The following is a 57671-nucleotide window of genomic DNA, read 5'->3' on the forward strand; positions in this document are numbered from 1 at the left end:
CTTTTCGTTGCTCAGCATGGCGATGATCAGCGGCACCCATTTCGGGATGCACAGCATCGCGGGGATATTCTACCCCAGCGCGATCCGCGCGAACGGCGCCGGCTGGGCCACGTCCGTTGCGAAGATCGGCTCCATCTTCGCGCCCTTGCTGGGCGGCTACCTGCTCGCGACGAACATGCCGCCGCGTTTTCTCTTCGTGCTGCTTGCGATCACCCCGTTGCTTTCGGCCGTTTCGCTCGCCTTTCTTGCCCGCACGCACAGCCGCCGTTCGACATCCGCGACGGCGCCGATGCCTCCATCCACCGATCATGATGTCTTTACGGCCCAGGCCGTGACGACGAAGCCTTAGAAGGAACTGCACATGGCTTTGACCGCAACACCCATCACGCCGCGCTTTGGCGCTGAACTGTCCGGCCTCGATATAAGCAAGCCGCTCGATCCGGCGGATTTCGCCGCGATCCTCGACGCGATGAACCAGTGGGGTGTGTGCGTGTTTCGTAAGACCGGACTCGACAACGCATCGCATATCGCCTTCAGCCGCCATTTCGGCCATCTGGAGACCGCTCCACTGGTAAAGAACCGCCCGCGTCGCCATCCCGACCATGCGGAAATCTTCGACGCCAGCAACCTGACCCCGGCGGGCGAGATTCTGGTCGATCAGAATATGGTCCTGCACAAGAAAGGCGACCGGTTGTGGCACACCGATTCTTCGTTCATGGACTTGCGGTCGGCCTATTCCCTCCTGCTCGCCTACGAAGTGCCCAAGGAAGGGGGGCTGACCTATTTCGCCGACATGCGATCGGCCTATGAGGACCTGCCCACCGATATCCGGGCCAAGGTCGATCATATGGAGGCGGAACATTCGCTGTGGTATTCGCGGATGCTTGCCGGCTTTCCGATTACGGAAGAAGAAATCGATGGACGCCCGAAGGCGCGCCAGCCCATGTCGATCCGGCAGGACGCGACCGGTCGCAAGGCGATCTATATCGGCAGCCATGCGGTGGATGTCGTTGGCCTGCCCCGTTCGGAGGGGCAGGAACTGATCCGATATCTGATCGCGTTCGCGACCCAGCCGCAATATATATTCGGCGTCTCTTATGAACCGGGGGACCTTGTAATCTGGGACAATCTGGCGACCATGCACCGCGGCGGCGACTTCGACATCTTCAACGAACGGCGTGACATGCGGCGTACGACCGTGCGCGAAGGCGCGGCGCCGGACCAGGCTGATGATCCGTTCACCGCCTATTTCTCCGCCTCGACTCCTACGAACTGAGCTGTCGCAATGTCTGAAAGACCCCGGATATTGGTCACGCGCAAATGGCCGGATCGTGTCGAGGCGCTAATCGCGGAACGGTATGATGCCACCTTCAGCGATGACGATGTGCCGCTGACCGAGGCGCAGCTTGTCGCCGCGATGCGGGACTATGACGCGATTTGCCCTACCATCACCGATAGGCTGAACGCCGGCATTCTGGGGGTGGAGGGGCGGCGTGCGCGGATCATCGCCAACTATGGTGCCGGCTTCGAACATATCGACATGGCGGCGGCACGGGCGGCGGGCATGATCGTGACCAATACGCCGGGCGTGCTGACGGATGCGACCGCGGATCTCGCGATCACGCTGATGCTGATGACATCCCGTCGCGCGGGCGAGGGCGAACGCGAATTGCGAGCGGGCGAATGGACCGGCTGGCGGCCCACCCATTTGCTGGGCACCAGCCTTCGGGGCAAGACGCTGGGGCTGGTGGGCTTCGGTCGGATCGCGCAGGCGACGGCGGAGCGCGCTCGCTTCGGCTTTGGCATGGACATTGTGTATTTCTCGCGTCGTCGGGGGGCGGAAGAGGATTTGCAGCGTTTGGACGCACGCTACTTTGCTTCGCTGCCGGACATGGTGGAGCAGTGTGATTTCGTATCACTGCATATTCCCGGTGGAGCGGAAACACGCAACATGATCGATGCTGACTTGTTGGCCCGGATGCCGGCACACGCAATATTAATCAATACGGCGCGCGGCGATGTGGTCGATGAAGATGCGCTGATTGATGCGCTGAACGATGGTCGTATAGCCGGCGCGGGCCTGGACGTCTTTGCCGGTGAACCCAATGTCTCGCAGCGCCTGCTGGATGCACCCAATTGCGTGCTGCTGCCGCATCTGGGCAGCGCAACGCGCGAGACGCGCGAGGCGATGGGTATGCGTGCGCTCGCCAATCTTGACGATTGGCGCGAAGGGAGAGTTCCCAGGGACAGCCTGGAATGATTGCCCGGATCGACGACTTGATCGCGGCGGAGCGCCTGCCATCCACTTATGCCGCAACGGTTGATCGCTGGTGGCGGCCTTTGGCCGGACGAATCGCGCAATGGCGGGCTGACGCCGGGCATATATTGATCGTCGGGATCAACGGCGCGCAGGGCAGTGGAAAATCGACCCTGTGCCGCTTCCTCGAAGCCGCCCTGTTGCCGGAATATGGTTTGTCCGCTGTCACTGTGTCGCTTGACGACCTGTATCTGCCATTGGTCGATCGCGAACGGATCGCGCACGAAATCCATCCGCTGTTCCGCACGCGCGGCATTCCTGGGACACATGATGTCGCGCTGGGCATCTCGATCCTCGATGATCTTGCCGTCGGGCGGGAAGTGCTGGTCCCGCGTTTCAGCAAAGCATTGGACGACCGGTTACCTCAATCCGACTGGGTGCTGCATCCGGGTCACGCCGATGTCATATTGTTCGAAGGATGGTGCGTGGGCGCCCGCCCGCAGGATGCGGCCAACCTGGGCACGCCATTGAACGCGCTGGAAGCCGAAGCCGATCCGGAAGGCGTCTGGCGTCGACATGTGAACGCGGCTCTCCAGGGCTCCTATGCGCAATGGTTTTCCCGCATCGATCGACTGGTGATGTTGAAACCGCCTTCGTTCGACGATGTGTTGCGCAACCGTCTGCTTCAGGAACAGAAGCTGCGTATCGTCGCGTCCGATGCCCCGGGTATCATGGACGACGACGCGGTACGTCGTTTCGTGAGCCATTATGAACGGTTGACGCGACATATGTTCGCCGACCTGCCGGTGCGGGCGGATATCCTGTTCGAACTCGATACGCAGCAGAACATAATTTCCCGCCAGTGCTCTGCGCGCCCACATCGAGCGGAAATTTGATGCTGCATTTTCCAACCTGCAGACCGTAAACGGCCAATCTGGAAATGCTCCGGCTCTTGCGTGGAGGGGATGCTTGTCCGATCATGCTTTGATGAGCGATCCTGCAAATCCCCGCCCAAGCCCTCCTGACTGCTATACGAGCATCATTTATTTCCACGGCATGGGGACGCCCAAACGCTATGAAGAACTCAGCCGGATTCTGGAGACGCTAGATCGTTATGGCAGCGGTCACGAAGCGGACAAGCATGGTGCGCTGCGTGGCCAATCCGTGGGTGTGGAAACATCACGTGTCGGAGCAGATGAACCGATAAATTTTCTACGCTTCGGACGGATCAAGATTGGATCGGGGCAACATAAATCGACGCTGCTCGGTCGGTATCGGCTTTACGAGAATTACTGGAGTCCGGCCGCTGCCGGAGCCGTGTCGGCGATAGGGGTGTTTCTGTGGTTCCTGACTCAGGCTTTCCATCCGTTTAGCGTGTTATGCAAGCCATGGCGGGCGCATCAGCGCTTGAAGCGCGCCTATCTCAGCCGGATGTTTTATGACAGAGGCACCATGCCGGCGCTTCGTTTTCGCCAGTTGGCAAAACTCTATCGCGACTTCGAAGGTCTTGGCGCGCGGCGGCAATTCTTCGAGGGCCGGTTCAGGCAGTTTCAACGCATGATTTCGGAAAGATATGCCCGCGACGAGCAAGCGAGAAGGGATCTGCAAACCCTTGCTTTTCAATGGCGCAATCAATTCCTTGTCGCCCAGATAGCGCTCGCTTTGCTTTCCGCGACCCTTATTGCAGGGGCTGCGGGTCTGGCCGTTGGCGTCCTATATCTGGGCGCATTCCTCACCGTATATTTGGGAGCGGAATTGCCGTCATTGATTGTGCTGGTCGATCGCGCCGGAGAAATACCCGCTTGGGTAAATTTTGCGGCCATTGCCATAATGGCCTTCTTTGGTTTTCAGTTGCGTAAATTCCTCGAGTTGTTTCTGTCGGACGTTGTATTCTGGACGACCACCTTTGAAAAGGACGTTCGATACAGGAAGCGTCGAGAAATCCTTGCTGCGAGTGAGGATATATTAATGCACGTCATCGCTGACGCCAAATGTGATCGCATCGTCGTCGTCGGGCATAGCCTGGGTACGGCGATCGCCTATCAGACCCTGCTGGACGTTGGACGTCGAATGAAGGCAAGCCGGGAGTCAGGCGTGGCCCAGCCCACGCGATATGACGGGCTTCGTAAAATCTCGCATTTCATAACGCTTGGCAGTCCCATCGACCGGATCAACTACTTCTTTCAACTGACTTTTAGCCGTTACCACCGGTTCAACAGGGTAGCCGACGAATTGATGGGGCGATCGTCAGACCTTCCGTTCAAAATGGACAATGTAGCGCCCAACGCAGGCAGGCAGATCATCCGATGGATCAATGTGCGCGATCCGGCCGATCCGATCGCGAGCCGATTATTCTCACCGCGTGGCACCATTCCTAACCGCCATGAGATTCAGGAAGTTTCCATTTCCAGCAGTCATGTTCCGAGTCCTGGCGGGGCGCATACCGGCTATTTTGAGTCTGAACTCGCTGCGAAGATTTTATATGATGCGTGCATCCTCGGTCGCGAGACACTTCAACTTCAGACGGCACGACCGGCTTGGTCCCATATGATGGGTAATGGTCTGCGCCGTTTGAGTTGGGGGGTGGCGCTGTCGATTATTTGGTCGATCGTTATCGGTGCGGTTGGGTACGTCCTGGGGTCCAGCATCTGGATGACGATCGGACAAAGTGCCTGTTTTGGACTTATCGTCCTATTCACAATGATCTGGCTGGTCGGTGGTTTGGTCGACCGTTTCCATGACCTGACACTGGCCCATTGACCGAAGGGGCCACCCTTCCTAGATTGAGGACAGGCTTTGATGGTGCCTTCTACCATCAAATTATTGTCGTGGCTGGGCGAGGCCTTGCTGCGCGAGCGGAGCCGGTGGAATGTGAGTTCCGCCGGCTCTTGCCTTCCGACATGTACGGTCCGGGCTAATGCTGCGATGACTTGGTCTCGGGAAGGGACAAGATCTGGTCTTCGGCAAGCAGACGGCTGCGAAGCGCGGCGTAAGGGACGTCCTGCATGGCAATTTTGTCGGCAAGGGCAATGTCCGCCGCTGCCGCCGCCGATTGCCCCAGGATCATGAAAACCGGTTCCATCCGGATCGAACCATAGGCGATATGGGAAGCGGACAGGGCGACCGGTACAAGCAGATTGGTTGCCTCTGACCTTTTGGGCACAATCGCATCATAGCTGATCGGATAGGCGCGTTTCGGGCTGACCTCGATATTGCCCTCATTGCGGACAAAGCCGCGGGCATCAACGATCCTTTGGGTATTATGGGAATCCATATTATAAGACCCCATGCCGATCGGTCGCGGAGAAGATTTGGCGCCGCGCAGATGGGGTTCAGCCATCACGAAATCGGACACCATCCGCCGTGCTTCCCGAACATATATTTCGCGCGGCCAATGGCCATTGGCGATGAACTCATCCTTGCATAAGCCCCAGCGCGACATTTCGGCGCGTGTTTCTGGGGGCACGCCTGGGTCGTTGGCCATGAACCACATCAGGCCCTGCTGATAGCTGCTATGTTCTCGCATGATCGCGGCCCGCTCCGCGTCGCTTCCTTCCGGATAGCGGTAGTTCATACCGATATTGTCGAAGGAGAAGGCGCCGTAATTGTTGACGTCCGCCTTGCCGTTCGGAATCCGGTCGAACTTTCGGAAGAAATCGCGATATCCAGCATCCATATAGCGTTTCAACAATGCGTAGCTGTTCGGGTCGTAGTCCGCAGGCCGGGATAGCGGTACGCGATTCTCCGCCACATCGGTCAGGCACATCCGGTAGGTATAGGCCTGGATCTTGGTGTCTGCTGTCCCGTCGGGAGCGGGCGGTTCGCTGCTCACATGTGGCAGCAGCCCGCTGGAAGGATCGCCGGCTATCCGGTAGGGGTCTATATCCAGGGTGAACTGGTGGTTAGTCGTGTTTGCCAGTTGCACGCCGTTCAACGTTTCGCCGTAGGTCTTATTCGCTTCCCTCCCCACGGTGAAGCGCACCCCGGCGCTCGCCATCAGATCGCCTTCATAGCTGGCGTCGATGAAAATGCGCCCGGCGAACCTGCGGCCAGTGATCGAATGAAAGGCGATCAGGCGGCCATTGCGCATCTCAACTTTCCCCTGCGCGCGGTCGAGCGGCTGGTTGCGCATGATCTCCACGCCCGCCTGGGCTGCCCAGTCCTCCAAAATGCGCTCGGCGACCTTGGGTTCGAATTGCCACATGGCGTCGCCATCGATGAAATTTTCCGCGCGTTCTGGACGCTTGGCGAATGTCCATGCGCGCGGATCATCATAGTAGCGCTTTACCTTGCGATAAAATTCGCGGGACAATCCCCCGATCGCGCGATGGTTGCCGGTGTCCGACCAGCTCAGGCCGTTGGTCGTCATTCCGCCAAGATAATCGTCGCGGCATACCAGCGTCGCCGTCCTCCCCAGCCTTCGCGCTTCGATGGCCGCAATCACCCCTCCCGCCGTGCAACCATAGATGACGATATCGCTTTCCCGCGTGGAAACAGGGGAGGCGGCAAGGAGGGGAGGCGATAGCAGCAGCATGGGTGCCATCGCGATGGCCAGGGAGCGAAGTATCACGATGTCGTTCCTCAGAAGGTTGCGGCGATGCCGAAGAAGAAGCGGCGGTCTTCCCGCGCGGAATTGAGAAGGCGCAACGGGGTCTGGAGATATTGCCGGTCGATTTCGCGCGTCAGGTTGATCGCCTCGACCGTCAGGCGGATGGTTTTGGTCAGATTGACTTGCGCCGAAGCGTCGAGCTGTCCGCGACCATCGGCATAGGAACTCCCCCCGCTTGCCGCCGACCCTTGTCCAAGCAGATATTTGCTGCGGTATATATAGGCCACGCGCAGGGAGAATATCTTGTCCTCATAATAGCCGATCAGATTGTAGCTGTGCTTGGACAGGCCCGGCAGCGGCAAAGCGGCCTGCGTCGCTTCATCGATGAGCGGTGTCTTGCTATCGACAAAGGTGTAGTTCGCCTGGATGCCCAGATTGTTGAAAGGCGCTGGCAGGAAGCGCAGCGATTGCTGATAGGCGACCTCGAAGCCCTTGATCTTGCCGGATTCGCCATTCACCGGCTGGGTGATCTGAAATGGCCCCAGTTCCTGGAGGCCGGGCACAAATTCCTCCCGCGTCAGGTTGATGGTGAAGGAGTCCACATTCTTGTAGAAACCCGCCAGGGTGAGCGCGCTGGACGGCGCAAAATACCATTCGAGTGTCGCGTCATATTGGGTCGCTTCGAACGGGCGCAGATTGGGATTGCCGCGCGAACCGGTCCGCGAAACGAAAAGCGGCACGAAACTGACGCCGACATCGCTCAGGCTCGGCCGTGCCATCACCTTTGCTGCCGCCAGGCGGAAGGTCAGCTTGTCGGTGAGGTCTAGCGATGCGTTGGCACTGGGCAGCCAATAGTTGAAACGGGATTTGGACGCGGTCGGCTGCGTATCGGACAGGAAACCGGACGAGATGCGTTCGAAGGTGACGTAACGCACGCCGACGTTGCCCGTCAGTCGCATCGAGCCCAGTTCGGTTTCCAGATTGGCCTTGGCGTAGAAGGCGATGGTGTCCTGATCCACATCCTTGATCGAGACGCGGCCCAGCGGGATGTTGTCCGCGCGCGGAATGGGCAGGCCGAAGGCATCGCGTGCGGCTTCCTTGTCGGTCGTGCCGCCGAGTATGTCGCGCGGGAAGCTGCCGGAGACGCCGGGAAAGAAGCTGCCCTGCTTATTGTTGTAGACCAGGCCCGGCAACTCATCGACGGTCAGGATGCCGTCGCCATTCTTGTCGCCCTTGGCCAACAGGCTGGCGGCGGTGGGAATATTCTGGGGTGCTTCGGAGTAAAATTCGATCTTCTCAAACCGGCTGCCCACCTCGATCGAACGCAGCGGGCCTAGATTGGTCAGGATTTCGAAATCGACGCGTGCATCATAGCCGACATTGTTGGTACGAAAATCATTCTCGAAGATCGAGGCGAGCTGATATTGGGAAGGGTCATTAACGTTGAAATTGGTGTCGAGTGACAGGTTCGGCACCGGATTGCCTGCCGAAAAATCATAGGAGACATTGGCGACATTGCCCGCGCGAGGAACGACGACATAGGTGAAGGACGCGCCGGGGCCACCGTCAGTCCCGCGCCCCTTGCTGTAGGACGCGTCCAGCTTCATCTTGACGATCTCGCCATCATATTTGGTCGAGAATCCCAGATTGGTGGAACGAAACTCGGTCGGTTCATCATAGACCAGTGGGCGGACGGTGACATTGTTGAAGGTGCCGCTCACCACCGTCCCATTCTCATCCGCGACGGCGCCGCTGTCCTGATCGTTCAGGAGAACTTGCCAGTTGGCGCTCTGCCGATTGCGTTTCAGCCGGGAATAGGTGCCGTCGAGAATGACTTCCCAATCGTCCGCCGGACGATATTGGATCGAACTGTTGAGCGTAAGCCGCTTTTCATGGCGGTCATAAATGCGCGCCATGAACCGGTTCGGTCGGTACAGGCCGGGATCATTCACCCCATCTCCGTCGCCGTCAATCGCGTTGGTGCGCGTCCAACCCCCGGAATCGAACGAATAGCCGCGGGTATGGGTATTCGAATAGGCCGCACTGGCAAGGATACCGAACCGATCATTGAAATTCTTCGAGATCAGCGCCGAACCACGATAGCCAAGGCGATCGGCCTGATCGGTATAGGCGCCCTGGAGGCGGGCGCTGACGACCAGGTCTTCAAGGTCGAGCGGACGCTTGGTCTTGAGATTGACGGTTGCGCCAAGCGCGCCTTCGGGCATGTCGGCCGAGGGCGACTTGGCGACAACAATGCTGGATATGATTTCCGGGCTGACGGATTCCAGTGAGGCGCTGCCACCCGCGCCCGGCCCCAGGAATGTCCGGCCGTTGATTTCCAGCCGGTTCTGGGAGATGCCGCGAACGGTGAAGTTCGACCCGTCGCCTTCGCGGCGGGTAATCTGGACGCCGGTGATCCGGCTCATCGATTCCGCCACATTCTGATCGGGCAGCTTTCCGATATCCTGGGCGGTGATGACATCGACGATATTGCCGGCCGCGCGCTTGGCATTGATGGATTCCTGAAGCGATGCGCGAATGCCGGTCACGACGATGTCCGCCGCCGGTTCCTGAACCATTGCCCCACCGCTTGCGTCCGACTGGGCCGGATCATCCTGCTGATGGGCAGCCGTGTTGCCGAAGGCCGATGCTACCTGCACGATACCGGCCGTTCGGGCGGAAATGGGCTGCGCGCGCTTCAGAACGATCGCATTGCCGACCTTGACCGGTGTCAGATTGCTTCCCGCGAGCAGGTGACGCAGCGCCGTCATGACATCCAAAGCGCCTTGCACGCGATTGACCACGACGCCTTCCGCATCGGCGGCCGATACCATGATCTGAAGTCCTGCCTGATGCGCGAACAGCGGAATGCCACTCTGCCCCGGCTGAGCGGGCACATTGAAATTCCGGGTTTCAGCCAAGGCCTGGGCAGGCAGTACCAGGCTGCAGACAAGAGCTGCGGTGCTGGCGAACGCATAGGCGCGCATCCGTTTCATTCAATCCTCCCCTTTTGTTGCACTGCCTTTTCGGCGTGCTGACATCTTCACGAGTCCGGATTGCGATATTTCCGTCAGGGCACGGGTGATTTTTTCCGGGAAAGACGAATTTCCGTGGGCGTGCTGTCTACGGAGACGTGCAGGGATGCGGCCAGCGTTGCCGCAAAATCGCCAGGCTGATCTATGCGGAACAGGCCGATCAGGCGCTCATTTTCGAGGCTGGCATCCGCGATGATGAGTTTCTGACTATTATAGCGATTAAACTGGGCGACGGCATGGCTCAATGTTTCATTCTCCAGCGAAATTTCGCCGCTGCGCCATGCCAATGCCCGTTCAATAGTCTCCGGGGCCGTCCCCGTGTCGGGTTGTGTGGCGGCGTTACGGAAGTTCGCATATTGGCCGGCTTCCAATATCGTCATCATCCCGCTGGCCTGGCTGGGCCATACGGCCACCACTCCCTCGGTGACTGTAATCCTGACATTATCCGCGCTGCGGTCCACCGAAAAAGCCGTGCCAACCGCGCGAATCTGCGCAATGCCCGCGTCGACGACGAACGGACGCTTCCGATCCTTTGCGACCTGAAACCACGCCTCACCCCGATCCAGCGCAACGCGGCGTGCGTCAGACGCAAAAACGACGCGCAATGCGCTGTCGGTGTTGATCGTCGCGACCGAACCATCGGCGAGCGGCAAGCGCCGGATTTCTCCGCGCGCCGTGGATACACGTTCTCCGCCAAGAAGGCCGGACCAGCCAATGATGCCCGCAACCGATGCGGCAATCGCAACACCGGCACCCATGAATATCCCGCGCCGACTCGGGCGGTATGGCAAGGCGGCCGCGCCATCATTCGTTTGATCGCCTGCGACAGCCCGGTCGATGATGGACAGGCCCGCCATTGCCCGCAACAAGGCACCGTTATGGCGTCGGTCGAGCGCGAGCCATGCATCCAGTTCGGCCTGGGCCGCCGGATCAAGGGGGTAGCGCAACGCCCAGGCGGCTGCCGCTTCATCAATGCGATCTTGCACGCGGGGCTTCCTTCCTGCTGGTCTGCTGCGCGTCGGCGGGCGGATCAGTCAAATGTTTCAGGACAGCCCTCAGGCTGCGACTGGCATCGTTCTCGACGATCGTTTCGCTAACACCCAATGCCTCCGCAATCTGTTTCTGGCTCAGCCCTTCGACTCGCCGCATGACAAATATCCGCCGCGCCCGCTCGGTCAGGGTCGCCAGCGCGGCTTGCACACGCCCCAGTTCGTCCCGCCCGATCGCGATTCTTTCCGGCGAGGGATAATCCGCTTCGAGTTCGTCCCGCATATGGGCTGATAACGGCTCCATGCGCACTACGGTGGCACGACGGCGCTGGCGATAGGCGAGATGACGGGCCATGGTGAACAGATAGGCGCGCGGCTCCGTGATGTGGGAGACGTCTAACACTTCTGCCAGACGGCAAAAACATTCCTGCACAATATCCTCCACATCTCCGTCCGCGACAAAGCGCCGCCGGAGCCAGATCCGAAGATCGCGTTCGTGGGGGAGGATTTCGCGCCCTACCCATTCCGCCAATTCCTCGCGTCTCGTTGCTTTTCTCCTGCTCCTGCGCTCCTAAGGAGTCATGGCGGAGGATTTTCCGTCACCCATCCGCCAGACCATTATATTTTCTTGATGTGAATGTGTCCGTTTGCGCCAGGTCATTGGGTTGGGGCAATAGCGATTGCTCTTCGGACCATCGGACCTCGAGGCATTCAACCAGTTTGTCTCCATCTCTTTCGTTGAATTCTACTCAACGCTCCATGACATTCACACCCACTAATCCTGACCGACATTCCTCTCTATCTTCCGCTCCATAGGACAAGATTGAACCGGCATCCGGCACCCTCGGGACGTGCAACGTCTGCCGGGAAGCGGAAACAATGTGGATTTGTCCTCATCCCATGGAGCAAGAATGATGTTGGAACTGGATTGGTGCGAAGACACCTGGCCTGACGGCCGTCAAGAGCTTGGGCGATAAGATGGCCAGCTTTCCAGCCGATCTTGCCATGTCCGAAAACGCATCAGTCGATGAACCTCAGGCCGGGGCGTGGAACGCGGTCTATGCGATGGCGCTTTGCACTTTCGTCCTCGTCGCATCGGAATTTCTGCCGGTGAGTCTGCTCAGCCCCATCGCGCGGGATTTGCTTCTGAGCGAAGGGCAGGCTGGGCAGGCCATTTCGATTTCCGGAATTTTCGCGGTGGTGGCGAGCCTTTCCATTGCGATCGCGGCCAGCCGGATCGATCGTCGTCCCGTGCTGTTGGTGCTTACCGCGCTGCTGGTTGTATCAGGCGCGCTGGTGGCATTCGCGCCGAGCTACGCAGTGCTCATGTCCGGCCGGGCACTTCTGGGGATCGCCATCGGCGGCTTCTGGTCAATGTCGGCGGCCATCGCGATGCGGTTGGTTCCAACCCATTTGGTGCCGCGCGCCATCGCCGTCATGAACGGAGGCAACGCCCTTGCCTCGACCGTAGCGGCGCCCCTGGGCGCCTTTGCCGGCGGACTGATCGGGTGGCGAGGTGCCTTCTTCTGCGTTGTTCCCCTGGCCCTCCTCGCCATGTTCTGGCAAGCTCGTGCGCTGCCAAGCCTGCCTGTCGCCGTGCAAAGGGGAGGTGAAGGTCATGTCGGCATATGGAGACTGCTACGCCGTCCACCGATCATGCTGGGTCTGGCGGGCGTGACTTTGTTCTTCATGGGGCAGTTCGCGCTCTTCACTTATCTTCGTCCTTTTGTTGAACAGGTGACGCAGGTTGGCCTGGCGTCCCTGTCCGTCATGTTGTTGATCCTTGGCGTTTCGGGTTTTATCGGCACCGTGATGATCGGTCGCTTCATTGGACCGCGACTGCACCTGACGCTCGCAGCACTGCCTGCAATCATGGCCGTGACGGCGATCGGCCTTGCCCTATTCGGAGCTTCTCCTGCAATCACCGCCATGTTGCTGGCGATCTGGGGCTTTGCGGGAACGGCGGCACCCGTAGTCTGGTGGACCTGGATCACCCGGGTCGCGCCGGATGATGCCGAAGCTGGCGGCGGGCTCATGGTTGCCGTTGTGCAACTGGCCATCACGCTTGGGGCGACGGTCGGCGGCATCATTTTCGATGCTTTCGGTCCGGTGCCCGAATTTCTCGGTAGCGCCGCAATACTGACCCTGGCGGCCCTGATGGGCCTCGTTGGCGGTTGGTATCGCACGGCTTGAGCGATAGTAATATTGCAGTGTACCAACGGTTCGCGCAGGATGTCCTTATGGTCATGAGCCGCACCGACATTGCCGATTTCACCTATTTTCTGGCAATTGCCCGGCATCGCAATTTTCGGCTCGCGGGGGTTCAGCTGGGCGTCAGCGCTTCGGCGGTCAGCCATGCGCTCAAGGGGCTGGAAGGGCGCCTGGGCGTACGGCTGCTCAATCGTACCAATCGGAGCGTCACCCTTACCGCCGCCGGTGAAGAGCTGCACGACGCCATATCGCAGCCATTCGCCGCAATTGGTCAGGCGTATGAACGCATCAACGCCTATCGCGATGCGCCCGCGGGCAAGATTCGGCTCAACGTGATCGCCGATGCGGCGCAACTGGTGCTGGCGCCGGTACTTCCGGTTTTCGCGGATCGTTATCCGGACGTCGCGGTCGAGATCACGGCGAATGACCGGATGATCGACGTGATCGGCAGCGGTTTCGACGCAGGCATTCGCCATGGGGGCACTGTGCCCGAAGACATGATCGCACGGCGCATTTCCGCCGATCTGCGATGGGTCGTTGCGGCATCTCCAGCCTATCTTGCAAGATTTGGACGCCTTCGAACACCGGCCGATCTGGAGGCGCATCGCTGCCTTGGCGTCCGTCTGGGCAATGAGCGGATGTATCGATGGGAATTCATGGGACCGGACGGAGAATTTGCCATAGCAGTGCCAAGCCAGGTGGTCGCGGAGGATGGTCGCGCGATGCTCGCGCTCGCGCTGAACGATTTTGGCTTGATGTACGGTACTGAAGCGATCTTCGCACCATATCTGGCGCGGGGTGAACTCGAACTTGTCCTTGAAGACTGGTCGACGACGGGACCTGGCTATCATATTTATTATTCAAGCCGGCGCCAGGTCCCGATGGGACTGAGATTACTGATCGATCTTATCCAGGAATTTCGTCCTCTGGGTCTTTAATATCTGGTCTCATCGCTGTTTTTTCTGACTGCCGCCATTAATCGCCAGCAACGATTTCCATGTCGTAGACAAGGACTTTTTGCCAGAGATGTTCGCAGGATTTCACGAAGGCAAGATGTATCGGATGGTCCTGATAGGCTTTCTGATCCGCCAAATTGTCAAAATACATGAGTTCCGTCACGTCATAGCTCGCGTCTATGACATCGCGCTTCTCCGTGCTGGCAGGCACCCCGATCTGCAATGAACGGATGACGGGAATGTCCTTGAGCGTAGCAAGACCGGCAATCAATTGATCGCGATCGACCTTGGAACCCGGGTTCTTCAACCAGAAGAATACATGGTGCACCAGCTTTGCCTCGGTGGCCGGCGTTGCGGCCTTGGCCGATGAAAGGGCTGCGCCAGTACCACCCAGCATGATCATTGCGGCAATTTCCCTCCTGCTCGTTTCCATGATGCGGCTCTCCTTGCAAATTGCGGCGAAAACCAAACTTCACCACATAGGGGTCAGGGTTACGGCAATGCGGATAGCGTGACCGACGTGGATTGGCGTTCCACTATGCCGTGATCGAAAATCTCGTCTCTTATGTCCGCCACGCCTTTCACATTGCCGAGTTCGGCGATCAGGCGCTGGGTAGCACGGAAGGCCATGTCTTCGACAGGCTGGCGAACCACGGTCAATGGCGGCCAGATGCGCGACGCCAGAATTGTATCGTCGAATCCCGTGACAGCCAGGTCCTCCGGGAGTCTGAAGCCCATGTCATTGGCCCGCGCGATCACACCGGCAGCCAGATCATCACTGCTGCAGATGATCGCGGTTGGCCGGTCGGACAGTTTCAGAAGCGTTTGCCCAGCCACCATTCCGGAAGCATAGTCGAACTCGCTGTGAAGGATCATCAGCGGCGGCTCCTGGGGTATCGCATGTTTGTGCAGGGCATCGCGAAAGCCGTCCAGCCGGGCCGCCACAACGCTGTAATGTTCTGGGCCTGCAATATAGCCGATACGGCGGTGTCCCTTGGCGATTACCCTTTCGGTAATGGAACACATCGCCGCGCGGTTATCGATCCGCACGGTCGTAATGCCGGACATCGCGGCGCCGGTCGCGATTGCGGCAACCGGAACGCCCAATGTCGTCAGAATCTCCGATCTGCTAAGCTGTTCCGCGAAGGGAGGAACGAGCAGGAGCGCATCGGCCCCGCTGCGCACCAGATCTTTTGCGATGCCTTCCGCCTCGTCCTTGGTTCCGCTCCCCCCCTCGCGCAGGATAAGCTGAAGGCCATGTGCGTTGGTCGCTCGCAGCGTCCCGACCAGCACAGCATCCAGAAATGGCGTGCGCCGGTCGCTGTAAATAAGCCCCAGGGTGGTCGCGCGCGCCTTTGCCAGGCGGCGTGCGGCCAGGTTGGGGACATATCCCAGCTCCGCGATGGCGGCCTGCACCGCCGCGACGGTCGCCGCACTGGCGCGACCGGCGCCATTTATCACGTTCGACACCGTCATTGCGGAAACGCCCGCCCGTTCCGCGACCCCACGGATCGTTATGCCATTCTGTTTTCGTCTCGCCATCAGGCTCATGTCCCCCGTTCCTCTGATAGCGCCTCTCCAACGATTTTACAGTGTAGGATCGGACAGAGTGAACGCATCACGGACGATTAGATCGAGCCTCCCTGCAAACCCTTCACGGCATGGTCCACGGCCCGTGCGGTCAGGGCCATGAAAGTCAGCGAAGGATTGACGCAAGATATGGAGGCCATCTGTGCGCCATCGGTGACGAAAAGGTTCGATGCATCATGGGCCTGGCTCCATTTGTTCAACACCGAAGCGCGGGGGTCTGCGCCCATGCGTGCGCCGCCCATTTCGTGAATGGCGTCGCCCGGTACATGTTCCTGCACGCTGCTCTGAACATTCTGCAACCCAGCGGCGCGCAGCATCTTTTCGCCTTCCTTGCGGGCATCGGCCATCATACGCAGCTCATTGTCGCGGAATGTGACGTTGAACCGCATCAGGGGGATACCAAAGCGATCAACCTTGTCCGGGTGAAGGGATACCTTATTGTCTTCATAGGGAAGACACTCACCGAAGGCTCCCATATGGAACTGCCATCCGCTATAGCGCCGCATGCCTTCCTTCATCGATGCACCAAAGCCCACGGGCCTGGATGGTTGGCGAGAGGCTCCGCCCTGATAGCCATAGCCGCGTTTGAATCCCACACCATCATCCTTGCCGATGTTGCGGAACCGGGGAACATAGATGCCGCCGGGCCGACGGCCATATTCGATATATTCCTCCATACCAGGAATATTGCCCCAAATGCCCACGCGGAAGATATGATCCATGACGTAGCGGCCGAGCGTGCCACTCGTGTCGAAATGGCTGCGTCCACTGCCCTGCGCGCGGGAATTCATCAGAATCTGGGTCGATGCCATGGCCGATGCGCAGACGAAGACGAGTCGGGCGTTCACCGTTTCAGCCGCGCCGGTCTTGGTATCAACGAAACGTACACCAGTGACGCGTTTCGCGGCCGCATCATATTCGAGATTGGTGACGACCGCATCGGATCGCAGTGTCAGTCGCCCCGTCGCCCGTGCCGCCGGCAATGTCACCGCCTGGGTCGAGAAATAGGCGCCAAAGGAACAACCGTTCGAACATTGATTGCGGAACTGGCATTTTGTCCGGTTCTGGTCCGGCTTGTCCTCCGTCATGTTGGACAGGCGGGCGTGGATCATCTTGCGGCCGGGGAATTGTGTTTCCAGCCGCCCCTTCATCCATTGCTCCGCCACGTTCATGGGCATCGGCGGCTGGAACTCGCTGTCTGGCAAATAGGGCAGATTTTCGCGCGAACCCGACACCCCGATATATTTTTCGACATAGCTGTACCAGGGCACCAGGTCATCATAGCGGATCGGCCAGTCTCCGCCCACGCCGTCCTTTTTGTTCGCCTCGAAATCCTCCGGACTCCAGCGAAAGCTCCAGCGCCCCCAGATGAGGGATTTGCCCCCGACCGCGCCGGGGCGAATCCAGTAGAATTTGTTGCCCTCCTCATAGTCATAGGGGTTCAGGCGATCATTATTGTAGAAGGCCTGGTTGCTGGGCGAGACATACCCATGTTTGGCGATGAAATAGTCGCTCTCCATCAGCCGGTCGGGCATCATGTTCCGTGCCGGCACTTCATAAGCCGGCTTGCCGTCATAGGTATAACCTTCGCCATGTTCCACCATGGGACCGCGGTCCAGCATGAGGACACGTAGCCCCTTTTCGGTCAGTTCCTTTGCGGCCCAGCCGCCGCTGATGCCGGAACCGATGACGATTGCGTCAAACCTGTCGGTCGATGCCATGATAATCCTCTCCTGGGTGCGGCTCAGAAGCGCAGAGTGCGCAGGGTTTGGAAGCTCTTGGTGATGTCGGGAATATAGGGCGCCGGCGCCTGGTCGTTCTCGACGTAGAAATGGCGGGCACCGGAAACCGCATTCAGTTTGAAGATGTCCCCAAAGTCGATCGTCCCTGTCCCTACCGATGTCATGCTGCGGTCAGCGCGCATGTCCTTTACATGATAGGAATAGATGCGACCGGGCAGGCTGCGGATCAGCGCCTGTGGGTCCTGCCCAGCATAGATGGCCCAGTAGAGATCGAGTTCGATCTTGATGAGAGCAGGATCGGTTTCCTTCACCAATCGGTCGAACAGGCTGACGCCGTCCGGTTTGACGGTGAATTCGAAGTCGTGATTATGATAGGCGAAACCAAGCCCTTCCTTCTTCAACTGCTCGGCAAAGCGGTTGAAATTGGCGATCGCGACCTGCCAGGCGTCGGCATTGCGATGCTTGTCGACCATATAGGGCAGGACGATCGTATCCGCGCCGAGGGTCTTCGCCATCGTGACGCTGGCGTCGAAACGGTCTAGCAGCGCATCATAGCCCACATGGATGGACGGACTCTTGAGCCCCAGCCGATCCATGGTGCTTCGCAATAGTTTATGGTCCATGGCGTCATAGCCACCACCGCCATATTCCACTTCGCGATATCCGATCTTCGCGATCTTCTCCAGCGTACCCACAGGATCGGTCGCGAAGATTTCCCGCACCGTAAAAAGCTGTAGCCCGATCGTCCGGATCTGCGCGGCGGTGGCGGCCCCGGTAAGGAAAGGCTGACCGGCGAGCGCCGCGAGGCCGCCTGCGCCCATCATCATGGTACGACGGTTCATCTTCATCATCATGCGGAATAGACCTTATTGACCTGAGAATAGGGGAAGGCGCCATTATATTCGCCGGGAACGGGCAAATATTCGCGCTCCTGCGTGATGCCGATTTCCGACGTGTAATAGCCGACAATGACGAGCTGTCGGAACGCCTCGAAAAACTCCGCGCCCTTCTGGAAGCCGTTATTCATGGCCAGCGTCAGCAATGCGTCCTGCTGCGCAGCCGTGGCGCGGTGCGCGGGGACATTATAGTCATGCTGGCTGCGTGCATCGATTTCCGCCAGGCCGGAGATGATCGGACCCTGATCATCGGGATCCGCCCAATCCGCCAGCAGCTTCTCGATATAGGCCGGAACACCGGCCGAGATCGCGCCGGGCGTATCGGTCGCGGGGATGATGCGGTCGCACAGCGCTGTCATCAAAGCGCGCTGATCGGGCGTGAACACTTGGATGCTCGGCGTGCCCTCGCTGATGACGGCCTGAGCGGGGATGATGCCCGCCGCCCGAGCGATCGGGGCGAAAAGTTGCGCGCCGAACATGGCGACCATGCCGGCAAGCGCTTTTCTGCGATCGATCATTGTCCTACCCCCTTGAGATCCTGTGCGATGGCCGCCTCGGGAAGCGGGCGGACCCAGATGTTGCGGAACGAAACCGGGCTGTCATGGTCCTGCAACTGGATGGGCGCCTTGTCGCCATGTGCCGTATATTTTGCGATCTGCCGCCATGCAGTTGTGCCGAGCATCGCCTGATGGTTCTGCACCAGCACGCCGTTCAGCAACACCGTGACATAGGCCGGACGCGCAAGGCTGCCATCCGTCGCGAAATGGGGGCGTTCGAAGACGATGTCGTAGCTCTGCCATTCGCCCGGTTGGCGGGACGGGTTCACCAAAGGCGGCTTCCAGGCATAGACCGCCCCGGCCGCACCGTCGGCATAGGTTGGGTTCTGATAGCTGTCGAGGATCTGCACCTCATAACGCTGCATGAACCAGATGCCGCTATTGCCACGGTCCTGCGAGCTTTTCTGTGGCGGATTGGGCGACCGAAATTCCAGATGGAGCTGAATATCGCCAAATTCCTGTCGGGAAATCAGATTATTCTCGCCGCCGCTCTTGGCGCGGGGCGGGATCGTCATGATCCCCTTTTCGACCGTCCACGGACCACGCTCGCCGCGCCAGGCGTCGAGTGTTGAGCCGTCAAACAGAATGATCGCATCGGATGGAGCACCACCAAGCTTCGCCGCGGGCGTGACGACCGGTGCGGGTGGCCGATCCGGATCATGGACATGCCATGTTCCGCCGGGCAGGATCGGTGTATCCTTGAAGCCCGGTTTTTCCTGTGCGTTCGCCAATGTGCCGAGCATGATGCCGGCCACCACCGCAGTCCCGATGCGAATGCCTTTCATCCCGTCGTTCCCCTTCAAGTCTTGTCGATCGCGCGATATGCGGCGATCAGGCGTTCTTCGCCTTCGCGCCCGTCCAGCGAATTGCCATGTTCCATGCCGATCACGCCGGCATAGTGGTGTTCGCGCAGCCAGCGGACGATGTTGCCAAAATTGATTTCGCCCGTTCCCGGCTCCTTACGGCCGGGATTGTCGCCGAACTGGATATAGCCGACCTCTGCCCAGCAGGCGTCGAGCGTCGGGATCAGGTTCCCCGACTGAATCTGTTCATGATAAAGGTCCGCCAATATCTTGACGCCGGGGCTGTTTACGCCGCGCGCAACCGCATAGCCTTGCGCGATCGACTGCATGAACACGCCGGGATGGTTGGTGCGGGTGTTGAGCGGTTCCATCACCAGCACCAATCCATGCGGCGCGACGATGTCACCGGCGCGTCGCATGAGGTCGATGATACGCCCCGTCTGGATGTCCTGCGGCACCCGGCGGTCCATGAAGCCGGTGACGACAGTCATGTGCTTGGCGTTCAGACGCTTGGCGACATCGATCGACGTGCGGATGTCCGCCAGGAAGGCTTCCCTGTCCGCGTCGTCGTTCGCGCCCAGAACGGGACGAAAATCCGCCCATTTCGGCATACTCGCGACGAACACACCCATGGACATGTTCCGTTGGGCGAATGCGCGTGCCATCGCCTCCTGCTGCTCGACCGGGCGTTGGCGCGCTTCATTATCCTCCCAGGCGCGAAAGCCCTGATCGGCAGCGAAGGCGATCTGCTCCAGTAAGCCGCCCCGGCTGGCGAAGCTGCCTTCATGCGGGGCGTAGCCGAGGGAGAAATGCGCGGCGTTCGATCCGCCCTTTCCGGCAAGGGCCGACATGGCCGGTGTAGCGGCTGCGGCAAGGCTGGTGGCGATCATCGCTCTCCGCGACACGCTCATGCTACGCCCTCTGCAACCCGGGCGGCGCGTCGACTGGCGCGGCGCTCCGTCACCCAGATCAGGCCGAAGACCGCCAGCAATATGATCGGCACCAGCGTCAGCCGCGCGAAGGACTGGGACGCTGCCGCATCCTCTACCTGACGCAGGGCCGCGCCAGTCAGCCGCGTAAACGCCTCAGGCCCGCCGGCAATTTCCACCTTCGCTTGATCGAACATCTCCCCCAGTCGTGGCAGGACGAAGAAGCTGGCGAGCGCACCCGCCGATCCGACCAGGCCGAGTGCCCAGGCGTCGCCGCGCGGATAGCGCTCTGCTACCGATGCCAGCATTGTCGGCCACATCGCGCAGACGCCCAGGCCCCAGATGGTCGACGCCAGGATGGCGGTGGCGGGCGATTGCGCCTGCGACAGAAGGAACAGGCCGATCGCGGCCAACAGGCTGGAAATCCAGAGCAGTCCCGGATTGGAAAGCCGACCGGCGATGCGTCCGGCGAAATGGCGGAAGACGAACATCAAAGCGCTCACATACACGAGCAGCAGGATGCCGCGCATACCGACCCGGTTGCTGAGCGCGACATCGATCCACTGGCCGGGCGCCAGTTCGGACGAGGCCGTCAGGAACATCGCGCCGAACCAGACGAAGAAGCTGGGGCGGCGGAATACTTCCAGCATCATGTCCTTCGTGTTGGCACTGCTGACGGTTTTCGGCGGCTCGGGGAAGCTGGTCGTCGCGGCAATGACGATGACGCCGATGGCTGGAAGGAAGACGAGCGCCATGATCGCCTGCCAGGGGAGCAGCGGGGCGAGGAAGACGCCGGCAAGGCCACCGACGATCAGTCCGCCCGGAAACCAGGCGTGCAGCACATTCAGCCGATGGGTCGTGTCTTCAGGATAGAGTCTGGCGGTCAGGGGATTGATCGACGCTTCGGCAAGGCCCCAGCCGATACCGCTCAGCAGCATCCCCAGCCATACGAGATGGTAGATGCCCATGCCGCTGGCCAACCCGCCTGCGCCAATTATCAAGGTGGTGCCGACAAGGAAAGCGACGCCGCATCCTATGAGCATTCGCCGCATACCGATCCGGTCAAGCAGCGCGCTCCCGATGAAGAGGGTGATGGCGAAGCCCAGGAAGGCCGAACCGAGTGCCGAGCCGATAAGCTCCCCCGCCGCAATGGGTGCGACCGGATCGATCCATTGCACCTTAAGGCTGCTTGCGATCGCCGCGCGCAACGACGCGCTGGTCGATGCGGTGAAGAGCGCAAGAACGCTCAACCAAAATAGCCTGTGCCGGTTTACGCCCACCATACCCGCTCCTGTCGCTTTGTTCCGTCCCGTCTTTTTCAGGATCGGACTCGATATTTCTTTATCAGCTCAGCCCCAGCCATTTCCGGTTGTTGCCGGCGTCGCCGCCACCTGCGAAATCGTCGAAGGCGCGTTCGGGCTGGCGGATCATGTGCGCCGCGATGAAGGGCGCACCCTCCCGCGCACCGTCCTCGGGATGTTTCAGGCAGCATTCCCATTCCAGCACGGCCCACCCGCTATAACCATATTGGGTGAGGCGCGAGAATATGCCGGTGAAATCGACCTGTCCGTCGCCCAGCGACCGGAACCGGCCGGGCCGATCGACCCAGTCGGCATAGCCCCCATAGACGCCAGCCCGGCCAGTCGGGTTGAATTCCGCATCCTTGACATGGAACATTTTGATGCGGTCGTGATAGATGTCGATGAACTGGAGATAATCCATCGCCTGCAACACGAAATGGCTGGGATCGTATAGGATGTTGGCGCGCGGATGGCCGCCCACGACATCCAGGAACCGCTCGAAAGTCAGGCCGTCGTGCAGGTCTTCGCCAGGGTGGAGTTCGAAGCAGACATCAACCCCCTCTTCATCGAACGCATCCAGGATCGGTTTCCATCGCCGACCCAGTTCCGCGAATGCCTCATCGACAAGGCCGGCGGGGCGCTGTGGCCAGGGATAGATGAACGGCCATGCCAGCGCGCCGGAGAAGGTCGCATGAGCGGCAAGGCCCAGTCGACGGCTCGCCTTCGCCGCCAGCTTCAATTGATCGACGGCCCATGCCTGCCGCTCGGCTGGCTTGCCGCGCAGGGCGGGCGGGGCGAAAGCGTCGAATGCTGGATCATAGGCTGGGTGGACCGCGACGAGCTGTCCCTGGAGATGAGTCGAAAGTTCCGTAATCTCCACGCCCGCCTCGCGACAGCGGCCTGTCAGCTCGTCGCAATAATCCTGGCTCTCCGCCGCCAGCGCAAGGTCCATGCAACGCGGATCGTTGCTGGGCACCTGTATGCCTTTATAACCGGCCTGCGCCATCCAGCGGGCGGCATTGTCCAGCGTGTCGAACGGCGCGGCGTCACCCATGAACTGCGCCAGGAAAACAGCCGGACCCCGCATTACCGAGCGGGTCGCCATTATTTCAGGCCCTTGAGAAAGGTGATGATGGCGGCCCGCTTGGCGGGATCGGGCGTCGCGATCGGCATACGGGTTCCCGGCACCTTCTTCGTGGGTGCGGCCAGATAGGCGTCCAGCGTCTGATCGTCCCATTTCAGCTTCGACGCCTTGAGCGCGGCGGAATAATTGAAACCGGGAAGCGATGCGGCCGGACGGCTGGCAACGCCATTGAGATTTGGACCAATCCCGCTCTTGCCGTCTTTCTGCACGTTATGACATGCGCGGCACGCGGCAAAGGCCGGAGGCGGCGAAGGCGCCGTCTGGGCACTGGCCATATTGGAAACAATTACGGTCGCGCTCAGCGCAGCCGCCATCAGGCCGAAGCCCGCTACCCTTGTCACCCTCGACTCTCCGTCGTTATGTATCGTTGCCTATCATTTACCGGTAAACTGTGTCAGATCAAGAACAAGAATCAACATTGTGTCGATTGACGGCGAATGGAGGAGAGATGGGAAGAAGGGTGCTGCGTTTGGGCATGGCGGGCGGCGGAGAGGGGGCTTTCATTGGCGCCATTCATCGCGCTGCGGCCGCGCTGGACGGCGAATGGCGGTTGGTGGCAGGCGCATTCAGCAGTGATTCTGAGCGCAATCGCCGGTCGGGCGAGGGCCTGGGGGTTGATGCTGCCCGGACCTATGCATCATTTGATGCCATGCTGGCGGGTGAGAATGCGCTTCCTCCGGAAGAACGCATCGATGCAGTGACTATCGTCACGCCGAATCATCTCCACACGCCCATGTCGATCGCCGCGCTGGAAGCTGGGTTCCACGTCTTCTGCGAGAAGCCGATGGCGCTCAACCTTGCGGAAGGGCGTGCCATCGCCGCAGCCGTGCGCGGCACAGGCCGTCATTATGGGCTTGCCTTCACCTATAGTGGTTATCCCTTGGTGGAAGAAGCCCGCGCCAGAGTGGCTCGTGGCGACCTGGGCGCTATCCGCCTTGTCCAGGTGGAATATTCCCAGGGCTGGCTTAGCCGGGCGATCGACCGCGACGGGAACAAGCAGGCCGAATGGCGCACCGATCCCGCGCGCGCCGGGCTGGGTGGCTGCCTGGGTGACATCGGCACGCATGCCTTCCAGCTTGCGGAACATGTGTCGGGATTGCGGGTGGATCATTTATGCGCGGACCTTACGACCCATGTCGAAGGGCGGCGACTGGACGATGACGTCAGCGTACTTCTGCGCTTTGGCGGCGGCGCGCGCGGCGTTTTGAGAGCGTCGCAGGTGGCTGCGGGCGACGAGAACGGGCTGAAGCTGCGCGTGCATGGCGAGCATGGCGGGCTGGAATGGGCGCAAATGGAACCGAACACATTGACGCTGCGCTGGTTGGATCGCCCCGCTGAGATAGTCCGCGCGGGCGGCCCGGGCCTTGCAGACACGGTGGCCGTACGAATGCGTACTCCCGCCGGCCATCCTGAAGGTTATATCGAGGCGTTTGCCAATTTGTACCGGGCTTTCGCATCGCGATTGCGGGACAGCGCGGCGACGGGGGCTTCGGCGCCGGGAAGCGCCGATTGGTTCCCTTCCATAGAGGAGGGAGTAAGAAACATGGCCTTCGTCGAAACCGTCATCTCAAACGCGGGAAGCGATAATAAATGGTCCCAGCTACTGGTGGATTGAACGACGTAGGGAGCTAGGCTTCCCTTTCATAAAATGCAAACCGGTGGGGATGGCTTTGCTGTCCCCACCAGAGATTTGATCGAGCGCCACAATATGGGTTGGGTGATGAAACGCTGCACGGTTTCTTCATCCTGTCCGTCGGTCAGGTGCGGACGAACATGTCCAGCCCCAAGCGCTCGGCTGCGTGCTTCATTGCGGTTAGATCCGAGCCGACAGAATAACCTATTCCGCCGGCTCGTTACTCAAGTCGATAATTATTCGCGTCCACTCTTTGCAGCATCCGGTGCATTGAGCGGGCCGCCCTTCACAGCCGGAGCGTCCTTGAGATAATGGGCCAGCCAGCCCTGCACTTCCCGATAGAATTGGCGGCTGTCCTCCGGCTTGGTGATCCAGTGCCAGGCATCGGGGAAGATCAGCAACCGGCTGGGCACCTGCATCCGCTGCAACGTAGACCAGGTTTCCAGTGTGTTGGACATCGGTACGCGGAAATCGCGCTCGCCCGCCGTCAGCAGCATTGGCGTCTTCCAGTCCTTGGCATAGGTGATCGGACTCTGGTCGCGCCACACCTTGCTGTCACCCCAGGGAGGACCGCCGCTCGCAATCTCGCGGCCATAATTGAAGTCGCTGGTGCCCCATTGGGTCAGCAAGTCGACTTCGCCCGCATGGCTGACGATGCATTTGTAGCGGGTCGTGGTTGCTTCCATCCAGTTGGCAAGATGACCGCCATAGCTCGCGCCGCCGGCGCAGGCATTGCCAATGTCGATAAAGCCGTAGCGCTTGCCCGCCTCGTCAACAGCCTGGTTGATCTCTTCGGCAGGGCCGCGCAACGGATCAAGCTTGATCGCGCGGGAGAAGGCCTCGCCATAGCCGGTCGACCCCATATAGTCGGTCATCAGCACCACATAACCCGCGCTGGCGAGCAGGTGATAATTCCATCGCAGGCCGATCTGGTCGGTGTTGGAGGATGCCGGCCCGCCGTGCATCAGCACCATCAGCGGATATTTCTTCGCGGGATCGAAGGCAGGCGGCGTCACGATCATATTGTGGATGCGGCGGCCCTTGCTGGTGGTGAACCAGAAATGCTGGGGACTTGTCCAGTCGATCGTCGCTGCCAGGGCCGTGTTGACGTTGGTGAGGTTGGTGTGCTGCCTGGCGCCGGGATTGATCCGGACAATCTCCGCCGGGTTCACCGCGCTGCCGTAGCTGGCGATCAAGGTGGCGGACTTGGCCTTGGACGGGATGGTGATCGCGGTATAGCCGCCGGTCTTGGGCGCGATGACCAATTCGGGTTCGCCGCCTGCGGCCGATAGTCGATAGAGATTTTCCATGCCTGCATCTGGCACGGTCAGATAGAGGGTGCGACTGTCGGGGGTCACGGCAAAGCCGTCCACCTCGCGGTCGAATTTGCCCGTCAGCGGCGTTGCGGGGCCGCCCGCAGGCCAGGCGACGCGATGCAGGCGCGCCAGATCGTAAACTTCCTCGCCCTGAGCATTGAACTTGAAGATCAGGTTCTCGCCGTCGGGTGTGAATGTCGGGTCGTCATATTCACCAGCCGCAGGAGTGAGGAGGGCTGGCTCGCCGCCGCCGGTAGGCATATGATATAGTCCGGAATTGACCCGCGCATGGGCCGCATTCCAGCGTTCCGTGGTGGCGATGAAGACGATTTCCTTGCCATCGGGACTCCAGGCGGGGGCAAGGGTCGTACCGCCGTCGCCCTGAGCATTGCCACCGAACCCGTCGGTCTGCGCCAGTTTCGTGGGCGAGAGAATGTCGCGCGCCACCGCGCCATCGGTGAGTGGCTGAACCCACAAGCTGGGGCGTCGGTCGTCGATCCAGTCGTTCCAATAGCGGATCGGAAAATGCTCGTAGACGCGCATGTTGAACTTGCGCCCCTTGCGCTCGTCCACCGCCTTCTTGTTGGCGGCGGCGTCCAACGCACCCGGATAAACCTGGCTTTCGAACAGAATCGCCTGTCCGTCCGGCCGCCATTGCGGATTGGCGGCGCCTGTCGGCACATCGGTGACACGCCTGGCGTCGCCGCCCGCAAGGTCGAGGACATAGATTTGCGCGACCTCATCCCCCTCGCGTTTGGTCGAGAAGGCAAGCCGGCGGCTGTCGGGCGCCCAGGCCGGATCGCTTTCGGCCGCTTTGGTCGCGGTCAGGCGGCGTGGCGCGGTTGATCCATCAGCCGGTACGATCCACAGATCGCTGACCGCAGCGTCTTTCTCATAGGATGGCTCGTTCAACGAATAGACGACCCATTTGCCATCGGGACTGATCAGCGGCGCGCCAACACGCTTCATCATCCACAGCGTTTCATGCGTCAGAACCTGTTTGGGTTGGGCAATAGCGGGCGTACCGCAAAATCCCCCAACCATCGCCGCAGAAAGCAGGAAGCGCGCTATCATTCTCATCATCGACCCCGTTTCGATTCCCAGGCAGACATATCTGCCAATTCATTCCTTCTCTCACAACGATACCCTGCCGCTGCAAGCATGACGATGAGGTTCATGCACTTCACTTTTCGGGATGAGTTATTTTTCAAAGACTTGTCGGAAGGGGAGGGGTCACATAAATATTAGTTCATATTCTAGAATTAATCGTATATATGAATGAATGTCATCGAGTCCACGAGCCCAATGTTCGGGATGCGCTGGCTTGCAGGGTGGCGCGCCTGATTCGAAAGAACCGCTGCCTGATATGGGGAGAGGGTGGTTACAACAGTGGTTGTAGGCGTTCACACATATAATTTAAGGGCATATCGCCAAGTAACGTCCAGCGTGCGTCTGCATCGCGCTGAGTACCAGCTATATTGTTTTAATAATCCGAAATTTATAGCGGCATCTGGCCTGCTCTTCTGAATAATTTTGTCTGTCGAAAATGGGAAAGGCAGAATTTTAACTATATTGTATCATAAGCATACAAATGGGGAGGGTGTACAACATGACGTTCAAGCAGAATATTCTTGGCTCCAGCCTACTCGTGCTGGCATATCTTGCTGCTGCGCCGGCAGCTTTGGCGCAGGAAACATCAACAACGCCACCGCCGGACCAGAAGCGCATTAGCGCGTCCGACGCCGTGCCCGAGATCATTGTGACGGCGCAATTCCGCTCACAGAAGCTTCAGGATACGCCGCTTTCTATCACCGCGCTCAATGGCGAGGCGCTCGAAGCCAGGGGACAGACCAACATTTCCGAAGTTGCGGCGCAGACGCCTAACGTCACGCTGGCGCCGCAGAACGGCTATCTAGGCCCCGGCATCATCGCCTTCATTCGTGGCGTGGGCCAGTCCGACCCGAACTTTGCGCTGGAACCGGGCGTGGGCATGTATATCGACGATGTCTATCTGCCAACACTGACCGGCTCGCTGCTGGACCTCATGGACCTGGACCGGGTCGAAATCCTGCGCGGCCCGCAGGGGACGCTGGCAGGGCGCAATTCGCTGGGCGGCTCGATCAAGCTTTATTCCGTCAAGCCTCAAGGCGATGGCAGCGGTATGTTGGAAGCCACCTATGGCAGCTATAACCGTATCGACATGCGCGGCTATATCGACCTGAAGCTAGCCGATACGCTGTTCCTGCGCGTGTCGGGCGCGACCAAGAATCGTGACGGCTATGTGAAACGTCTCGATTATGCGCAGACGCATCCTGGGTCGAACGTGCCCACCCAGGCCACCGATGCCGACCCGGTGCTCGGCACCTTGGGGGGGCAGAGCTTTGTCGCGACGAAAGCGGCGCTGCGGTGGCTGCCCAGTGAGGATATCGAGGTCAATGTGTCCGCCGACTATACACGGCAGCGGGACGAAGCGGGGGCAAGCGTATTGCTCTTCGCGAACAAGGCGGGTGTGTTTCCCGGACCCAATGCCACCGGCGGTCCCCGTCCCTGGCTGGCGGGCGTCAATGGCAATCCGGTGCCGCTCAATTGTGCCTTTGTCGCCTTTGGCGTGAATAGCTGCGACACACCTCCGGGCGGCTATAATCGGCGTTTCATCAATTATGGAACGTTCGTCGACAACGCGACGAAGGATGGTCAAATGGCCTATAAGCCGCTGTCGCTCGACCCGCATTCGGATCTCGACAATTATGGCTTCGCCGGCACGATCGACTGGACGATCAGCGATGGTCTCGCGCTCAAGTCCGTCACTGCCTATCGTCACTATGAAGCCGACTGGTCCTTTGCCGAAGGCGCCCCGGTCCAGTCGTCGATGTTCGAACAGCAGCAGACCAATACGCAGTGGAGCCAGGAACTGCGCCTAAGCGGCAACGCGCTCGATCGACGGCTCGACTATACGGTGGGTGGCTTCTATTTTGATACCAAGGGCAAGTTCACCGGTCGCATCGACCTCAACTATGCCGGCATCGATTTCCTCCACGGCCCCGACCCCACGCCCGCGACCAACAAGGCGTTGTTCGCCAATGTCAGCTTCAAGCCGGTCGATGCGCTCACGCTGACGGGAGGTATCCGTTCCTCCTGGGATACGAAGGATTATCGCTATGTTCGGCATAATCCGGATGGCACGGAAATCCAGGGTCCATGCCAGTTTTTCCTGGGAGCGCCGACTGCGGGACCGACCGGCGTGGGCAACTCGCCCAACTGCCTGCTCTTCGGTCTCAATGGTTTGGAAGCGCATTTCAAATCGCAGCGGACTGACTGGCGCGTTGCGGCCGATTATCGCTTCTCGCCCGAATTCATGGTCTATGCGCAGGTATCGACTGGCTATCGGGCTGGCGGCGTCAATCCCCGGCCTTTCTATCCCAGCCAGGTGCGCCCCTTCTCACCGGAAACGATCACCGCCTATGAAGCAGGCTTCAAGTCCGACCTGTTCAATCGCCTGTTGCGCCTCAACGTCTCTGCTTTCTTCAACGATTACAAGAATATCATCCTGACCGTATTCAACTGCCCGACCGATGCGGGGGCAGAGGGGACGCCCTGTCTTCAGCCAACCAATGTCGGGTCGGCGGATGTCAAGGGCTTCGAGATCGAGACCACGTTGCGGCCAATGCGAAATCTCAGCTTCGACGGGTCGCTCAGCTATCTCGACTTCAAATATACTTCGCTCGGCTCCGCCAATACCGGCGTCACGCTGGACATGGTGCCGCCCTACACGCCCAAGTGGAAATGGAATGTCGGCGCGCAATATGACATTCCCGATGTTCTGGGCGGCGGGCTTAGCTTCCGCCTCGACGGCAGTTACCAGTCTCACATCTATGTGGATGCGATCAATACCGACGCGGCGATTGTTTCCACAACCGATGCCGGTGCGGGCGGCGGTGCCTTGCCCACCCTGGTCGCGACCAGCCGGATCGATGGCTATTTCCTGGCCAATGCCCGTGTGACCTGGCGCAGTGACGCAGACGGTTGGAGCGCATCGCTTGAGGTGCGAAACTTGACCGACAAATATTATTTTACATCGATGAACACCAATTTCAGTTCGGTGGGCGTTTTGTCGGGCGCGCCGGGCTTGCCGCGCACCTGGGCGGTGACGGTCAAGAAGCAATTCTGACCAATTGATCGGGCGGTGCGACTTACCGTGCCGCCCCTTCTTCCTCCCTTATGCCATTCTCCTGAAGGAGGTTCCCATGACCAGAGGCTATCCCGTGCGCTTTCTTGCCGCGCTCTTCCTCACCACGACCGCCGCATCCGGCCCCACCGCTGACCGGGCCGACATTCCGCCCGATCCGGTCGTCCAGATGCGGGAGCATTGGCTGGACGCGGATATCAGCGCCTTCAATTTCCGCCACTCTGCGGACATGTTCGAAACCCGATCCGTGCCGCATGGCGATGCGGTACGGGCTCTGCCCGAAGGCGTTGGACTACTCCCTCCCGCCTATCGGCAAGGCGGCGTCACCCGCAGCTATGACGATTGGGCGCGCCGGACTTATACCAACGCGCTCATCGTCCTGCGGGACGGCAAGGTCATTTTCGAGGATTATCGCAACCGGTCCCAACCGTCCGATCGGTTCATTTCCTTCTCCATGGCGAAGTCGATCACGTCGCTGCTGATCGGGATCGCGCTTGATAGGGGCTTGATCGCCTCGCTGGACGACCCCGCAGGCAAATATGTCCCCGAACTACGCAAGGGGGCGTATGGCGATGTGACGATCCGGCAATTGCTCCAGATGCGGTCCGGAGTCGACTATGAGGAGCGTTATGATTTCGGCGAGAAGCCGAGCGTCGCCGCGCTCATTCATCGGCATGCCATTGTGCTCAACCAGGAACGTTTCGCCGATCGCGCCGTGGGCATTACGCGCGCGGCCAGGCCGGGCAGCCGGTTCAACTATGCGACGCTCGACACCGCGGTGCTTGGCTGGATATTGGAACGGGCGACGGGCCAGTCGCTCGCAGCGTTTACCGCCGCCAATCTATGGCAACCGGCCGGCATGGAAACAGATGCATTCTGGATCGCCGATGGGCCGGAGGGGGTGGGCCGCGAATTGTCCGGTATGGGTTTCAACGCTACTTTGCGGGACTATGCCCGATTAGGACAGTTGATGCTGGACGATGGTATGCGCGAGAGTAAGCCTGTCCTACCGCGCGGCTGGATCAAGCAGGCGACCAGCATGATCCGCTTCGATCAGCCAACGCCTGGAGGAGGCCTGGGCTATGGCTTTCAGTTCTGGCAACTGGATGACCAACCCGGCGCCTATACGGCGCTAGGCCTTGCCGGGCAGTTCATTTATGTCCACCCGAAAAGCCGCACGGTCATCGTGAAGCTCAGCCATTACCCCCTTCCCGAACCGTCGCATGTCATGGCCGAGACGCTGGCCTATTTCCACCAGCTAACCGCTCCCTAAGGGGGAATATGGAGTGCAATCCGCAGCCTGTTGAAGAGGATGCCGGTTCCGGCTTTCCCCCATTCCACCTCATGGACAGGGATCGGGAATGTCGCGATGAACGCTTTCGATCGCGGCGATCGCTTCGTCAGGGAGGATGATGTCGACGCTGGCGATGTCGGTCTTCAACTGTGCCAGGCTTGTGGCGCCGATAATGTTGGAGGTCACGAACGACCGGCTGTTGACGAAGGCCAGCGCCAATTGCGCAGCATCGAGTCCGAAGGCCTGCGCGATTGCGACATAGCGTGCGCTGGCCAGCGGTTGGTTGGGCAGGTCATAGCGGACGAACTGTCGCGCGACATCGCGTCGTGACCCGGCCGGAATGACGCCGCCCAAATATTTGCCCGTCAGGTTGCCGCCGGCAAGCGGCGAATAGGCCAGCAGGCCGACCTGCTCGCGCAGCGCGAACTCGGATAGCCCCTGTTCGAATGTGCGATTGAGGAGATTATAGGCGTTCTGGATCGATGCGACGCGCGGCCAGCCTCTTTCCCGCGACAGGCGCAGATATTCGGACACGCCCCAGGGGGTTTCATTGGACAGGCCGAACTGACGGATCTTGCCCGCTTGCACCAGGTCGACAAGGGCGTTCAGCGTTTCTTCGATCGGCACCGTGTCCGGATCATCCTCAATCGTCCTCAGCCCGCGCCGCCCGAACGACGGAACGGTACGATCCGGCCAATGGACCTGGTAAAGATCGATATAATCGGTCTGGAGCCGGCGCAGGCTGTCCTCGACCGCCAGCTCGATATTGCGCCGGTCCAACCGGTTGTTCCCGCCGCGGAACTTGCGGATCGGATCGCGCGAGGGGCCGGCGACCTTGGTGGCGAGGATGATGTCGTCGCGCCGGCCACGCTTGCCGATCCAGTTTCCAATGTAGGTTTCGGTGAGGAATTGCGTGTCGGCGCTGACCGGTGTGACGGGATAGCCTTCGGCCGTGTCGATGAAAGTCACGCCCTGTGCGAACGCATAGTCAAGTTGTTCATGCGCCTCCGCCTCGCTGTTCTGCGAGCCCCAGGTCATGGTGCCGAGACAGATCAGGCTGACGTTGATGTCCGTGCGGCCCAGCGTGCGATATTTCATGCGCCTCTTTCCCAGATGGATGTGTGTTGAGAGGGCTCTAGCTGCCGGGACGGGGAAGGGAAGGGGCGAAGGCAGCCTTGAACATTATTCATGGATCGATAAGCCGCGCTGATCGAAGTGTCTGGCGAGCGATGGGCTTTTGCCGGTCCTTGTCCGCACGGGGAGGACGATATGCCTTCCCGATCGTCAGCGATTCAGCCTCTGCATCACTATGGCGCGCAGGCGGCGTGCGCCGGCCGGATCCAGGGGCGCGAGCGGGCCTTGCGCATGTTCGGGCAGATGATCGCGGGCCTGTTCCGGCGGGCCGAACAGATAATGATCGAAAAGCGCGCGCCATGCCGCCCGTTCCGCTTTGGGTCGGCTGCGCAGGCTGAGCAGGCCGTGGAACAGCGTCGCCATCGGCGTGTCTACGAAGTCGGGCACGCTGTCCCACCAATAGTTCATCATGATGTTGAAGCCGTCCAATGCTTCGACCTGATGCCACCACAGGGCAGGGTAGAAGAGAATATCGCCCGGCTCCAGATCGGCCACCTCACATGCTTCCATTGCGGTGGCGAAGCGGGGATAGCGGTCAAGATCGGGGGCGGCCGGGTTCACCATGCTCACCACTTGCCCGCCGGGCGTAGGGTCGAGCGGGCCGGGATAGAGATTGCCGACCTGATCGGGCGGGAAAAGCGTGAAACGCCGACGCCCTACCAGACAACATGCCAGGTTGCGCGAACTGTCATAATGGGTCGCTGCGACGGTCCGGTTGCCGATCCACAGGCTGATCGTGGGAACAGCATCTCCAAAAAGGGACGGCAGATCGTTATGCGCGCGCAGACCGGGGAAATATTGATCGACATCGGTCGAGCCGACATACACCGCCGGCCCCGTGCCCGTCCTGTCGGCCCGGATCATGTCGAGATAATGGGGCAGGGGCGCACGGCTCCGTTCGAAGTTGAAGCCGGTCAGCGCGTCGTCGTAGAAAAAACGTCCGCCCGCTTCCTGAGCGCCGACATATCCGGTCACGGGCGCGCCGCCATAATGGGACAGGAGTTGTTCCATTGCCGCCTGTGCGGATTGACGACCCGCAAGGACCAGGGGCCAATTTTCGACAAAGCCGGTAATGATGGCCGGCCGCTGATCCGCCAGAAGGTCGGCCAGCCATCCGTCCGCCAATTGGGTTGCGGCGATCCGGCGTGTTTGGCGCGGCATTACCCCATCATCCTCGCCCGCTTGCGCAGGATCAGATATTCGACATTGGCGAGCGAAGACCGGATAGCGAAGGCAAGGCCGAGAAATCCCGTCTGGTTGAGCGCGAGCAGATCGTCACCGCTGAGTTGGGCGAGCCTGTCGGCATCGATCGTGAAGCGATTATGGATGGCATAGCGCTGCGCATCGTCCAACTCGATGTCTAACGCGACCGGCGCGAGCAAACCGGTCATCTCAAAGGCGGCGAACATCGGCTGCATCATCATATGGCCTTCATGGATCGTGCGCAGCGTATCCGCCACGCGATCAAGATGAGGGCCGTTGCCGCCATGAGGAAGAAATAGCGGTTCCCCTTCGTCACCCACGCGCGGATCGTCCAGATCGATGTGGACCACCGGGTGATCCATGCCGTCGCGCGACTGTATGCCAATCAGAAAGGGGCCGCGCCGGTGGACGGCTGGAACATAGCGGGATGTCCAGCCATCCGCGCCCAGGAACAGATTCTCGTCTCGATCCAGACCTAGAAGAGCGGTGAGTTGCCATGCGCTTTCCGCATCCTTTTGAATCAGGATGGGGAATTCCCGTTGTACGGCCTCAACCTCCGTAGGAAAGATCAGCGTTTGATTAACCGCGTCGCCAAAGGCCGCGCCGGTGCGCTGCGCGATCCGAAGGTCGGCATGAGCGATATTGTCGAGTAACATGGTCTTGGTCATGAATCATCCGGCGAGCCGCACCATCAGCGTGGGCATTAAAACATCGTGCGGAAGAAGAAGAAACCGTTTTCGCCAAATGTTCCAGGCCGGGATCGCCATGCATGGCGATCCCGGCCTGCCCCCCTTAGAAGCGGAAACGTCCCCCCAGCAGGAAGCGACGGTCCAGTTCCTGCGCGTACCAGAGGTTGCTCTTGTCACGACCATAGGTCCGGATGTCGCTCTCGGTCAGGTTGAGGGCTTCGAACGACACGGCGAACTGTTCCGAAACATCCCAGCTTATGTTGAGGTCAAGTTGGCCGAAGGGGCGCACGAACACCGGGTTGCGATCGCCACCACCCCGGTTTGCGGACTGGAGGAACTTGTCGCGCCAATTGTATGCGAGGCGAGCGGAAATGCCGTTCTTGTCATAGATCAGCGTAGCGTTGGCGGTGTCGGACAGACCGACCAGCGCAAACTGATCTTCGCTCGGATCAGCGCCGACATCGATGCCGACATCGCCGCGGACGAGCGTATAGGCGGCCGACACACCGAAGCCGGTATTGCCGAAGAAATGCTGCGCGGCGAGTTCAAAGCCCCAGATCTTGCCCTGCCGATTGTTGATCGGCTGGGTCACTTCGAAATTATATAAGGGATCGTTGGCATCGGCGACCAAGTCTACCCGGCGTAGAACCTGATCTGCAAAATCCTGATCCAGCGCGCCATTGATGACATTCGCCTGGTACTGTTGCGACGCCGCCTGGATATCGCCGCCTGCCTCTTGCAACAATGCAGTCATGGTGAACAGATTGACGTCGGTCGGATCGTAGCGGAGCCGCTGCAACTCCGCCAAGGCTGTGCCGGAACGCGATCCCGGCGCACCCGAACTGGCGTCGCGGAGGCCGAACAGGTTACGGGTCGTCTGACCGGTGCCAACGAAATTCTGCACCCGCTTTTCGAACACGCCCGCCGAAATATAGCTGGACGGTTTGTAATACCATTCGAACGACAGGTCGAGATTGTCGGAAATCAGTGGTGCCAGGCGGGCATTGCCGGTCGACCCGCTGGCAAAACCGCCCAGCGCGATCGGACGCGGCGGCGTGCCAACCGAAGTGGCAACGAACAGATTGCTATAATCGGGGCGGGCAATGGTCTTGCTGAAGGAGAAGCGCCCGATGAAATTCTTGGCGATCTCAATCTGGAAATCCATTGCCGGCAGGAAATTATTGTAACTGCCGCTGTCGGAGATAGGTTCGATCTGGTCGGAGACGGACACGACGAAGTCATTGTCCGCCGTCCAGGTGATGCCGTTGGGTATGGCGATCAGAGACGTCGACTTGACCTTCGTGCGTTCATAGCGCGCGCCGACGACCAGGGTGGCGCGACGGCCGGCCAATTCGCCCTTCCAGGTCAACTGGCCATAAGCGGACCAGATGTTTTCGTTGACGCGATTGTCTTCCCGATTGGTGATGCCCACCGCGTTCCCGCGCGCTGTGTAATAGGGCGACAGCGCATTATAGAGATCGACGGCATTGCCCTGGAACGCGACCAGCGTCGGCCCCTGCCCCTTGGCATCGAAATTGTCGAATTTACAGACGAGGCAATAGGTTTGGAGAACGCCGGGCGCCTGGCTTTCAATGTCGCCGACATTGCCGATGCCCCAGTCGCCCAGAGTCTGCTGAGTCTGGGTGCGGGTCTGTCGCATCTTGGACGTGCGATAATTGCCGCCGACATCGAGCCGGCTACCCAGATCATCCAGTTCCCAGCCGAGATCGGCTCGGATTTCGTTGATCCGCTGGCGTTGCGAAGAAGACACCGTGCGGCCCATCTGTGAGCCGATGTCGCCAAGGTCGAGTTGGCCGTTACCATTGGGACCACGGCCCGGCACCGCGTCATTGATGACAATCGTCTGGACGGGGATGACGCCGCTGAAATCCGCCGACTGCGATGCAACGACGGGCGCACCCAGGCCAACCAGCGTTGAACTGACGCCAGCGGGGTTGTTGGGCGAACTTTGGGCAAGGCCGGTGTGGCCATCGATCGACAGGGTGAAGCGATCGTTGATTTCCCATTTCGCGTTCAGGCCATAATCCTGGAGCCGGTTGCGCACCCCGCGATAGGCCTGTTCGAACGCGGCGTCCTTAACGCCCGCTATATTTTCCTGCAGGAACGTGGTGGTCGCAATGACCGGATTGTCGTCGAACTCCACTTGCGCGAAGGGACGATTGAACCAGTTGCCTTGGCTCGCGCGCTGTTCGCTCTGCTTGTTCTGCGCAAACAGGGCATCGGCGGTGAAGGTCAATGTCTCGATCGGACGGAACTGTACGCTAGCCGATCCGTTGATCCGTTCACGCGACCCTTGCGAATAAAAATAGCTGCTGTCGTTCGGAACGGAGACGAGCGTATTGGGGTCGCTCGGCGCGTTGCGGATTTCCGTCGCCGCATTGACGAAGCCGTTCGCCGGATCCGCGAACTGGCTGTAGCGGCGGATGTTCCAGCCATTAACGGTTGCGCCACGGGTCGAAAAATTGCGCTTCTGGTAGCTGCCGAAAATGGAGACGCCGAACACCTCATTCTCGTCGCGCCAGCTCAGCAGGCCGGATGCTTCCGGCGTGATCTTCGCCGGGTCATCCAGACGCTTTTCCACGCTGGTGTCATAGAGCGCCTTGACACCGATCGTGCCGCTGAATCCAGCGTCCCGTGCATCCAGGGGCTTGCGCGTCACCACGTTGATCGCCGCGCCGATGCCGCCCGATGGCACGGCTGCGCGACCCGTCTTGTAGACTTCGAGCGTGCTCACGCCTTCGGATGCCAGGTTGCCGAAGTCGAACGAACGGCTAGTGCCGGTCGACGTGTCCGCGTTTGAGTCGCCGCCCACGGTGGTGACATTGGCCGAAGGCAGGACGCGCCCGTTCAGTGTCACCATGTTGAAGCCGCCGCCAAAGCCGCGCACCGTCACCTGCGACCCTTCGCCGTTCACGCGGTCGATGGACACGCCGGTGATGCGCTGAAGGGACTCGGCCAGGTTGGTGTCGGGGAATTTGCCGATATCTTCTGCGGAAATCGCATCGACAACGCCGTTGGAATTACGCTTGATGTCGATCGCACGATCAAGGCTGGCGCGCACACCGGTAACGACGATGTCGGCTTCGGCATTTTGCACCGCATTGTCCTGCGCCTGCGCAATCCCTGGCATCATGCTGTATGTTAACGCTATCAGTGACGCGCGACGCATCAATCCTGAATATGGTAAGCCCATTTCAACATCCTCCCTGTTAAAACCGCTCGTTCGGTTTGCGAACGTTATTGTTTTGTTATGCTACTCATAAAGTCAACGTTGTCAATTATGTTGAAGTCGTAGGATGGCTCCCTCCATAAGAGATTGGGAGGGACATGCATCATTCTGATTTAAAATGGATTTCTATTGAAAAATCACTTCCGGGCAATTGAATGAGGCGAATATTCAAAATGTCTTCTTAGCATACAAATGATGCCGCCATCCTTTCCGCAATATGCTGGCAACATCTCTCCTATACTGGACTTGCCGGACAATAGGATTTCAGGAATTCGCGATGGGTGGGCATCTCTGCAGCGATCTGCGCGACCTCAGTACGCATCCTGGCCAGCTCATCGCGCAGCTTTTGCTCGGGCATGAGTTCCGCTACATGATGATAACCCTGCGGATGCACCCGCTGGCCCAGCAGAACCGTTGCCCAGCTATCGATCCGAAACAGTTCATGGGGAAGCTGATGAGCGCGCCCATTTTCCTGCCATAGCGCCAGCCTCTCCTTCAGGCTGTCTGGAATGTCCATCGTCCGGCAGTGCCGCCAGAAGGGGGAATCGTCGCGCTCGGTCACATGATAGTGCAGGATGATGAAGTCGCGGATATTCTCGAATTCCTGCCGGGATTTGTGATTGAAATTGCGGATCAGCGCATCATCGAAGCCATGGAAGGGGAAGTCCTCGATCAATCGTGTGACGGCAGCCATCATCAGGTGAATGCTGGTGGATTCCAGCGGTTCGATGAAGCCTCCCGCCAGGCCCAGGGCAACGCAGTTTTTATGCCAAGCCTTGGCTCTCGTCCCAGTCTTGAAACGCAGCAGCCATGGCTCGACGGTCGGCTCGCCCTCGATCTCAGCCAGCAACCGGGCGTGCGCCTCATCATCCGACATGAAATCACTGCAAAAGACAAAGCCGTTCCCTTCCCGATGCTGCAACGGAATGCGCCAACGCCAGCCGGCCTCATGGGCGATTGCCGACGTATAAGGCTGGCTCGGGCCATCGGAAGAGGATTGCACGGCAACCGCGCTGTTGGTGCGGATCCAATGGCCCCAATCCTCAAATTCCACACCCAATGTTTGGCCAAGCAGCAGAGAGCGAAAACCGGTGCAATCGATGAACAGGTCCGCCTCGATCCGAACGTCTGATTCCAGCACCAATGCCTTGATGAAACCGCTTTCCGGCTCTAGTTCGACATTGCGGATCTTGCCCTCCACACGCTTGACCCCCGCGGGTTCGGCCAGCTCTTGGAGAAAGCGCGCATAGCGGGCCGCATCGATATGATAGGCATAGCTGGGTACGACTGAGGAGCCTAGCGACATGCGGTTTGCTTCGCCCGCGACCCATTCCAGGCAATATTCTCCAATGTCGCCGCCGAACCCCTGGGCGCGGGCATGGAGCCAGAAATGATGAAAATCCGCCATCCAGCTCCAGCGAAGGCCAACTGCACCAAAGGGGTGGATATAGCGATCGCCGATCCGCCCCCAGTTCTTGAACTCGATGCCCAGCTTTATCGTTGCCTGCGCTTCGGCCATGAACCGGTCTTCCTTGATTTTCATCAGTTGATGAAAACCGCGAAAGGTCGGCACGGTCGACTCGCCGACGCCGATGGTGCCGATGGCGTCGGACTCGACAAGCGTGATGTCGATGAGAGGCCCCAGGTGGCGCACCAGCGCGGTCGCAGTCACCCAGCCTGCGGTTCCGCCTCCCGCAACGACCACGCGCTTCACCACCCGCTCCGAAGACGGCATATTCTTACGATCCATATCAATCTTTCCAGATAAACGGAGGGACGTTGGATTTCGGCAACATTTGATCGCTCAAGGAAATCAGACGATGCTGGTGCTCTGGATATTATTATTCCTGGAATCGTCGCTGCGTGTATCGCCGCTCTCTCCGCCAGATCCGATCTTCTTCCTGTAGACGATATCGACCAGAGGAGATGTCATTAGCGTGGTTACTATAGTCATCAGAACCAGGATGGAAAACAGGGTCGGCCCGATAATCCCCCTTTGCAGGCCAATGTTGATGACAAGTAACTCCATCAGGCCGCGCGTGTTCATCAGGGCGCCCACTGCCATCGCCGTGGGATTATCCTGTCCCGTCAGCCGCGCGGCGGCCCAGCAGGCTCCGCCCTTGGCCAGGATCGATCCCAACAGGATCACGGTTGCAACAAGAAGCAGAGCCAGGCTGTCCACCATTGCCAAGCGTGTGTTGAGGCCTGAAAATGCGAAGAATAACGGCACCAGAAGGGCGGTAGTCATCGGTTCGAGCTGCTTTTTGACCTCACGCGAAACGATATCGCGCGGCATGGCGACGCCCAGCAGGAAGCCACCGAAGACCGAATGAAGCCCGGCCACATCCATCGCCCATGCACTCAACGCAAACAGCATGAGAACCGTCGCGAGCAGGGGTGGCGTGATCCGCCCTTCGCGCTTCGCCCATCGCGCGATGGGTGCGAACAGCCTGGGCCCCAGGCAGAGCATGAAGACTGCAAACAGCCCACCGCCAATGATCGCGTTGGCTGCGACCGTCGGTCCGGCGCCGAGGCTGGCGAGCAGGATCGCCAGTATCGACCATGCTATGGCGTCGTCCATCGCACCCGCTGAAAGCGCGAGCGAGGCAAGAGGGGTCTCCGCAAGGCCTCGTTCCTGGATGATGCGGGCGAGCACAGGGAAGGCGGTGATTGAGATTGCGACCCCCATAAACAGGGTTGCCTGATAATCTCGAACCTCTTTTCCAAAAAGGCCGAGGTGGAGCAGCCATGGCGTGAGCGCGATCGCCACGAGGAAAGGCGCAATGATGCCGGAAAGGGAGACGGCAACGGCGCTTCGTGCATTGAGCCGAAAATGATCCGCGCGAAAGCCTAACCCGACCAGAAACATATAGAGGCCGATGCCAAGTTGCGCCCCGGCGTACAGGATGGGCTTTGTATCCGCTGGAAAGATGGCACGTTGAATGTCGGGACTGAAGAGGCCGAAAAGCGATGGTCCCAACACTATGCCGGCAATCATGTCACCGATCACCTGGGGCTGGTCAAAGAGGCGTTTGATCAGCCAGCCGGTAAGGCGGCACGCTCCAAGTATCACGCATATCTGGAGAAAAAACGCCGCGCTCAAATGGCCGAAATCCATGCCCCCCTCCCGCTTTTATGTCCCCGCGTACCCAGAATTGTTGATCTTGGTGGTTGCGGCGATCCCTATCCCAAGAATGGCAGGTTGGCGTATATGGGCAAGTGCTTTTCGTAGTCGGACACTATGCAGCAGCCGGAAAAGCAACAAGATACTACCAAAATCCTCTATAAGCGGGGCCTCATTTCCCGCAGGCCAACATTTCTACGCTTTTGCGGAGAGGGCGCTAAGCTCCTCCAGGTCCAGGTCGCGTTCCAGTTCCTGTAGCACATGCTCATCGATATCCCCCGCCCGGTGGAGACGGAGCAGTTCCGCGCGACCGGCTGCAATGGCTTCCAGCACCACATCGAAATGGGCGTGAAGTCGATCGGCATAATGGACTTCACGACCCGCATAATCGATCGTGAGTTCGGCCCGGCGCTGATAACGGGTCAGCAATTGCGGGTGGATCAGCGCGCCGTCCGCATCATAGGCAAGGGTTTCGACCCGCTTGGCCTGCGCCTGCGCCATAGCGGCTTCCGCCTCACTCATGCTGAGGCGCGGGCGCTCATGTTCGGCCTCGCTGGGATCGGCCCAGCGAATGAGCAGGTTCAGCGTGGTGCCCTGGATCAGGACCGTGCCCAATATGACGCCGAAAGCGGCCACCAGCATGAAATCGCGGCCTGGAAAATCCTCCGGCACGCTGAGCGCCACCGCCAGCGTCACCACGCCGCGCATTCCCGCCCAGCTCAGGACCGTGGCGCGGGCCGCGCCCAGCGGAGCGCGATGGGGCAGGCCGATGGCGCGGAGCAGGCGGAGAAGGGCGTCCGATCCGAACACCCAGGCGAAGCGCGCGAGTGTCAGCGTCAACAGGATCAACAGCACCGGCACGGCCATATCGTCCAGCACCACGCCGAAGCCGCCGACACGCTCCACCACGCCACGCAGGGATGATCCGATCAACATGAAGACGGTCGCCTCCATCAGGAAGATCATCACTGCCCAGAAAGAGGTGCCGCGCATCCGCACGGCGGCGGAAAAGACGACATGCTGATACCAGCCGGAAATGAGGCCGGCGGTGACGGTGGCGATCACGCCGGAGACATGTATGGTTTCGCCGAGCAGATAGGCTGACCAGGGTACGAGTATCGACGAAGTGATCATCAGATATTTGTCGCCGAGGTGGCGGACGAGCAGCACCCAGGCCGCGCCGATGGCTGTGCCGACCAGCAGTCCGCCGATCAGAAGGCCGAGGAAGCTGCCCAGGGCGTCGACCGCGCTGAACGTGCCGGTCAGTCCGGCCGCTATGGCGAAGCGGAACAGCACAAGGCCGGCCGCGTCGTTGAGCAGGCTTTCGCCCTCCAGCAGAATCGACAGACGGCGTGGCAATTTCACCCGTTGTAATACGGCCCGCGCCGATATGGCGTCGGGCGGCGAGACGATGGCGCCTAGCGCAGCGCAGGCCGCCCAGGGGAGCGAGGGCATCAACATATGCACGACGACCGCCACGACCAGGGTGGTGAACAGCACCGCGCCCACCGCGAGCGACAGGATGCCGAGCAGATGCCGCTTCAGATGGCCGAGTGCGATGAACCATGCGCCGTCCATCAGCAGCGGTGGCAGGAAGATGACCAGCACCAGTTCCGGGTCCAGCGAAATGACCGGCAGGCCAGGCAGGAAGGCGAGCAATGCGCCGCCGGCCAACAGCGCGACCGCGGGCGGTAGCCGCAGCCGGTCTGCGGCATAATGGAGCGCGATGATGGCCAGCAGCATCGCCACGAGAAGTTCGAAATATTGCGCTGGATGCATTGGACCGCTCTGGATAACGCCTGTGCAACGAAGTCTAGCGCCGGGCATTCGCCTGTCCAGCGCGATAAAGGGGGGAGGCGTATCGACACGGAGAGCAAGATGAGCCAGAGAATGGCGTGTGCCGACCCATCGGAGATCCAATATGTCCCCCCATTTCAATATGCTGCGCTCACTGGCCTGTGCCGGGTTGCTATCCACATCCGCCATGGCGCTCGCCGCGCCGAGCGCTGCCCCGATATTCGATGTCTCCCGCATCGTGAACGACATCAAGACATTGGCGAGTGACGAATTTGAAGGGCGCGGCCCGGCGACCCGGGCTGAAGGCAAGACGATCGACTATATTGCCGCACAGATGAAGGCCGCCGGTCTGCGTCCCGCCGGCGATAAGGGCGGCTGGTTCCAGGACGTGCCGCTGCGCATGTCGGACATCATCGGCACGCCGACCCTGTCGATGAATATCGCTGGCGTCAGCCAGGCGTTGACTCAGGGCAGCGACATCGCCGTGCGTGCCGCCGAGACGGGCCAACCAGCTGTACGCTTCGCTGATCTGCCGTTGGTCTTCGTCGGTTATGGCGTCACGGCGCCCGAGCGTGGCTGGGACGATTTCAAAGGGGTCGACCTGAAGGGCAAGATCATGGTCGTGCTGGTCAACGACCCGGATTTCGAGGGCGGCGAGGGGGATTTCGGCGGCAAGCTGATGACCTATTATGGCCGCTGGACCTATAAATATGAGGAAGCCGCGCGGCAGGGGGCGGCCGGCGTGCTGGTGGTGCATGAAAGCGAACCCGCATCCTATGGCTGGGCGACGGTCAAGAACAGCAACACCAACACGATGTTCGACATCGTTCGCGCCGATCCCAAGGCGGCGCATACGCAGATGGAAGGGTGGATTCAGAAAGACCTGGCCACCAAGCTGCTGGCCGCGTCGGGCGTGGATTTCGCGGCGGCCAAGGCCGCCGCGCGAAGGAAGGATTTCAAGCCCATCCCCTTGAAGGCGACGATGAGCGCCGACTATGCGGTGAAGTCGGAAATCATCACCTCGCACAATGTCGCGGGACTGGCGCCGGGCAGCAAATATCCGACCGAGACGGTGATCTATTCGGCGCATTGGGACCATCTGGGTATTGGCGCGCCGGACGCGAAGGGCGACACCATCTATAATGGCGCGCGCGACAATGCGTCGGGTACTGCCGCTCTGCTGGAACTGGCGCGCGCCTATGCCAAGGGGCCGAAGCCTGAACGCAGCGTGCTGTTCCTGGCTGTCACGGCGGAGGAGAAGGGCCTGCTGGGGTCCGAATATTATGCCGACAATCCGCTGCGTCCGCTGGCGACAACGGCGGGCGTGGTCAACATGGACGGGCCGTTCGGGGTCGAGAAGACCACCAATTTCAGCATTTCAGGCGCGGCTAAACTGGACCTTCTGACGACCCTGACGGAGGAAGGGGAGAAGCTGGGTCGGCATTATACGCCCGACGCGCGGCCCGAGGCGGGGAGCTTCTATCGTTCCGATCATTTCCCCATGGCCAAGCGCGGCGTGCCGGCCATTTCCTTCAATCCGGGGCGGGAACTGGTGAATGGTGGCGAGGCGCGCGGCAAGGAACTGGGTGATATCTATACACGCGATCGCTATCACCAACCCGCCGATCAATTTGACGATAGCTGGAACACGGACAGTTGGGAGGGCGACATGACCCTGCTCTACAATGTCGGGCGTCGGGTTGCCGACAGCCATGGCTGGCCGAACTGGTCCGCCGACAGCGAGTTCCGTGCCGTGCGTGACGCCAGCGCGGCCCAGCGCAAGTAAGAGATGGCAGACGGTGCTCGCCAGCTGGCGCGAGCACTGCTATTAGCGCGACCGGCGTATCGGGCGGATGGCGAAGGCGCCCAGCAGCGCGAAGATGGCGCCAATGAAATAGATGGCGGCATAATTTTTGCCGCTAGTGCTGCCGATGACCAGGATAATAGGTGCGATTGCGGGCGCCAGCGATTGGGGCAGGGAATTGGCGATCTGGAACACGCCCATATCCTTGGCGCGGTCCTTCTCGCTGGGCAGGATGGCTGCGAGCAGCGCGAGGTCGACGGCGAAATACAGGCCCTTGCCGATCCCGGCGATCGCCACGCCGACCAGGAATTGCGGGACTGAGGGCGCCAGTGCAATGGTCAGGAATCCGGCCCCTTCCATCACCGCAGCCAGGAAGACGAGCGGCTTGCGTCGGCCGGTCCAGTCGGTAATGAAACCGCCGATCAGCGATATTGCGATGGTGGCGGTGGCGATGATCGCCATGGACTTCACCATCACCTGGGTCGCGTCGGATTTGGCGAGCGACAATTGGTCGGTCAGGAAGAAAAGCTGATAGGTCAGCAGAAACGACCAGGCCATCATGATGAGGAAGCGGCTGCCAAAGGCCCAGCTAAAGTCCCAGTCGCGAAACGGCGCCATAATGGCGCGCAGCATGTCGCCTGGCTTCATCGGCTTGTCATCCCGACCGGCGGGACGATCGGGCAGGATCAGGCAGAGCGTACCGATGCTGAGAACCGTGATCGCGAAGGGGGCCAGGAACATCAACAGGTTGGACGACTGGGTATATTGGGTGATCCAGCTACCTGCGAAGGTGCCTGCGGTCGATGTCATGCCCAACAACCCGGCGACCCGCCCCTGCAACCGTACCGGGATGATATCGGGCAGGATGGGCAGGCTGGCGGCCTGCATCGCGTTGAAGCCCGCCTGACAGATGATCCAGCCGATGCCCAGTATAAGCAGGTTGGGCGCGGCGCCCAGGATGGCCAGTCCCGTGCCGCTGACCAGCATCCCGCCCAGCAGCCAGGGTCGCCGCCTGCCGAAACGACTGCGCGTCCGGTCGGAGAGGGCGCCACAAATCGGCGTCACCACCAGCGCGACAAAGCCGCCGATGGCGAGGATGATCCCCAGCCAGCGTCCTTTTTCCGCCTCCGTCGCGATCTCGCCGACGCGCAACGCGATGGTCATCACCACCGGCGTCAGCAACGCGATCCAGATACCGAACTGCGCCAGCACATAGATGGCGATGAACGTGATTGAGACGTGCGGGCGGGCCGTTTCGTCGGCAGGCTGCCAGGCTTTCATGGAAGGATCTCCGAACCCTGACCGGCTGCTGGCCGGTCAGGGGTGATAGGGTTTGTTGGCGGCGTCTGCCTTGGCCTTGGCGGGGCTGTCGGCAAACAGATCGTTCATCTTGGACGGCAGGTTCGGCTGCACATACCATTCGGCCGGGAAATCGGCGGCGTGCGGACCGTTTATGTTGCGATGGACCAGACCGGAACTGGTCTTGCGCGTATAGGGCACGACATGCTCGCCCTTGTCGTTGGCCATCTGGTCGAACAGAGCCTTGCGCAGCACGATCTTGGTATCCAGCCATTTGGGATCGTCGATCAGATTGTGCATCTCGTCCGGGTCGCTCTTGAGGTCATAGAGTTCCTCCAGATCCCAGACGCCATGATATTGGATATATTTCACCCGGTCGCGTTCGATGGCGAAGGTCGTCGGCGTCTGGGGGAAGCTCCATTCCCAATAATATTCATAGATGAAATCACCGGGCTTCCACGTCTTTTCGTCCATCTTGCCTTCGGCGACGGGCAGGAAACTCTTACCCTCCATCTGCCTGGGTTCGGCGATATGGGCGACGTCCAGGAAGGTAGGGGCCAAATCCAGATTACGCACGACCGTCGGATTGGTGACGCCCTTGGGCAACATGCCCGGCGCCCAGACGATCATCGGCACCCGGACCGAGGGTTCATAGGCGTTGCGCTTGTCGATCAGCCCATGGTCGCCGATCAGGAAGCCATTGTCGGAATAGAAGACGACCATCGTATTCCGGTCGAGATGGTTCGTCTTGAGATACGCCATGATGCGACCCAGGCTCTCATCGACGGGGCTCAGCGTGCGATAATAATCGCGCACCTGTTCCTTCATCGGATTGTCGGTGTGATAGGGAAAATCCGCCCCGTGCCAGCTATTGCGCTGGTTACGCACCCACATTGGCTTGCCTGCGTTGTTTTCCGGCGTGTTCGCCATGCTGGCGGGCAATTTGATGTCCAGGTCGCTATATTGCGTCTTATAGCGGTCGGGTGGCAGCGGGTCGCTATGGACTGCCTTGTGGCTCAGATAGAGGAAGAAGGGCTTGGACTTGTCGCGCCCCTTTTCCAGCCAGTCCATCGCATAGTCGGTTAGTTCGTCGGTGATATAGCCGGTGCGTTTCACTTCACGGCCATCGACGTTCAGCATCTGCCGCTCGCCCGCCGCGATCTTGTCCGGGGAAAGCTGCTCGGTCGGGAAATAGGTACCCTGTCCCTTGAAGCTCACCCATTTGTCGAAGCCCGCGCGCGGCGCATCGGTGTCGAAGCCCATATGCCATTTGCCGAAGAAGCCGGTCTGATAGCCTGCCTGCTGGAGATAGGAGGGGAAGAAGACCAGGCCTTCTTCGGAACTGTTGTTGTTATCGACCACGCCATGGTTGCGCGTGCTTTGCCCGGTCAGGATGGTGGCGCGGCTGGGCGAGCAGAGCGACGAGGTGACGACCGCGTTGGGGAAATAGACGCCATTCTTCGCCAACGCGTTGATATTGGGTGTCTTGAGGCCCGGCGTCAGAAAGCCCATCGCATCATAGCGAAGATCGTCCACCAGCACGAAAATCATGTTGGGCCGCTGTGGCGCGGCCGGCTGCGCCGGTTTCGCGAAGGCGCCTGGACCGAGCAGGACACAGGCGGTCATGGCTGCGGCGCGCATCAGCCGGCGAGCGGTGGTCATGGGCGAAGATTCCTTTCCGTCTCGGGCGGGCGATGAAGTCGGCCGGGGCGCACTTACCATTGTAACTGCTCCATTCCGCAAAAGGCGTCTACCGGGCTGACCCCGGTAAACGGTTGATCCCCCAGCAACCGTTCCACCAGGGCAAGCTGGATGCCAGGCAGCGAGGCATAGGCATTGATGTAGCTTGCGACATTGGGTGCGTCGTACAGATAATAGGGCTGGCCGAAGGAGATGAGCAGGGTCGGAATCTCGCAATTGAACTGAATCATGGCGTTGCGTGGGCTGGCGTGCAGCTTGGCGAAATCCAGGAATATATGGCTGAGACCCGGCGTCGCTTCCTGCCCGATGAGATAGAGGATCAGGTCGGTGTCCGCGGGGGTTGGCATCGCCGTGGGAGCGAAGGCGCGCACTTCGAAGCCGCGCGCCTCCAGGGCAGCGCGCATCGGCGCAAAGCTGCGCTCCGGCGCGCCGGAGAAGAAGCTCTCGCCTTCATCCGCGAGAATGACGATCCGGCGGTGCCGTGCGGGATCAATCGGCAATAGCGCCTGACGGTCCTTGACCAGGGTGATGCTCTGGCCCAGCGCTCGCGCGGCTGTGTCGAGATGTTCGGGCCGGCGCAACTGGGCGCGCAACGTGTCGATCGGGGGAAGCCGTTCCTCCGATGTCTTTCGATGCAGGCCCAGCGCCGCCTTGAAAGAGAGGCATCGCGTGACCGCGTCATGCAGCCTGCGTTCCGATAGCCGGCCCGATCGCAGGCCATCCAGCATCAGCGCCATGTCGCTCGCAGGATCACGGCTGAACAGGAAGATGTCGCAGCCATTCTCTATCACGGCCGGAACTGCCTCGGCCCGGTCCATCCAACTGGTCAGCCCGCCCATCACCGTGGCGTCCGACACGATCAACCCCTGAAAGCCGAGTTGCCCGCGCAGCAGTTCCTCGTTGAGCAGGCGCGACACCGATGCCGGCTCGAACGCTTGCCGGCCCGCGTCAGGGAAGCGTGACCGGATATAGGCCGGCAGGGCGATATGTGCGGACATGATGGTCATGATGCCATCGTCGATCAGCGTGCCGAAGATATGGCCGAAAGTCTCTTCCCATTCAGCCATCTCCATATCGTTGACGCTGGTCGCGAGATGCTGATCGCGATCGTCCAGCCCGTCGCCCGGCCAATGTTTGGCGGAGGCGGCGATGCCTTCGGCCTGGAGGGCGCGAACATAGGCGCGCGCCTGTTCGAGGATATGCTTGGGATCTGATCCATAGGATCGCGTGCCGACGACCGCATTGCGGAAAGCGCGGTTGATATCGACGACGGGCGTGAAGGACCAGTTGTAGCCGAGGGCACGGCTTTCCCGCGCCACGATCCGCGCCAGCTCCGCGCTCAGGGCGATGTCGTCGCAGGCAGCGGTGCCCATCTGGTTGGGAATGGCGGTGGTGAAGGGGGGAGTGACCGTCCCGCCCTCAATATCGCCGGACAGGATTAGCGGCACCTCCGCCCGATCCAATGCGTATCGGGTCGCGGCCCAGGCGGCATCCAGATCATGCGTTGGAAAACGATGAATGCCACCAGGCGCATGGACGGAAAGTTCGTCCACTTCCGCCAGCGTATCATGCCGCGCGGACAGGACGAACAATTGCGCGATTTGGGCTTCGATGGACAGGCTGTCGCGGGTGCGCTCGACCCAGGCCCGGTCATGGGGCGACAGGTCGAGGGGGCTTTTGCGTGTCTGCGCGTGGGGTGAGGAATTTACGATGACGGAGGTCATTTCGGCGTATCAGCGAAGGCGTCATCGTAGCGTGCGCGCTTGGCGAAAATTTCGGGCGGTTCGGCGAGCGGCGGCGTGCTGTACTTGCGCGCCTCCCGCCACCAGAGCGTCTTCATTTCCTCCAGCTTCGCAGGATAGCGGGAGGCGAGATCGGTGCTTTCGGAATAGTCTTTGGACAGGTCGAACAATTCCCATTTGTCCTTCGCGAAATCAGTTCCGTATTTATGCATCGCAACAGCGCGCCAGTGGCCGGACGTAATGGCGCGCTGGCCGCGCAGCTCGAAATATTGCACCGAACGAGTCCTGGCCGCAGGATCGCGGAAGGTGGCGCGGATCGATTGGCCGGCCACCCGGATCTGGGCGACGCCATCGACCGTCCTGGCGAAGCTGGTTCCGGCCGCATCCAGCAATGTGGGCGCCAGATCGATCGGATCGACAAATTGCGTCCGCACCGCGCCGCCGTCGCGGATCATAGATGGCCAGGACACGATCAGCGGCGTCCGCACGCCACCGGCATAGGGCCAGACCTTGTAACGGCGCAGCGGTGTGTCACCGGCCCAGGCCCAAGGGCGGGGATATTCGGGCTGCACCTTGTCGGTGCCGATATCATCAATCCGCGCCCGTTGCTGGGCGAAGCTCAGCTTGTTGGGGCGGTACATTTTCTCGAAACTACCCTCCTGCCCAGCCTCGGACGCCGCGCCATTGTCGGAGATCAGCATGATGATCGTATTGTCGTACAGGCCGGTGTTCTTCAGTCGCTGGACAACCCGGCCAATCTGTTCGTCGGCATGTTCCAGGAAGCCGGCATAGGTCGCCATGTAGCGGGCGAAGACGATCTTTTCGTCCTCGCTCAGCGCTTCCCAGGGGCGGTCGGCGGCGGCGCGGTCGGTCAGGAAGGTGCCGGGCGGAATGATGCCGCTCTTCTGCATCCGCGCGAAGCGCTCGGCGCGGATGGCGTCCCAGCCCTTTTCATAGACGCCACGATAGCGATCGATATAGGCGCGCGGCACCTGCAACGGCGCATGGCCCGCGCCCATCGCGAAATAGAGGAAAAAGGGCTTGCCCGCTGCATCGTCGATATCGGCGATGGCGTGATCCGCCATGTCGGCGGAGAAATGATAGCCTGGCTTGTCCGGCTTGGGCAGCACTTGGTTCCCGTCGATCAGGTCGGGATGATATTGGTCTGTCCAGCCCAGATAGAAGCCGTAGAAGCGGTCGAATCCGCGCTGGAGCGGCCAGGAAGCGTTGTTGCCGGGCGACCCGTCCTCGAATTCGGGGCCGAGATGCCATTTGCCCACGCCATAGGTGCGATATCCCGCCGCTTTCAGCGCTTGCGGCAGCAATTGGGCATTGGCAGGCAGTTCACCCCGATCGCGGCTGAGGTCGTTGGTACGGCTGTTGGTCGGCAGATCCGCCATCCGCACCGTCTGGTTATTGCGCCCCGTCAACAGCGCTGCGCGCGTCGCGGTGCAGATCGCCTTGCTGTCGAAGCGATTGTAGCGCAGCCCGCCTGCCGCCAGAGCGTCGATATTGGGCGTACGGATTTCGGAGCCGAAGGCGCCCAGGTCGGAAAAGCCCACATCGTCGAGGACAATCAGAACGATGTTTGGCTTGGGTGGAGGAGAGGGCTTTGGCGCGGCGCTGGCGCTCGATAGGCCCATCGCCGCCGTCAGCATCGAGGCCGCCATCAAGAAACGCTTCTTCATTCCTTCTGCTCCTCCGGCAACAAGATAGAGGCGCGACGGTCGAGACCGCCGCGCCCTGCGATTAGAACTTCACGCCGAGGGTGGCGCCGAAATAGCGATCCGCGTCCTTGTTGAAGGTGCCGACCAGATCATAATTGCCGCCCAGGAAGGAGCTGTGGCCGATGCTGGTCAGATAGTTTTCGTTGAACAGGTTCTTGACGAACAGGGTCAGGCTGTAGCGGCCATCAATCTGCTTCAGGCCGATGCTGGCGTCGACCAGCGTGTAAGCGGGCTGTTCCAGCAGCGGATCCTGCTCGACCGAGAAGTTCATCCTGCTCTGGAAGTTGACGCCCACTTGCGCGAAACCGGCCAGGTTGGTGCCCGGAATGTCCGCTTCATAGCGCGGCGCGATGCTGATGCGCCATTTCGGGCTGACGGGCAGGGTTGCGCCGCGCAAATTCTGGGTCGGCGTGGCCCCGGCGGCCGATCGATAACAGATATTGGTCGGTGTGCCCGACATCACCGGCGCTGCGGCGTTGAACTGCTGCGGGCAGTTGAGGCCGTCGATATCGATGCGGGCGTCCGAATAGGTGACTGCGCCGGTCAGGCTGAAATGATCGTCGGGGCGTACCGTCGCCTCGACTTCGAAACCCTTGGTACGCGACTTGCCGGCGTTGGTGGACACGAACTGGACCACGCCCGTATTGACGTCGGAACGGTTGGCCTGCACTTGCAGATTGGTGTAGTCCGCCAGGAACAGCGCGGTGTTGATGCTGAGGACGCCGTCCGCCGTGCGGCCCTTGAAGCCGATTTCATAGGCATTCACATGTTCCGGCTCCAGCACCCGCTGGTTGGCGAGGTCGGCCGAGATTTCCATCTCGTAACCCAGCCCCTTATAGCCACGGGTGTAGCTGCCATAAACCTGCGCGTTGCGGCTGAACTCATATTGCAGGCCCGCTTTGCCGGTGACGGCGGTGTCGTCGGCGGTGATCGATCCGCTGGTGGGCGCGTTGCCGGGGAAGATCACGTCGCCCGCGACGATCGGTGCGGTGCGGGTGCCGCTATTGGTGCCCTTTTCATATTGTACGCGCAAACCGCCGATCGCCTTCAGGCCGCCGATGATGCGATAGTCGAACTGACCGAAGGCAGAGATGCTGTCCTGCTTCAGGCGGATGTTGCTGGCGGCCGACTGCCAGACGATGTTGGTGGTGGCGCAGGGTTCGCCGAATGTGCCGGCGGTGCAGCGGGCGCGACGGCGGTCGAAGGGACGCTTGATGTCCGAATGCATGTAGAAGGCGCCAGCGACATAGTTGAAATCGCTATTGCCGTTATTGGCGATGCGCAGTTCCTGGCTGAAGGCGCTTAGATCCACGATGCCGTGATTCTGGCTGAAATAGGAATAGGTGGCGGTGCTGCCCACGAACAGCGGCACGGCGCTGTTGATGCGTTCAATCGGCTGGTTCACGTCCAGATGATAGGCCTGGTAGGCGGAGATGGAGGTGATGGACGCGCCGCCCAGATCCCAGTCGGCCTGCAACGAATAGGTTTGCTGATCGCTGTTGGAGTAGGTGACGCTTTCGTCGTTGATGGTGCGGTTCCGGCGGGTGGCGTTGATGGGGCCGACTAGCGACTGGAGATTCGGATTCTGTATCCCGATCCAGGTCGATGCACAGCAATCCGCATCGGTCTTGCGATATTCGGCCGCCAGCAGCAGGTTGAGATTGTCGGTGGCGTCCCATTCCAGCTTGCCGCGCACGCCCCAGGACTTGGAGCCATTGTCCCAGCCGCCGGTGGCGATGTTGCGGGCGACGCCGCGAACGTCATTGTAGAAGCCGGTGACGCGCGCACGCAGCGTGTCGCTGATCGGGCCGGACACGGTGCCGCGCACGCGATATTCGCCATGTTCGGCGATGGTCGCTTCGGCGCGGCCTTCAAAATCGCGAGAGGGGCGGGCGGTGGTGACGTTGACGACGCCGGCGGTCGCATTCTTGCCGAACAGCGTGCCCTGCGGGCCGCGCAGCACTTCGACCCGTTCGATATCGGCGAGGTCGATGAAGCCCTGGGTCTGGCGGACGGCGACCACGCCGTCGACGACGGTCGAGACGGAGGATTCGACGCCCTGGCCGAACAGGGCGGTGCCGATGCCGCGGATGCGGAAACTGCTGTTCGTCGGCGTTGCGCCCTGCTGGAAGGTCAGCGACGGCACGGCCTGCACCAGCGAGCTGCTGTCGTTGATCTGGCGATTGGCCAAGGTGTCGGCGGTCACGGCGGTCACGGCCAGCGGCACATCCTGCAGGCGTTCGGCACGCTTCTGCGCGGTGACGACGATGTCGGTGCTGCCCTGCGCGGCGCTGCTGTCGGTCAGTTGGTCCTGCGGCAGCGCGGTGTCGGCCTGGGCAAAGGCGATAGCTGGCGCCAAAGCGATGCCCATCGTGATCGCGGACATGCTGGCATGGCACAAAATGGCTTTGGAAATACGCATTCAATCCTCCCCTTTGGCGATCCCGTCCGCCTGTCGGGTCGGGTGGCCTTGCGATATTTTGCTGCGGCAATGGCAGCGGCCTCGCACTTTGGCAGTGCAATTGTAGCGCTAAATTCCCGACTCCCGCGCCAGAGTCAAGATCAAATTTGTAGCGCTAATATTTCTTGTGCCCGAATGTCGGGAAAGCCTCTTACCATTTGCCAGATACATGATTTGTAGCGATAAACATAATTTGGGGGTCCCGGCTATGGGAAAAGCGACGGGTGCTTGACCGGGACGACAGGAGGAAGAAGATGGCCCGTCCGGGTCGCCGCGCCAGCCAGGCGATAACCATTCAGACAGTGGCGGATCGCGCCGGCGTGTCCGCCATGACCGTGTCCAACGTGCTCAACAACAGCCTTAAAGTGCGAGAGACCACGCGCGAACGGGTGATGGTGGCCATCCGCGAACTCAACTATACGCCCAATCTGGCGGCGCGATCGCTGGCAAGCGCCGCGACGACCCGGATCGGCCTGCTTCATCGCAATATCGAAAATGCCTTTTTGAGTTCCATTCTGGTGGGTGCGCTGGATGCGACCAGCCAATTGGGCGCGCAATTGCTGCTGCGGCGGCTCGACGGTCCGGACCCCGTGGAAATAGAAAGGCAGATGCATGCGCTGGTGGACAATGGCGCCAACGCCATATTGATCGTCCCGCCTTATTGCGAAGTGGCAAGCCTGCATGGCCTGACCCGTGACTTCCCGGTTCCCGTGATCGCAATGTCTCCTGGCGATGATTTGCCGAACGAGCATTGTGTACGGATCGACGATCGCGGCGCGGCGCGGGACATGACGGCCCATCTGATCGGCCTTGGGCATCGCGACATCGGTTTCATTCGCGGCGGTCGTGGGCACCTGATCCATCGTAGCCGGTGTGACGGTTACAAGATCGCTTTGGAAGAGGCGGGCATTCCGGTCTGCCCCGACCTGATCGCGGATGGCGATATGAGCTTTGAATCCGGTCTTGCCGCTGGTGAGCAGTTGCTGGCCCTGGAGCGGCGGCCCACCGCCATCTTCGCCAGCAATGACGACATGGCTGCGGCCGTTGTTTCGCTTGCCCATCGCAAGGGATTGGATGTCCCCGGCGATGTTTCGGTGGTGGGTTTCGACGATACGCCGATCGCGGTGAAGATCTGGCCGACCTTGACGACGGTGCGGCATCCGGGCGCGAAGATTTCGGCAGAAGCGGCTGCGCGCGCTGTTGCCCTGGCGCGCGCGGGGTCTGGACCGGTCGACCGGATCAACATCTATCTCGAACATGAAATCATCATCCGCGAATCCGTTGCTCGGATAAGCGACTGAAGTGTGCGTCTGGAGCGGTACCGGCGCGGTCGCGAAACAGATTATGCAAACGATTGCCTAACCTGTTTCCAGCCTCTATGCTGCGCGAGTCCGGAAAAGCGAAGAAACCGGTCATGGTGGAGGAGAGGTTCACGATATGCGGGATGTAGCCGGCAAGCCCAAGATGCGCCTTCGGCATATCGTCGAGATGAATCTCGGCTTTTTCGGCATCCAGTTTTCCTTCGGCCTGCAACAGGCAAATATGGGACCGATCTATCGATATCTGGGCGCTGACGAGGCGCATTTGCCTCTGCTCTGGCTGGCCGGGCCAGTCACCGGCTTGCTGGTCCAGCCGATTGTCGGGGCGCTGAGCGATCGCACGGTCAGCCGCTGGGGGCGGCGCACGCCCTATTTTCTGATCGGCGCGGTACTATGCAGCCTCGGCCTGCTGCTCATGCCCTACAGCCCGACGCTTTGGTTCGCCGCCAGCCTGCTCTGGATGTTGGATGCGGCCAACAATATCACCATGGAGCCTTATCGCGCCTATGTCAGCGACCGATTGAATGAGGGTCAGCGATCGCTGGGTTTCCTGACGCAAAGCGCCTTTACGGGCCTCGCCCAGACCCTGTCCTATCTTGCTCCATCGCTGCTCGTCTGGTGGGGCTTCAGTGCCGATCTGGTCGATGCGAACGGCATTCCGGACATCACCCGTATTGCCTTCCTCGTCGGCGCGGTGATTTCCATTTCCACGATCCTTTGGTCGGTGTTGCGCGTGCCCGAATTGCCGCTTTCACCCGAAGAAATTACGCGGATGCAGACTGATCGGCTTTCGGCCCGCACCGCATTGCGCGATTTTGTGGCGGCGGTGCGCGAAATGCCGGTCGTCATGCGCCAGCTTACCCTGTCGATGCTGCTGCAATGGTTCGCGATGTTCGCTTATTGGCAGTTTATCAGTTTCGCGCTGGCACGGACCTTGTTCGGCACTGCCGATCCCACCAGCAGCGGCTTTCGCCAGGCGGTGCTGCTCACGGGTCAGGCGGGTGCGCTCTATAATGCCATAGCCTGCCTGTCCGCTTTCGCGATGGTGCCGCTCAGCCGGCGCATCGGCTCCCGTTCTATCCATGCCTGCGCGGTCGCATTGTCCGGTGCGGCGATGCTGGCCATCCCCGGTACGACCAGCCACGGGCAGCTTTTCCTGCTCATGATCGGCATTGGTGTCGGCTGGGCCAGCATGATGGGCAATCCCTATGTCATGCTGGCCAATGCCATCCCGCCGGAACGTACGGGTGTCTATATGGGCATCTTCAACATGTTCATCGTCATCCCGATGCTGTTGGAAACGTTGATCATACCCGTCATCTATCGTCCGCTGCTGGGTGGCGACCCGCGCAACATTCTGACCATGGCGGGCGTGATGATGATCGCGGCCGGTGCGGCCACACTGATTGTTCGCGGCCGTGGTCGTCCGGCTTGAAGGCTGGTGGATTGTCCGTAGAAGGGAGGCATGACGGATCATCAAGACGGCCCAGTGAAAAGCATTACCGACCTCGCGCGGATTGCGGGTGTTTCGGTGTCGACCGTATCGCGCGCACTGACGTCGAAGGGCGCGCTCAATAAGGATACACGTCGGCGTATCCAGGAACTGGCCGCCCATCATGGTTTTCAGCTCAATGTCGCGGCGCAGAATCTGCGGCTGGGGCGTACGGGCGCGATCGCGGTTCTTTTGCCGCTAGGGCATGAGCGCGGTCAGCATCTGTCCGATCCTTTCTTCATGGCGATGCTCGGTTTCCTTGCGGATGAACTGACCGAGCGCGGTTATGACCTGCTCCTGTCGCGCGTGCTGCCGGCCGGGGACGATTGGCTCGACAATTTCATTCGCGCGGGGCGCGTCGACGGGGTCATCATTATCGGCCAGTCGGACCAGGGTGCCGTGCTGGATCGCACGGCGGAGCATTATAACCCGCTGGTTATCTGGGGCGCCCATGCGCCGCGCAACCGCTATCTGACCGTCGGCACCGACAATGAGGAAGGCGGCCGGCTGGCGGCCCGGCATCTGCTGGAACGAGGGCGGGGACGCTTGGCCTTTTTCGGCAATGTCGCCGTGCCGGAATTTGCGGCTCGCTACGAAGGATTTCTCGACGCGCTGCCAATAGGCGCGCGGGATCGGGTTGAATTGGTTCATGCCCATGTCACGCCAGAGGCGAGCCACCGCGTCGCGGCAGATTATTTCGCTGCCGGCCATCGTCCAGACGGGATTTTCGCCGCGTCCGACGTGACGGCCATGAGCGTGATCGCCGCCGCGGCCGAGCAGGATATCCGCGTTCCTGACCAGCTTTCGGTCGTGGGTTTCGACGATGTGCCGCTGGCGCAGCTATCCAATCCACCGCTGACGACCGTGCGTCAGGATATCCAACGCGGCGCGGCGCTATTGGTCGATCTGCTGTGCAAGCGGCTGTCGGGGGAGCGGCCGGAATCGATTCAGATCGCGCCGGAAATCGTCCGGCGGGAATCGAGCTGATCGTCCGATATCGATCTTGGCGATACGATATACCAGGTTGCGTAGAGAATGATCCATCGAGATCAATTGGTTACTGTTCCCCGGCGAAGGCCGGGGTCCAGTTCCACGGTTCGAACTGGACCCCGGCCTTCGCCGGGGAACAGGTCTGAATGTATCTTGGTATAAGAGGCCAGGTTCCTCGACAACCGGGCCTCTATTTATCCGGACGGGCCGTTCCTAAAGTGAGGAAGAAGAAACGGCTCCCGACTGGGATCAGAAATTATAGCGCAGCGATGCCGTCACCGTTCGACCATAGACCGCGCTATTCTGGAAGATGCCGCTTGTCGCGTTGATCGGCAGGAGCAAGCCACCACCACGATAGCCCAGCGTGTCGAAGATATTATTGGCGTTGAGGCCCAGTTCCAGATTCTCCACCGGGCGCAGTTTGACGAAACCGTTGAAGAAGGTGGTGCCGCGCACGCTATAGAGGTTGAAGTCGTCGATCGGCGCATTCGTTTGGCCGCTCGCTGACACGCCGACCGCAAACAGACCGGCGTCATAGGAAGGAGAGATCA

The 57671-nt window shown here is 60.5% G+C and carries 41 protein-coding genes and 1 pseudogene (1 of these 42 running past the window's edge); 14 read left to right on the forward strand and 28 right to left on the reverse strand.

What is annotated here, in order from left to right:
- The 5 genes and pseudogenes from MOK15_RS16405 to MOK15_RS16425 form a co-directional block, all read left to right on the forward strand.
- Positions 1 to 349: pseudogene (locus tag MOK15_RS16405) on the forward strand (MFS transporter); the annotation flags it as partial.
- Positions 350 to 361: 12 nt separating this feature from the next.
- Complete coding sequence (locus MOK15_RS16410) at positions 362 to 1276, forward strand: TauD/TfdA family dioxygenase (protein ID WP_242932800.1); 915 nt, start codon at positions 362 to 364, stop codon at positions 1274 to 1276.
- 9 nt (positions 1277 to 1285) lie between these two features.
- On the forward strand, positions 1286 to 2260 hold the full coding sequence (locus MOK15_RS16415) for a D-glycerate dehydrogenase (protein ID WP_242932801.1): 975 nt from the start codon (positions 1286 to 1288) through the stop codon (positions 2258 to 2260).
- Positions 2257 to 3153, forward strand: coding sequence for a kinase (locus MOK15_RS16420; RefSeq protein ID WP_242932802.1), 897 nt, complete (start codon positions 2257 to 2259; stop codon positions 3151 to 3153). The genes MOK15_RS16415 and MOK15_RS16420 overlap by 4 nt, the downstream gene beginning before the upstream one ends.
- Positions 3154 to 3244: 91 nt before the next feature.
- Entirely contained in the window at positions 3245 to 5017 is a 1773-nt protein-coding gene (locus tag MOK15_RS16425) for a hypothetical protein (RefSeq protein ID WP_242932803.1), read from the forward strand.
- A 154-nt stretch (positions 5018 to 5171) separates the two neighbouring features.
- On the opposite strand, the gene MOK15_RS16430 is transcribed toward MOK15_RS16425, so the two are convergent.
- From MOK15_RS16430 to MOK15_RS16445, 4 genes are all read right to left on the reverse strand, one after another.
- Positions 5172 to 6827, reverse strand: coding sequence for an FAD-dependent oxidoreductase (locus MOK15_RS16430; protein WP_242932804.1), 1656 nt, complete (start codon positions 6825 to 6827; stop codon positions 5172 to 5174).
- Between the two features lie 11 nt (positions 6828 to 6838).
- Entirely contained in the window at positions 6839 to 9802 is a 2964-nt protein-coding gene (locus tag MOK15_RS16435; protein WP_242932805.1) for a TonB-dependent receptor, read from the reverse strand.
- Between the two features lie 74 nt (positions 9803 to 9876).
- Complete coding sequence (locus MOK15_RS16440) at positions 9877 to 10827, reverse strand: FecR domain-containing protein (RefSeq protein ID WP_242932806.1); 951 nt, start codon at positions 10825 to 10827, stop codon at positions 9877 to 9879.
- Positions 10811 to 11362 (reverse strand): RNA polymerase sigma factor, encoded by a 552-nt coding sequence (locus tag MOK15_RS16445; RefSeq protein WP_278254311.1) that lies wholly within the window; start codon positions 11360 to 11362, stop codon positions 10811 to 10813. The genes MOK15_RS16440 and MOK15_RS16445 overlap by 17 nt, the downstream gene beginning before the upstream one ends.
- A gap of 446 nt (positions 11363 to 11808) precedes the next feature.
- On the opposite strand from MOK15_RS16445, the gene MOK15_RS16450 reads away from it, so the two are divergent.
- Positions 11809 to 13023: an MFS transporter gene (locus MOK15_RS16450; RefSeq protein WP_242932808.1), complete on the forward strand. Its 1215-nt coding sequence runs from the start codon at positions 11809 to 11811 to the stop codon at positions 13021 to 13023.
- A 53-nt stretch (positions 13024 to 13076) separates the two neighbouring features.
- Positions 13077 to 13979 (forward strand): LysR family transcriptional regulator, encoded by a 903-nt coding sequence (locus MOK15_RS16455; protein ID WP_242932809.1) that lies wholly within the window; start codon positions 13077 to 13079, stop codon positions 13977 to 13979.
- 37 nt (positions 13980 to 14016) lie between these two features.
- On the opposite strand, the gene MOK15_RS16460 is transcribed toward MOK15_RS16455, so the two are convergent.
- From MOK15_RS16460 to MOK15_RS16505, 10 genes are all read right to left on the reverse strand, one after another.
- Entirely contained in the window at positions 14017 to 14430 is a 414-nt protein-coding gene (locus MOK15_RS16460) for a Dabb family protein (protein ID WP_242932810.1), read from the reverse strand.
- Between the two features lie 59 nt (positions 14431 to 14489).
- Complete coding sequence (locus tag MOK15_RS16465) at positions 14490 to 15548, reverse strand: LacI family DNA-binding transcriptional regulator (protein ID WP_242932811.1); 1059 nt, start codon at positions 15546 to 15548, stop codon at positions 14490 to 14492.
- Between the two features lie 77 nt (positions 15549 to 15625).
- Positions 15626 to 17308: a GMC family oxidoreductase gene (locus MOK15_RS16470; RefSeq protein ID WP_242932812.1), complete on the reverse strand. Its 1683-nt coding sequence runs from the start codon at positions 17306 to 17308 to the stop codon at positions 15626 to 15628.
- A gap of 23 nt (positions 17309 to 17331) precedes the next feature.
- Complete coding sequence (locus MOK15_RS16475; RefSeq protein ID WP_347567243.1) at positions 17332 to 18177, reverse strand: sugar phosphate isomerase/epimerase; 846 nt, start codon at positions 18175 to 18177, stop codon at positions 17332 to 17334.
- Positions 18178 to 18179: 2 nt separating this feature from the next.
- On the reverse strand, positions 18180 to 18743 hold the full coding sequence (locus MOK15_RS16480; RefSeq protein WP_242932814.1) for a gluconate 2-dehydrogenase subunit 3 family protein: 564 nt from the start codon (positions 18741 to 18743) through the stop codon (positions 18180 to 18182).
- Positions 18740 to 19567, reverse strand: a complete 828-nt coding sequence (locus MOK15_RS16485) for a DUF1080 domain-containing protein (RefSeq protein ID WP_242932815.1) — start codon at positions 19565 to 19567, stop codon at positions 18740 to 18742. The genes MOK15_RS16480 and MOK15_RS16485 overlap by 4 nt, the downstream gene beginning before the upstream one ends.
- 14 nt (positions 19568 to 19581) lie before the next feature.
- A complete protein-coding gene (locus MOK15_RS16490; protein WP_242932816.1) occupies positions 19582 to 20496 on the reverse strand; it encodes a TIM barrel protein in 915 nt (304 codons plus the stop codon).
- Positions 20493 to 21764 carry an MFS transporter gene (locus MOK15_RS16495; protein ID WP_242932817.1) on the reverse strand — a complete coding sequence of 424 codons (1272 nt, stop codon included), beginning with the start codon at positions 21762 to 21764 and terminating at the stop codon, positions 20493 to 20495. The genes MOK15_RS16490 and MOK15_RS16495 overlap by 4 nt, the downstream gene beginning before the upstream one ends.
- Before the next feature lie 94 nt (positions 21765 to 21858).
- Entirely contained in the window at positions 21859 to 22920 is a 1062-nt protein-coding gene (locus tag MOK15_RS16500; RefSeq protein WP_242932818.1) for a sugar phosphate isomerase/epimerase, read from the reverse strand.
- Positions 22920 to 23300, reverse strand: coding sequence for a c-type cytochrome (locus tag MOK15_RS16505; protein ID WP_242932819.1), 381 nt, complete (start codon positions 23298 to 23300; stop codon positions 22920 to 22922). Before MOK15_RS16505 ends, MOK15_RS16500 begins: the two co-directional genes overlap by 1 nt.
- Before the next feature lie 107 nt (positions 23301 to 23407).
- Between MOK15_RS16505 and MOK15_RS16510 the strand changes: the two genes are divergently transcribed.
- Positions 23408 to 24574 (forward strand): Gfo/Idh/MocA family oxidoreductase, encoded by a 1167-nt coding sequence (locus tag MOK15_RS16510; protein WP_242932820.1) that lies wholly within the window; start codon positions 23408 to 23410, stop codon positions 24572 to 24574.
- Positions 24575 to 24828: 254 nt separating this feature from the next.
- Here the strand turns inward: MOK15_RS16510 and MOK15_RS16515 are convergent, their stop codons facing one another.
- On the reverse strand, positions 24829 to 26991 hold the full coding sequence (locus tag MOK15_RS16515) for a S9 family peptidase (protein WP_242932821.1): 2163 nt from the start codon (positions 26989 to 26991) through the stop codon (positions 24829 to 24831).
- 526 nt (positions 26992 to 27517) lie between these two features.
- Here MOK15_RS16515 and MOK15_RS16520 point away from each other — a divergent pair.
- Both MOK15_RS16520 and MOK15_RS16525 read left to right on the forward strand, forming a co-directional pair.
- Positions 27518 to 30076 (forward strand): TonB-dependent receptor, encoded by a 2559-nt coding sequence (locus MOK15_RS16520; RefSeq protein ID WP_242932822.1) that lies wholly within the window; start codon positions 27518 to 27520, stop codon positions 30074 to 30076.
- A gap of 76 nt (positions 30077 to 30152) precedes the next feature.
- Positions 30153 to 31367, forward strand: coding sequence for a serine hydrolase (locus tag MOK15_RS16525; protein ID WP_242932823.1), 1215 nt, complete (start codon positions 30153 to 30155; stop codon positions 31365 to 31367).
- Positions 31368 to 31436: 69 nt separating this feature from the next.
- On the opposite strand, the gene MOK15_RS16530 is transcribed toward MOK15_RS16525, so the two are convergent.
- The 7 genes from MOK15_RS16530 to MOK15_RS16560 all read right to left on the reverse strand — a co-directional run bounded on the left by MOK15_RS16530 (position 31437) and on the right by MOK15_RS16560 (position 42531).
- Positions 31437 to 32486 carry an aldo/keto reductase gene (locus MOK15_RS16530; protein ID WP_242932824.1) on the reverse strand — a complete coding sequence of 350 codons (1050 nt, stop codon included), beginning with the start codon at positions 32484 to 32486 and terminating at the stop codon, positions 31437 to 31439.
- Positions 32487 to 32672: 186 nt separating this feature from the next.
- Entirely contained in the window at positions 32673 to 33683 is a 1011-nt protein-coding gene (locus MOK15_RS16535; protein WP_242932825.1) for a cupin-like domain-containing protein, read from the reverse strand.
- Positions 33683 to 34393, reverse strand: a complete 711-nt coding sequence (locus MOK15_RS16540; protein ID WP_242932826.1) for a SapC family protein — start codon at positions 34391 to 34393, stop codon at positions 33683 to 33685. The genes MOK15_RS16535 and MOK15_RS16540 overlap by 1 nt, the downstream gene beginning before the upstream one ends.
- A gap of 124 nt (positions 34394 to 34517) precedes the next feature.
- Complete coding sequence (locus MOK15_RS16545; RefSeq protein ID WP_242932827.1) at positions 34518 to 37568, reverse strand: TonB-dependent receptor; 3051 nt, start codon at positions 37566 to 37568, stop codon at positions 34518 to 34520.
- A gap of 331 nt (positions 37569 to 37899) precedes the next feature.
- Complete coding sequence (locus tag MOK15_RS16550; RefSeq protein WP_242932828.1) at positions 37900 to 39399, reverse strand: tryptophan halogenase family protein; 1500 nt, start codon at positions 39397 to 39399, stop codon at positions 37900 to 37902.
- Positions 39400 to 39477: 78 nt separating this feature from the next.
- Positions 39478 to 40782: a cation:proton antiporter gene (locus MOK15_RS16555; RefSeq protein ID WP_242932829.1), complete on the reverse strand. Its 1305-nt coding sequence runs from the start codon at positions 40780 to 40782 to the stop codon at positions 39478 to 39480.
- Positions 40783 to 40983: 201 nt separating this feature from the next.
- The gene (locus tag MOK15_RS16560; protein WP_242933762.1) at positions 40984 to 42531 is read right to left on the reverse strand and encodes a Na+/H+ antiporter; all 1548 of its coding nucleotides are present in this window, start codon (positions 42529 to 42531) and stop codon (positions 40984 to 40986) included.
- A gap of 178 nt (positions 42532 to 42709) precedes the next feature.
- Here MOK15_RS16560 and MOK15_RS16565 point away from each other — a divergent pair, with 178 nt between their 5' ends.
- Positions 42710 to 44371, forward strand: coding sequence for a M28 family metallopeptidase (locus MOK15_RS16565; protein WP_242932830.1), 1662 nt, complete (start codon positions 42710 to 42712; stop codon positions 44369 to 44371).
- A gap of 42 nt (positions 44372 to 44413) precedes the next feature.
- Here the strand turns inward: MOK15_RS16565 and MOK15_RS16570 are convergent, their stop codons facing one another.
- From MOK15_RS16570 to MOK15_RS16590, 5 genes are all read right to left on the reverse strand, one after another.
- Positions 44414 to 45670, reverse strand: coding sequence for an MFS transporter (locus MOK15_RS16570; protein WP_242932831.1), 1257 nt, complete (start codon positions 45668 to 45670; stop codon positions 44414 to 44416).
- A 36-nt stretch (positions 45671 to 45706) separates the two neighbouring features.
- Positions 45707 to 47350, reverse strand: coding sequence for a sulfatase (locus MOK15_RS16575; protein ID WP_242932832.1), 1644 nt, complete (start codon positions 47348 to 47350; stop codon positions 45707 to 45709).
- A gap of 53 nt (positions 47351 to 47403) precedes the next feature.
- Positions 47404 to 49113, reverse strand: a complete 1710-nt coding sequence (locus MOK15_RS16580; protein WP_242932833.1) for a glycoside hydrolase family 3 N-terminal domain-containing protein — start codon at positions 49111 to 49113, stop codon at positions 47404 to 47406.
- Positions 49110 to 50819: an arylsulfatase gene (locus MOK15_RS16585; RefSeq protein ID WP_242932834.1), complete on the reverse strand. Its 1710-nt coding sequence runs from the start codon at positions 50817 to 50819 to the stop codon at positions 49110 to 49112. The genes MOK15_RS16580 and MOK15_RS16585 overlap by 4 nt, the downstream gene beginning before the upstream one ends.
- 61 nt (positions 50820 to 50880) lie before the next feature.
- Positions 50881 to 53280, reverse strand: a complete 2400-nt coding sequence (locus MOK15_RS16590; protein WP_242932835.1) for a TonB-dependent receptor — start codon at positions 53278 to 53280, stop codon at positions 50881 to 50883.
- 293 nt (positions 53281 to 53573) lie between these two features.
- On the opposite strand from MOK15_RS16590, the gene MOK15_RS16595 reads away from it, so the two are divergent.
- The 3 genes from MOK15_RS16595 to MOK15_RS16605 all read left to right on the forward strand — a co-directional run bounded on the left by MOK15_RS16595 (position 53574) and on the right by MOK15_RS16605 (position 57117).
- Complete coding sequence (locus tag MOK15_RS16595) at positions 53574 to 54620, forward strand: LacI family DNA-binding transcriptional regulator (RefSeq protein WP_242932836.1); 1047 nt, start codon at positions 53574 to 53576, stop codon at positions 54618 to 54620.
- Between the two features lie 136 nt (positions 54621 to 54756).
- Entirely contained in the window at positions 54757 to 56073 is a 1317-nt protein-coding gene (locus MOK15_RS16600) for an MFS transporter (RefSeq protein WP_242932837.1), read from the forward strand.
- A gap of 30 nt (positions 56074 to 56103) precedes the next feature.
- Entirely contained in the window at positions 56104 to 57117 is a 1014-nt protein-coding gene (locus MOK15_RS16605; protein WP_242932838.1) for a substrate-binding domain-containing protein, read from the forward strand.
- A gap of 252 nt (positions 57118 to 57369) precedes the next feature.
- On the opposite strand, the gene MOK15_RS16610 is transcribed toward MOK15_RS16605, so the two are convergent.
- On the reverse strand, positions 57370 to 57671 hold the end of the coding sequence (locus MOK15_RS16610) for a TonB-dependent receptor (RefSeq protein ID WP_242932839.1). 1882 nt of this gene lie beyond the right edge of the window; the window shows 302 of its 2184 coding nt (coding positions 1883-2184); its start codon lies off the right edge, out of view; its stop codon occupies positions 57370 to 57372.

The sequence above is a fragment of the Sphingobium sp. BYY-5 genome (assembly GCF_022758885.1).
Taxonomy (GTDB): Bacteria; Pseudomonadota; Alphaproteobacteria; order Sphingomonadales; family Sphingomonadaceae; genus Sphingobium.

Excerpts from the sequence above, each read along its gene's own strand:
- MOK15_RS16500 (WP_242932818.1), bottom strand. The coding sequence starts at position 22,920 with ATGGCGACCCGCTCGGTAATGCGGGGTCCGGCTGTTTTCCTGGCGCAG.
- MOK15_RS16410 (WP_242932800.1), top strand. The coding sequence starts at position 362 with ATGGCTTTGACCGCAACACCCATCACGCCGCGCTTTGGCGCTGAACTG.
- MOK15_RS16415 (WP_242932801.1), top strand. The coding sequence starts at position 1,286 with ATGTCTGAAAGACCCCGGATATTGGTCACGCGCAAATGGCCGGATCGT.
- MOK15_RS16580 (WP_242932833.1), bottom strand. The coding sequence starts at position 49,113 with ATGACCTCCGTCATCGTAAATTCCTCACCCCACGCGCAGACACGCAAA.
- MOK15_RS16595 (WP_242932836.1), top strand. The coding sequence starts at position 53,574 with ATGGCCCGTCCGGGTCGCCGCGCCAGCCAGGCGATAACCATTCAGACA.
- MOK15_RS16465 (WP_242932811.1), bottom strand. The coding sequence starts at position 15,548 with ATGAGCCTGATGGCGAGACGAAAACAGAATGGCATAACGATCCGTGGG.
- MOK15_RS16455 (WP_242932809.1), top strand. The coding sequence starts at position 13,077 with ATGAGCCGCACCGACATTGCCGATTTCACCTATTTTCTGGCAATTGCC.
- MOK15_RS16520 (WP_242932822.1), top strand. The coding sequence starts at position 27,518 with ATGACGTTCAAGCAGAATATTCTTGGCTCCAGCCTACTCGTGCTGGCA.
- MOK15_RS16420 (WP_242932802.1), top strand. The coding sequence starts at position 2,257 with ATGATTGCCCGGATCGACGACTTGATCGCGGCGGAGCGCCTGCCATCC.
- MOK15_RS16535 (WP_242932825.1), bottom strand. The coding sequence starts at position 33,683 with ATGCCGCGCCAAACACGCCGGATCGCCGCAACCCAATTGGCGGACGGA.
- MOK15_RS16425 (WP_242932803.1), top strand. The coding sequence starts at position 3,245 with ATGAGCGATCCTGCAAATCCCCGCCCAAGCCCTCCTGACTGCTATACG.
- MOK15_RS16475 (WP_347567243.1), bottom strand. The coding sequence starts at position 18,177 with ATGAAGATGAACCGTCGTACCATGATGATGGGCGCAGGCGGCCTCGCG.
- MOK15_RS16450 (WP_242932808.1), top strand. The coding sequence starts at position 11,809 with ATGGCCAGCTTTCCAGCCGATCTTGCCATGTCCGAAAACGCATCAGTC.
- MOK15_RS16590 (WP_242932835.1), bottom strand. The coding sequence starts at position 53,280 with ATGCGTATTTCCAAAGCCATTTTGTGCCATGCCAGCATGTCCGCGATC.
- MOK15_RS16460 (WP_242932810.1), bottom strand. The coding sequence starts at position 14,430 with ATGGAAACGAGCAGGAGGGAAATTGCCGCAATGATCATGCTGGGTGGT.
- MOK15_RS16480 (WP_242932814.1), bottom strand. The coding sequence starts at position 18,743 with ATGATCGATCGCAGAAAAGCGCTTGCCGGCATGGTCGCCATGTTCGGC.
- MOK15_RS16555 (WP_242932829.1), bottom strand. The coding sequence starts at position 40,782 with ATGGATTTCGGCCATTTGAGCGCGGCGTTTTTTCTCCAGATATGCGTG.
- MOK15_RS16560 (WP_242933762.1), bottom strand. The coding sequence starts at position 42,531 with ATGCTGCTGGCCATCATCGCGCTCCATTATGCCGCAGACCGGCTGCGG.
- MOK15_RS16545 (WP_242932827.1), bottom strand. The coding sequence starts at position 37,568 with ATGATGCCAGGGATTGCGCAGGCGCAGGACAATGCGGTGCAAAATGCC.
- MOK15_RS16525 (WP_242932823.1), top strand. The coding sequence starts at position 30,153 with ATGACCAGAGGCTATCCCGTGCGCTTTCTTGCCGCGCTCTTCCTCACC.
- MOK15_RS16510 (WP_242932820.1), top strand. The coding sequence starts at position 23,408 with ATGGGAAGAAGGGTGCTGCGTTTGGGCATGGCGGGCGGCGGAGAGGGG.
- MOK15_RS16515 (WP_242932821.1), bottom strand. The coding sequence starts at position 26,991 with ATGATGAGAATGATAGCGCGCTTCCTGCTTTCTGCGGCGATGGTTGGG.
- MOK15_RS16570 (WP_242932831.1), bottom strand. The coding sequence starts at position 45,670 with ATGAAAGCCTGGCAGCCTGCCGACGAAACGGCCCGCCCGCACGTCTCA.
- MOK15_RS16530 (WP_242932824.1), bottom strand. The coding sequence starts at position 32,486 with ATGAAATATCGCACGCTGGGCCGCACGGACATCAACGTCAGCCTGATC.
- MOK15_RS16585 (WP_242932834.1), bottom strand. The coding sequence starts at position 50,819 with ATGAAGAAGCGTTTCTTGATGGCGGCCTCGATGCTGACGGCGGCGATG.
- MOK15_RS16435 (WP_242932805.1), bottom strand. The coding sequence starts at position 9,802 with ATGAAACGGATGCGCGCCTATGCGTTCGCCAGCACCGCAGCTCTTGTC.
- MOK15_RS16550 (WP_242932828.1), bottom strand. The coding sequence starts at position 39,399 with ATGCCGTCTTCGGAGCGGGTGGTGAAGCGCGTGGTCGTTGCGGGAGGC.
- MOK15_RS16600 (WP_242932837.1), top strand. The coding sequence starts at position 54,757 with ATGCGGGATGTAGCCGGCAAGCCCAAGATGCGCCTTCGGCATATCGTC.
- MOK15_RS16470 (WP_242932812.1), bottom strand. The coding sequence starts at position 17,308 with ATGGCATCGACCGACAGGTTTGACGCAATCGTCATCGGTTCCGGCATC.
- MOK15_RS16540 (WP_242932826.1), bottom strand. The coding sequence starts at position 34,393 with ATGACCAAGACCATGTTACTCGACAATATCGCTCATGCCGACCTTCGG.
- MOK15_RS16490 (WP_242932816.1), bottom strand. The coding sequence starts at position 20,496 with ATGAGCGTGTCGCGGAGAGCGATGATCGCCACCAGCCTTGCCGCAGCC.
- MOK15_RS16605 (WP_242932838.1), top strand. The coding sequence starts at position 56,104 with ATGACGGATCATCAAGACGGCCCAGTGAAAAGCATTACCGACCTCGCG.
- MOK15_RS16485 (WP_242932815.1), bottom strand. The coding sequence starts at position 19,567 with ATGAAAGGCATTCGCATCGGGACTGCGGTGGTGGCCGGCATCATGCTC.
- MOK15_RS16575 (WP_242932832.1), bottom strand. The coding sequence starts at position 47,350 with ATGACCACCGCTCGCCGGCTGATGCGCGCCGCAGCCATGACCGCCTGT.
- MOK15_RS16565 (WP_242932830.1), top strand. The coding sequence starts at position 42,710 with ATGTCCCCCCATTTCAATATGCTGCGCTCACTGGCCTGTGCCGGGTTG.